Below are 46,771 nucleotides of genomic sequence, written 5' to 3' on the forward strand. Positions count from 1 at the left end.
GCGCTCGATGACCCGCCGCATGATCGCGGCCGTCCGCAATCCGCTGGCCGACGTGCTCGGCCACTGCACCGGAAGGCTGGTCACCGGGCGCGGGCGCCCGGAGTCGGAGTTCGACGTGGACGCGGTGTTCGCCGCGTGCGCCGAGTCCGGTACGGCCGTGGAGATCAACAGCCGGCCCGAGCGGCTGGACCCGCCGCGGCGGCTGCTGCGCCGGGCGGTCGAGGCGGGAGCGCTGTTCGCGATCGACACCGACGCCCACGCGCCCGGGCAACTGGACTGGCAGATCAACGGCTGCGCCCGGGCCGAGGAGTGCCGGGTGCCCACGGACCGTGTGGTCACCACCTGGAGCGCCGAGGAGTTGCTGGCCTGGACCCGGGAGCGGCGGGTTCCCGCGCGTGTGGCCGGCGCGGCGCGTGGTACCCGGCCCCCTACGTGAGGGAGGAGAGGACCGAACATGGGACGGGCGGCGGTGTTCGACGTGGACGGCACCCTCGTCGACACGAATCATCTGCATGTCACGACGTGGTGGGAGGCGTTCCGGCAGGCGGGTCACCAGGTGCCGATGCACGCCATCCACCGGGCGGTGGGGCTCGGCTCCGAGGACCTGATCGCCCATCTGCTGGGCGGGCGGGACCGGGACGAGATCGACATGCTGGTGGCCGCGCACACGACGCTGTACGGCACGTACTTCGACCGTCTGCCGCCGCTGAAGGACGCCGGGCGGCTGCTGCGCCGGCTCGACCACGACGGCTGGAACGTCGTGCTCGCCACCTCGGCGAGCGGGCGCGAGCTGTCGGCGCTGAGGCGGGCGATCGGGGCGGACGACGCGATCGCGGCGACGGCGAGCGCGGACGACGTGGCGGCGGGCAAACCGGCGCCTGAGCCCGTGGAGCATGCCCTGGAGCTGGCCGGGGTGCCGCCCGAGCAGGCGGTGTTCGTGGGCGACACGGTGTGGGACATGCGGGCCGGGACACGGGCCGGAGTGACGTGCGTCGGCCTGTTGTCCGGGGGCATACCGAGCGCGGACCTCCAGGAGGCCGGGGCGCGCGCCATCTACCGGGATCCGGCTCATCTGCTGGCGATGCTCGGGGGCAGTCCGCTGGCCCCGGATACGTAGTCGGCGGACCGCAGGCATCGCGCAGTGACGCACATCACCTCCGGCGGCTGGATTTTCCGGAACACCGACCGGTAGTTTCCTGTTGAACAAGCCGTGGGAGCGCACGGGACAGTGTCCCCGGGCCTCACCTTCCGCCCACAGGGACGATCGTTCGGCTGAAGCCCTGTGGAGCATCTCGCCGAGAGGCGACCGCCGTGCGCGCCCACCACAGGCTGCCCCGACCGGCATTCCCCCGTCCGGTCGGGGCTTTTCCCTGCCCGGCACGCCCGGTTCCCCGCACTCCCTGGGACGGCGACCGATGCCCCGTAGGCGATGCCCCGGTAGGCACGGCACCGGCTTGACCTCGAGCGCGCTCCAATTCGTAGCGTCCTCGCATGACCACTGCACAGCACAGGATCGGGTCGGGTTTCGACGCCAAGAGCACCGCCGACGACGTACTTCGGGGCATCGACCTCAACGGCAAGCTCGCGGTGGTGACGGGCGGCTACTCGGGGCTCGGTCTGGAGACGACTCGGGCGCTCGTCAAGGCGGGCGCCCAGGTGGTGGTCCCGGCGCGGCGCCGGAACGTGGCTCAGGAGGCTCTGGCGGGGCTCGACCGCGTGGAGGTGGACGAGCTCGACCTCGGTGACCTTCAGAGCGTGCGAGGGTTCGCCGAGCGGTTCCTCGCGTCGGACCGCACCATCGACATCATGATCAACAACGCCGGGATCATGGCCACCCCCGAGACACGGGTGGGACCCGGCTGGGAGGCGCAGTTCGCCACGAACCACCTCGGCCACTACGCGCTCGTGAACCGGTTGTGGCCGGCGATCGCACCGGGCGGGGCGCGAGTCGTGTCCGTGTCGTCGGCCGGACACCACAGGTCCGGGATCCGCTGGGACGACCTGCACTTCAAGCAGGGGTACGACAAGTGGGAGGCGTACGGCCACGCGAAGACCGCGAACGTCCTGTTCGCCGTGCATCTGGACCGACTGGGCCGCGAGGACGGCGTCCGCGCCTTCTCGCTGCACCCCGGCGGGATCCTCACTCCGCTGCAGCGTCACCTCGCCAAGGAGGAGATGGTCGAGCGCGGCTGGATCGACGAGACGGGCGCCCTGGTGGACCCGGACGCCTTCAAGACACCCGAACAGGGTGCGGCCACCCAGGTGTGGGCGGCGACCTCACCCCGACTGGCAGGCATGGGCGGGGTGTACTGCGAGGACTGCGACATCGCGGAGCCCGCACCGGCGGACGGCGGCCGCAGCGGGGTGAAGGACTGGGCGATCGATCCGGAGCAGGCGGCGCGCCTGTGGGAGGTGTCCGCGGACCTCACGGGCGTCGACGCGTTCGCGTCCGGCTCCTGAGAAGGAGGAGTCGGGCCGCTCGGCGCCCGTGGGCCCGACCGCGCCACCGGCCCGTGGAGCCCTTTTCGCTCCGGGGCCGGCGGCGCAGCCGGTACGTCGGGGACGAGGCGGTCAGTCCGGGGACTCGTCCGGTACGGGGCCCTCGGGGTGGACGGAACCCGCGTGCGGGGCGCCCTGCCTGCCGGTGCCCGCCTCGTCCGTGTCGGGGACGTCCGGGGCATCGGCGCCGCCCTTTGCGGGGCGGGCGTCCCACCGGTCCTCACCCCCATGGGCCTGCTGGTCCGGCATGTCCCGCGGGACCGGCTCCACGGTCTCGCCGGGACCCTCATACCCGTGCTCGGTCACGGCGATCACTCCATTTCTCTCATTGCCGGCATGACGGGCCCCGCGCGGAGCGAGGCCCTTCCGGCGAGGCGCCGAGTACCGCGGGAAGGGTCCGCGAAACCGGCGGTGCGCGGTTGACCAGGGGAATCCTCAGGTGGCGGAGGGTGACGGGTGGCCGTGACCGACGGGGCCCCTCCGCCGCGGGGCCACGGCAACCCCGCGGCGGCAACCCTTCGGCGCCGTCACCCGGCCGCGTACACGTCCTCGACATAACGCCCCGACGCGATCAGCTCGTCAAGCCACCGTCCGGAGTCACCGCGCGGCACCCGCTCGGCGTGCAGCGCCCGGAACGCCTCGCGCACGCCCGGAGCCATACGGGAGCCGTCCCCGCACACGTAGACGCGGGCCCCGGCATCGAGCAGCCGCCACACCTCGTCGGCCTCGGCGGCTATGCGGTGCTGCACGAAGGAGACCCCGTCGACGGGCGCCGCGCTGAACGCGGGACGCAGCGAGACCGCACCGACGGCCTCGGCGGCCCGCAACTCCTCGGCGTGCAGGAAGTCCGCGTCCGGCGCGTCACAGCCGAAGTAGCAGACGGCCGGGGCGAGCCGGGCGCCGTCGGCCAGTGCCCGCACCCGGTCCGCGATCGCACCGCGGAACGGGGCGAGTCCGGTACCGGCCGCGATCATGACGACCGGACCCGAGTGGTCGACGCGGAAGGCCTCACGGCAGGGCTGGAGGCGTGCCAGGACGGTGTCGCCGGGCTCGACCGCGGCCAGGTGCCCGGAGCCGACGCCACGGTAGGTGCCGTTCCCGGAACGGGCCGGGGCGTCGAGGAGCGAGACCATGAGGTCGATGTGACCGGGGTCGGCCGCGGGCGAGGAGGACACCGAGTAGTGCCGGGGGCGCAGCGGCGTGAGCAGGTCGAGCAGCGTCGGCCAGTCGAGGGCACCGCGCAGGGCCGGGTACGCCTCGAGGACCTCGACGAGTGTGCGCGGGTCGTCGGTGAGGGCCGCCAGTGCGGCACGTTCGGGAGGGCACGGGTTGGCGGCGGCGAGCACGGCCAGCTGGTCGGCGTTCGGGCGCTCCAGCAGTTCCACGTGGCGAGCGAGGAGCTGACGTATCGTCAGTGGCCGGTCCACGGCCAGGCCGTCACGCCGTGGGCGGGCCGCGCGGATGTCCAGGACGGTGTCCAGGTCCACGCCGAGCGCGGTGGCGGCCCGCTCGATGAGCGCCTTGTCGTTGACGGGCAGCACGGCCACGTGATCGCCGGTGCGGTAGGTCGTGCCGTCGGGCAGTGCGAGGCGCACGAACCGCTTGAGCCGGGGATGGCCGGGCGCGGTCAGGTCGTATGCCTCGGTGACGGTCATCGGAACCAGGTCGTGCCGCTCGGCGAGCGCGTGCAGGGGGCCGCCGGTGAGGGTCCGGACCTCGTAGGCCCGCGCCGGCTCCGCGGCGGCGGTGGCGTCCGGGTCGCCGTAGCGCTCCAGGAGGGCGGTGCGCAACCGCGCCGTGAAGGCGCGGACGGTGCCACCGAGGTCGCCCGAGGCGTCGGCCGCCGCGCGGTCCAGCAGGCGGGTACCGCCGAGTTCGGCCAGGCGTTCGTCGATGCGGGTCGGGACGTGCTGGTAGGTGGCGGCCCAGGTGCAATCGCCGACGCCGAGGACGGCATAGGTGACGTCCGTGGCGTCGGCCGCGTTGTCGGACAGCCAGGCGGCGAAGGCGACGGCGTCGTCCGTGGGCTGCCCGTTGTAGGAGGCGGCGCTGATCACGACGGGACGGTCGGTGGGCAGCCCACCGGCGTACGCGTCGAGGGGTGCCACCTCGGTCTCACAGCCGACGGCGGCGGCCTCGTCGGCGAGTCGGCCTGCGAAGTCACGGCACGTGCCGTAGTTGCTGCCGTGCAGGAAGAGTGCGCGGGTGCCGGGGCGTACGCGGGCGGGCAGGGTGGTGTCGTCGGGCGCCGACTCCGTACGGGGCCGGTGGGCGCCCGGCAGGGGCGGGTGCGTCCGGTCGGCGGCGGTGCGGGACGACAGGGTGAGGGTGAAGTCCTCGGGCTTGAGCGTGAGGGTCTCCTTGACCGTGAGCCGGTAGTCGGCGTGGTCGTGGAAGCGGTAGCGGTGCACCAGCATCGCCAGCAGCATGGTCGCCTCGTGCAGCGCGAACTGGCGGCCGATACAGGCGCGTTCACCGGTGCCGAACGGCTTGTAGGCGTGCGGTGAGCGGGCGGCCTCGGCCTCGGGTGTGAAGCGGGTGGGGTCGAACAGTTCGGGGTTGTCGCCCCACACCGGCTGCCGGTGCAGCATCGGGGTGAGGACGGTGACGGACTGGCCGGCGCGCAGCGGGATGCGGCCGCCGAGCAGGGTGTCCTCGCGGGCGTGCCGGCCGAAAGCGGCGGCGGTCGGCCACAGTCGTAGCGCCTCGTTGAGCACCTGGCGGGTGTAGGTGAGCCGTCCGATCTCGTCGTACGTCGGTTCCGGGTCGGCGGCGTCGCCCCACAGGGCGTCGACCTCCCGCTGGACGAGCTGGAGCACGGCCGGGTTCTTGGCGAGGTGGTACAGGGCGAACGACATCGCGCCGGAGGTGGTCTCGTGGCCGGCGATCAGGAAGGTGATCACCTGGTTGCGGATGTTCGCGGCGTCCAGGGTGGTGCCGTCGGCCGGGTGCCGCGCCGTGAGCATGAGGCCGAGCAGGTCCTCCGCCTCACCCTGCCCGCCGTCCGCCCTGCGCGCGGCGATGACGTCGTCGACGACCCGGGCGAGGTGGGCGGCGTCGTCGCGGAATGCCGCGTCCGCCGCCGTGTGGTCGTCGCCGGGCAGCCGGCCGAGCCGGGTCATGCTCCACTCCAGGCACCGGACCATCGACTCGACGAAGGGGTGCGGCTCGTCGCGTTCGAAGGAGCCGAAGTCGTAGCCGAAGCCGGCGAGCCCGATGGTGTCGAGGGTCATGCGCGTCATGTCGTCGGGGACGTTCACCGGCCGGCCCTCGCGGCCGGCCCGGTCCCAGGACGCGATCAGCCGGCGCGCCACGCGCAGCATCACCGGGTGATAGGTGCGCATCGAGCCGAGGGCGAAGGCGGGCATCAGGATGTCGTGGGCCCTGGCCCAGTTGGGCTCGTCGTTGTACGCGGTGAACAGGCCGTCCCCGGCGAACTCGCGGACGTTGCGCAGGGCGGGGCCGACGGCCTTGGCGAAGCGGGCCTCGTCGGCGAGGTCGGTGACCAGGTCGAGGTCGGCCACGAACAGCACGTCGCGCCCGTGCAGCCGGCGCACCAGCACGGGACCGTACCGGCGCATCAGCTCCATGGCCTGCTGGATCGGGGTGTGGCCGGGGCCGGTGTCGGAGATGTCGGCCACGGGGACGCCGTGCGGGGTGCCGATGGTGGTCTGCTGGTGCGCGGTGTGGGGCATGACGCGACAACTGCCTTTCGCGGTGCGGAACTCCTGCCACCAGCTTGGTCGCCGGCTGCCTGGGGCCCGTGCCGTGCGACTACACGAATCCGCAGTGGAAAGAGCCGGCCGGGCCTTGCCAAGCCGGCCGTGGTGCGCAAGAAGGCGTTGCCGGACACCACCTAGGGCCGACCGGTCGATCTCGGCCCTCTCATGCGGGTCGCGGGACCCGGCCCCTCGTGCGCGCGCCTAGGATCCGGGGCCGTGGCGAAGACGTTCGAAGAAATCGTGGAGATGCAGCGCGCGGCGAAAGAGGCCCAGGTGCGGACCGCCGGACTGCGCGAGAAGTACGGCCCGCCCACCGCCACGCCGTGGACCAAGCAGCAGACCGACACGTACGAGACCGCCTGGCGGGCCTGGCGCGACCTCGACCGGGACCTTCAGGCCGAGCTCACCGAGTACGCGAAGTCCCACGGCCGGACGCGCGCCGAGGTCGAGGCGGAGGTGCTGGCACAGGCGGAGGAGCCGCCTGAGAGCGCCTAGTGCCCCGGCAGGCAACGGCGGCCCGGCCTGCTGTCATCTGCGAGCGAGATCGGTCCGCCAGTCGTTGGATGTGGCCCACTGCCCCTTGGGGTACTCGAAGTCGACCGGTCCGAGCAGTTCGAAGCCGGCCTTGCGGCAGACCGCGTTGGAGGCCGGGTGGTCCACGCTCGGGAACGCGTGCAGATACCGGTGGGTCCCGGTGGCTCGTGCCGCCTCGACCACAGCGCGGGCCGCCCGGGCGGCGAGGCCCCGTCCCTGGAACTCGGGCAGCACGCCCCACCCGGTCTCCCACACCGTCGCATCACGCCACGACCGCTCCCAGAAGCCGATCGACCCCACCGTCCGGCCGCTGTCCGCCAGCGTGATCCGGTACATCCGGCCCGCTTCGAGAGCGAGATAGCGCCGGTGCCGCGCGGCGAGGCGCTCCTCGGTCTCGGGGCCGCCCAAGTGCTCCGTCATCTCAGGGCTGTTGGTCCTGCGCAGCAGCCAGAAGTCGTCCTCGGCCCAGGGCTCGAGCCGTACCTGTAGCGCGTCCGTGGTGTCCATGGCGCTCACCTTAGGGCCGGGGTCTGACAACGACTCCGCACCACCCGGCGTCATGCCTGTGACCTGGGTGTCTATCGTTGGTCGCGGAACGTGGTGAGGGAGCGTGATGGACTCGGAACCTCAGGCCTCGGTCGTGTGGCGGAACCGGGCGCTGACGCTCTTCGACCGGATCCCGATGCCGGTCGCGGTGTGCGACGTGCACGGGGCGATCGTGCTGGCCAATCCGGCGATGGCCACCGAGTGGGGTGCGACACCGGGAGGCCTGCGCGGGCGGAACGTGCTGGACCGGTTCCGTCCGCAGGAGCCGACCCAGATCGAGCGCATCGCGCAGGCCCTGCGATTACGGCACCGTTCGCGCTACCCGGTGTCGGTGTGCTGGGACGCCGCCGACGGGGTCCGGCGCCATGGTGAACTGACCGCCGACCCGGTCAGCGACTCGGTCGAGGCGATGCCCGCGCTGCTGGTCCTGGTACGCGTGCTGGGCGAGTGCCCGAAGCCGGACCGGGCGGCCGCCGCCCCGCCCGCCAGCCCCGCCGAGGCCCGCATCCTGGTGCTGCTGGCCGGCGGCGCCACCACGGCCCGGGCGGCGCGCGAGACCGGGCTCACGGTGGACGGCGTCACCTACCATCTGCGGCGTCTGTCGCAGCGGTGGGGCGCGGCGAACCGTACGGAGCTGGTGGCGCGCGCCTATGCGCTGGGCGTGCTCATGCCCGGGGTGTGGCCGCCGGAGGCGGCCGGCTGCTGAGCCGCGGGCCGCACCGCACCCCCGTCCGTACCGGCCGTCCGGGCCGTCCCCGCCCCCTCCGGCGCGCCGAAGCGCGCCAGGCAGTGCCACACCATCTTCAGGTCCTGCGGCACGTACCGGCACGTGCGCACCGCATCACCGATGATCCTCGGATCGAGGCGCCCGTCCTCGGCGATCCGCTCCCCCAACTCGACGTACTGAGGGCCGCGGTAGTCCGCGTGCCGGCGCAGCTGCGCCACGGAGAGCCGGTACCCGGGGTGCCACTCCACGGCGCACGGCAGCCGGCGGGCAGCGGCCTCGACGGGGGTGCCGCAGTGGCTCGCGTCCAGGACCAGCGCCTCCACGTCCCGTTCCAGCAGGACCGGGCCGTGCACATGGACCTCGATGTAGTCGTTCAGGGCGTCCTGGCGGTCGGCCCCGGCCAGCTCGACCAGGTGCATGCCCGCGGCCACCCCGAAGTGGCGCGGCTCGGCCGCGCTGTCCGGGTAGCAGAACGTGGCCCGCTCCAGCGTGGGGGCGGTCAGCCGGAAGTGCGAGGAGCCGAAACGGGGCGCCGCCCCGACCACCTGGTGGCGGAAGTTGAGCGCGCCGTACACCGGCCGCTGCTGCGCGGGCCCGGTGTCGTAGGCGCCGCCGAAGATCCGGCTCTCCCAGCGCCAGCGGTCACCGCCGGGGTGCGCGGTGAGCCCCCCGTTGCTGGTGCCGGTGACGAACTGCGAGCGGTACGCGCCGTCCACGACCAGCGCCCGCAGGATCGGCCGGCCGTCACGCCCGAGCCGGTCGGGGTGGAAGTTGAAGGTCAGCCGCAGGTCCCGGGGTACCGGGGGACCCGAGGAGAGAGCCGCCACGTGCCGCAGCGCCCGTTCGGCCGCCGTACCGGCGCCGGATCCGGCTCGCTCGTCTCCCCTGAAATCCATTGGCCACCCCCCATGGAGCCGAGTACTTTAGGCAAAAACCTAGGGCCCCTAGGCTCAGGCTTCCGTTCCGTACCGTGCAAGGACTCCTCATGAGATCGCTCACCGAGCAGGACATCCGCAACTCCTTCATCAACTGCTCGAAGGGAGAGGCGAAACGCCTCGCGATACCCCGCGACCTCGGCGAACGTCCCTGGGACGACCTGGACTTCCTGGGCTGGCGTGATCCGGGGGCACCGGATCGCAGCTATCTGGTCGTCGAACGCGCCGGCCGGCTCGTCGGCGTCGCGCTGCGCTTCCCGTCCTCGCAGCGCGGCTTCCTGCACCGCAGCATGTGCTCGCTGTGCCTGACCACCCATCCGGGCAGCGGCGTGTCCCTGATGACGGCCCGGAAGGCGGGCGCGGCCGGCCGGGAGGGCAACTCGGTCGGCGTGTACATGTGTACCGACCTCGCGTGTTCCCTGTACGTGCGCGGAAAGAAGGTGCCCGAGGCCGGGGGCCGCTTCCAGGAGAGCCTCACGGTGGAGGAGCAGATCGCCCGCATGACGGCCAACCTGTCCGCCTTCCTGGACAAACTGGGCACCTGACCGCGCACCGCGTCGCCCCCGGGCGACGCCCGCCGTGCCTGTTGTGTACGTTCGATGCCTGGGTGCCAAGGGAAAGGCGTTGGGGATGCGAGATGTCCATGATGCCTGGGCGCAGGTCGCCGCCCGGATGGCCAGGTGGCGGCAGGAGCCCGAGGTCGTCCAGGCGGTGCGTTCGACCGCGGCCGCGACCGTCGCGTATGTCGTCGCCCTGCGCCTGAGCCCGGAACCGGCGCCCCTGACCGCGCCCCTGACCGCGCTCCTCGTCGTGCAGGTGACGCTGTACGCGACGCTCACCACCGGTGTGCGCCGGGTGAACTCCGTGGTGGCCGGAGTCGTCATCGCGATCGCCTTCAGCATCCTGGTGGGCCTGACCTGGTGGAGCCTCGCCCTGATCATCCTGGCCTCGCTGGCCGTGGGGCATCTCGTACGGGTCAGAGAGTTCGTGCAGGAGGTCGCGATCAGCGGCATGCTGGTCCTCGGGGTGACCCAGGTCGGCAGCACCGCCTGGGCCCGGGTCGTGGAGACGCTCATCGGCGCGGCGGTCGGCCTCGCAACCAATCTGTTCATCGCTCCCCCGGTGTGGATCGGGGCCGCCGGTGAGTCCATCGACGGGCTCGCCCGCCGGATCCGCCAGCTGATGCTGCGCGTCGGTGAGGAGGCCGCGGGCCACACGCCGGCCGCGCAGGCGGCCGCACGGCTGCACGAGGCGCGCCGGCTGGACCATGACATCGTCCTGGTGGACGCCGCGCTGCGGCAGGCCGAAGACAGTCTGAAGCTCAACCCGCGGGTCCGCGAGGGCCTGCTGCACCGGATCGTGCTGCGCACCGGACTCGACACGCTGGAAATCGTCACGGTGGTGCTGCGGGTGATCTCCCGCACCCTGGCCGACCTGGCGAAGGAGCGGGAACCCGAGCCGCTGTTCGAGGCGGAGATCGGGGCGACGCTGGAGCGGCTGCTGTCGGAGATCGGTGACGCGGTGGTCAGCTTCGCGGTGCTCGTCACGACCGATGTCAGCCGCAGCGCCGAGTCCGCGGAGGCCCGGCTCGCCGAGGAGCTGGTCACGGCGGGCGCGACCCGGGACAAGCTGGCCCAGCTGCTGCTGGAGGAGGTGCAACGCGACAGCCGTCAGTGGCAGTTCCACGGCGCGGTGCTGACCGAGGTGAACCGCATCCTGGACGAGCTGGACATCGAGCACCGCACCCGGCGCCTGCTGGAGGAGCTGGACCGCGGCACCCGGGAGCAGCGCGAGCGCAACCCGCGGCTGGCCAGGCTGTGGGACCTGGTGCGCGAGCCCCGGTTCACCCGGATGCGTGATCGGCGTCGGCGCCGGAACCGCACGGGGCCGCCCCGGCGTTCCAGGTAGGACGGACCACCGGACGGGGAGAGGGGCGGGGCGCATGGGAGCGGTGCGGATCGAGGGGAACCGGTTGCTGCTGCCGGGGGGTGTGCGGGTTCGCTTCATGCGGACGCTGCGGCTGCCGGAGAAGGGCACGCATCCGCTGCCCCCGGGACTGGGCGAGTTCCCCGTACGCCGGGTGGAGGACTACGCGCAGACGGTGCCGGCCGACTGGCGGGCGCGCGGCGGCGTGATGCTGCCGGTGTATCTGCGCGAGGCCATGTGGCTGCAATTCACCGCGTCGGAGCCTGCCGCCCTCCAGGTGGGTGCGGGCAAGGTGTGCGCGGTCTCCGGCAGGCCCTGGAGTGCGCGTCTCGACAGGGATCCGCAGAACTACGTGGTGCTTCCGCGTCAGCCGTGGCTGGACGGGATCAATTCCGGCCGGGGGACGGTGCGCCAGTTCGTGGCGGTGCCGCTCGGGCTCGGCGCCACGATCGAGGGCCAGGTCACCGGGGAGGAGGTGTGGGGCGGGATACAGCTGCAGGTGTTCCCGCTCAAGGAGGGACCCCTGGCTGCGTGGCGGGAGGAGGAGCGGCGCAGGCGGGAGTCGGCCCGGCAGATCGAGCGGGCCAGGGCGGCCACAGGTCCTTACGGAGGCGCCTTTCCCGCCCCGGGGGCCCCGCCGGCCCCGGGTGCCGCGTTCCCGAGGGCCATGGCCGCCGCTCCGGGCGGGCCTGCGCGCAGCGCCCCGTCGATGGGCCTCGGCGCCGGCGGTTCGATGCGCCAGGAAATCTACCGGGACGACCGGCCGGCCGGGAGCTGGGCCGAAGAACCGGCCGGGCGGGTGTTCGTGCATCTGGTCACGCCCCCGCAGTGGCGTCGTATCACCGGCGAGGCGCCTCCGCCGTCCCCGGTGGACCGCGCGGCGTACACGGAGGCCGGGCTGCCGTGGTTCGACTACTACGACCAGGACGGCGAGGATCTCGCCCCCACGGACACCCTGGGACGCATCAAGCCGGTCGGCGACTGGCTCGGCGACGACCACGAGCCGTGGCAGCAGCCCTCGCCGCACCAGGTGAAGCCGCTCGGTGACGCGCCGGGAAAGCCGGTGGAGGACGGCGACTGGTGACTGCCCCCGGCCCGGGCGGCGGGTGGTGTGCGGGGCCGGATCACTGCGTCTGCCGGGCGGGCGCTCGCGAGCACACCCCCAAGGCCGGCGTCTTCCCCGTCGACGGCGTAAGAGGGAACTGCGGCTTGCCGGCGAGCCGTTCGACTCACCGGTCGCCGTCTGTGCGCTGCCGCAGCAGTGCGCGCGGGCAGGTCCGGGCGGCCTGCGCGAGCAGGGCATGCATGCGCTCGGCGAGCTGCGGGACCGTGTCCGCGGGCTCGGGGAACGGCAGGCGTACGTCGCCGTGGTCGCGGGCCCGCTCGATGCGCAGTGTCAGCCCGTGCCGGTCGACGGCGAGCGGCTGGACGCGTACGGCGCCGTGCAGGCTGCCCGGATCGACGAGCCGGGTCAGCCGCTGGACGGCGTCCGGGTGGGCGTCGGCGAGGTGGGTGAGCAGCCGGGCCTCGGCGGCGACGAGCGGGTCGGGCTCGGCGCTCGCGTACTCGTCGGGATCGACGACGACCACGCCGTTCGCCCGTCGCAGCGCGATCCTGGTCGGCCGCAGGGCGAGCTCGTCCCCCTCGGACTCGGCCTCGCCCGCGAGCCACAGCCGGGCGCGGATCCGGGACCGTACGGGGACGGGCGCGACATCGGCGAACTCCAGCACCACGGACGGCTCTCCCCGGGGCGCACACAGCGCGGCCGTGAGCAGTGTGCTGCCCTCGGGCGGGCGCAGCAGCACCCGGCCGTCGGCGGCGACGGAGTGTGCGCCGGTGAACTCCTCCCGTCCGTCCCGCGCGGTCACGGCGCAGGACCATGCGGCGGCGAGCACCGAGCGGGCACGCTCCGCCGCGACCGGCGCGGCCGTCCAGGCGTGACGGTGACCCATCCCCAACCTCCTTAGGTAAGCCTTGCCTAATTTATCGGAGATTGGGGTGTCCGCCAACCAGGCCCCGCCGCCATCACGGAACGGTCAGCGGTGCGCCATCCAGTGGGCAGGGCGCGTGACGGATGCCGGAAGCCTGGTGCGCACGCTCCCCCGCGCCGCGTTGATCTGCGGCTGCGTCAGAAAGAAGGCGCCGGTCAGATCGGCGTCGGTGAGGTCCGCGTCCCGCAGATCGGCGCCGATCAGATCCGCGTGGCGCAGGTCGGCGCCCGTGAGGTCGGCGGCTATGAGACAGGCGCCCCGCAGACTGGCCCCGCGCAGGTCGGCTCCCTTCAGACGGGCGCCGATGAGGTCCGCGCCCCGCCGGTCCTTCGCACGGCGGCCGGTCCCGGCTCGGACCAGCTCGCTGGTGCGCAGCAGCAGAACGTTGACCTCCTGCCGGTGCGCGCCCACATCCAACTCGCCGAGCTCCTCGGGGGTCCGGAGGGTCAGCCGCTCGGTCTCCTCCAGCATGCGGCGCAGATCGGCGTGGACGGGCCGGGCCGCGGGCAGGGTGAGCGCCTCGGTGAGATACCAGAGCAGTTCGTGGAGCTGGCGCACCACGGGGAAGACGTCGAACATGCGCCGGGCGTGTTGCCGGCCACCCGACCGCCAGTCCCGTCCGCCGAAGGTGATCTGCGAGACCTTCTGCCCGGCACCGAAGCAGTCGTAGACCGTGCAGCCGGCGAAACCGCGCGGCCGCAGTTCGCTGTGGACGCCGCAGCGGAAGTCGTCCTGAAGGTTGCGGCAGGGCGTGCCGGCGTGCTTGTCGATCGCGAAGTCCGCGGAGCGGGCGAAGGGCAGCGCCACGCAGCACAGGGCAAAGCAGTTGCCGCAGTCGGCGCGCAGGTCGGAGAGGTCGGCGGAGGGTACGTGCATGACGTCACCCTAGCCGGGGGCCCCTCTACCGGTGCTCGGGGTTCTCGTGGTCGCGGCGGCAGCCGGCGTCCGGTCGGTGCGCTGGTTGCCGTGGGCGGGGATGCCGCTCCAGGGGCCTGCCACCGCGCCCTTCGCAGCGGCGCATCGGCGTCCATCGTGCGATCGGGCCGCGCCGCCCGCCACAACAGCACCCCCGAACGGGCCCCCTCGCCCAAGGGGAGCCCCGACCGGCGGCCGGTGAGTGGCCGGCGGGCGGCGGCACCTCTACGGTCGCCTCATGAAGACGGGCCCCTTCCGGCCGCCGGAAGTCGGGAAACTCACCGTCGAGTTTCCTGGCCTGTGGGGGTCCCCTCACTCGTACGAAATCAAACTCAGCTACTACAGAGGCAGACCTCGTACGACCCCTGGAGAGACGTCATGTGCACGCACTGGCCTCCGTGCCCATCGGCCGACCGCCCCGACCACGACGCGGCGGTCATCGTCTCCGCCCACCCGGAACAGGGCTGGTATCTGCTCTGCAACGGCACCATCGTCTTCGAGGACACCGGCGAACTGCTGCCGGACGGGCGAGCGGTGGCACCGCTGCGGACGACTGCCTGAGTACCGGAACTAACGGCTGAACAGCTCGAACGCGACGGCCGGTATGCCGCCGAACCGCTCCCCGAGGGCCGCGGCGTGGGCGGTGAGGAACGACCGGGCGTAGGTCTCCGGATCCTTGTCGGTCAACGCCTCGATGTACGTACGGTGTTCGAGCAGCGAGCGCACCGCGCGCTCCAGTCCGGGTGTCGCGTCCACGGCGTGCGTGGGCTGCGCGGAACCGGCGACGGCGACCCACCGCACACCGTTCCAGGGCTCCAGGCCCCGCTCCGTGAGCTCCGGGAAGATCCACCGGTTGCCGGCGTCCGCGACCGCGTCGAGCGTCGCCCGTCCCACGGCGACGTGATCGGGGGTGTTCCAGGCGACGCCGCCCCAGGTGTCGCGGTGGTTGAGGGTGAGGACCAGCTCCGGCCGGTGACGGCGGATCGCCGCCGCGATGTCACGGCGCAGTGCGACGCCGTACTCGACGACGCCGTCCCGGTGGTCGAGGAACTCCACCGTGGACACGCCGACCACCGCGGCGCTCGCCCGCTGTTCCCGCTCGCGCAGCGCTCCGCACACGGCGGGCTCCAGCGAGTCGATCCCCGCCTCGCCGCGGGTGGCGAGGACGTAGGTGACCTCACGGCCGCCGTCGGTCCACCCGGCGATCGCCGCCGAGCACCCGTACTCGAGGTCGTCGGGATGGGCGACGACGGCGAGGGCGCGCTGCCAGCCGTCGGGCATGGGCTTGAGCTGCTCGTTGCGTGACTCGGTCATGGCCGCAGAGTAGCGCCGCGTTTCCGCCGGCCGGTCGGGCCGAGGTGAGGGCACGTGGGGGTGCCCGGTCCGGCGAGGGCACAGGCGACGGCGCAGGGCCGGCCCACCGCCGGGGTGAAACGGAACGCCCCGCTGTTCCACCTGGTCAACGGCGACCTGTGCTACGCCAACCTGTCGACCGACCGGGTGCGCACCTGGTCCGACTGGTTCGAGAACAACTCGCGCTCGGCCCGCCATCGTCCCTGGATGCCGGCGGCCGGCGACCACGACCGTCGACGGCCCCTACGGCGACCTGCTCCCCGTCGACCGGTTCACCCTGACCCGCCCGCGCGGCGACCGCTGAGCACACCGCGCAGGGAAGTCTCCGGCCGGGAGCCGTGCATGCGGCACGGCTCCCGGCCCCGGGTCAGACCTCGTCCCTCGCCAGGGCCAGCAGGCGGTCCAGGACGCGGGGGCCGCTCGCGCGGACGCCGTCGTGCTCGTACTCGTCCGTCACCCAGGTGCGCAGGCCGCGGATCGTGCGCGCCGTCTGAAGGGCGTGTGCGGTGTCGACGTACATGTCGTCGTGGTAGATCGCCGCGGCCACCGGTACCTCGTTGGCGGCCAGACGGGCGCGGTCGTACAGCGGTGTCCAGTCGGTGCGTTCGGCGAGCAGGTGCGCGGTCTCCCGCAGCGGGCGCAGCGCCGGGTCGGTGTCGAACATCCAGGGATGCATGGACTCGCCGGTGAACAGCACGGGCCCGTCACCTGTGAGGGCCTTCGCCACGTCGAACTGCGGGAACTCCGCGCGCACCCGCTCCGCCGACCACGCGGTGGGGCGCTCGTCCTGGCCGTAGATCGCCTCGTGGACCAGCGCGTACAGGGGGTGGCCCGCGAACGACAGCAGGTGGTGCACCTCCTCCTGGAAGGCGTCGGAGAGCGCGGGGCCCTGCGGGGTGCGGACGAAGGCGTCCTCGAGGAGGAAGTGCAGTCGGTGGCTGCCCTCGCTGCCGCCGAGGAGGATGCCGAGTGACTGGAAGGCCTCCACGGTGAGCCGGTAGCCGCTGTTCAGGACCGGCTCGTGCCGCAGCAGGTATTCGGCGATACGGCGCGCGCGCTCGACGTCCTGCGGGTAGCGGGCGTAGTGGGCGGCGACCTTGCGTTCGACGCGGGGGTAGGCGGCCCGGTAGACGTCGTCCGCGTGCGCGTCGAGGGAGGGCAGCCCACCGGTGATCAGCGCGGCGCGCAGGCCTTCGGGTGCCGTCGACAGGTAGGTGACGGTGCAGAAGCCGCCGAAGCTCTGCCCGAGGACCGTCCAGGGCGCGCCGCCGGTGACCTGCGGGCGGATGGTCTCGCAGTCGCGGACGATGGAGTCGGCGCGGAAGTGGGTGAGGTAGTCGGCCTGTTCGCGGGGGCCGCCGCGCAGCGGGAGGGTCTGCCGGCCCGCGGGCGTGGAGGCGCCGGTGCCGCGCTGGTCGAGCAGGAGAACGCGGAACTCCTGAAGGGCGCGGCCGAGCCAGGCCTGCTTGCCGATGAAGCGGTGCGCGCCGAAGCCGGGTCCGCCCTGGAGGTAGAGCAGCCACGGCAGGTCGTCGTCCGCCTTGTCGCTCGCCACCACCTCCCGCGCGTACAGCTCGATCGTCTCGCCGTCGGGGTCGTCGTGGTCCAGGGGCACGGTGAAGCGACGGTCGGTGAGAACGATGCCGGGCTGGCGGTAGCTGTGGGTCAAGGGGGCTCCACGGGACGGACGGATTCCAGGCCGCTTCCCAGTCCAGCACATGGTCGCCGGGCGCGGGCGCCCGGGATCAAGAAATCCGTACTGACCGGTCGCTCAGCCGCTTTCCGGGGCGCCGGGTCCCGCTCAGCGCGCGGACAGGCTGGAGTTGCGCACCACCAGTTCCGGCTGGAGCACGACCCGCCGGTGTTCGTGCGGGCGAGTCCCCGGCTCGGCCGCCTCGGCCTCGGTCTCCTCCAGGAGGAGTTCGGCGGCGAGGGCGCCCATGGTGACCGCGGGCTGCCGTACGGAGGTGAGCGGCACGGCGGCGGCCGCGGCGAACTCGATGTCGTCGTAGCCGACGATCGCGAGGTCGTCGGGGACGCTGACGCCGGCCGCGAACATGGCCTGCAGGACACCGAGGGCGAGCAGGTCGTTGGCGCAGAACACGGCGGTCGGGCGGTCGGCGAGCCCGAGGAGCCGGGCACCGGCGTCCCGGCCCGCGGCGACGTCGAGCCGCTCGGTCGGCAGTTCGCGCAGCGCCTCGGGGCCGAGCCCGGCCTCGGCCAGCGCGTTCAGGGCGCCGGTGCGGCGGTCCCTGACCTGGTTGAGGCCGGGTGGCCCGCTGACGTAGGCGATGAAGCGGTGCCCGGCGTCCACGAGGTGCCGCACGGCCAGGGCGCCGCCCGTCACGTCGTCGACCGACACCGAGCACTCGGTGGTGCCCTCGGCCACCCGGTCCACGAGCACGAACGGGATGCCGTGGCGCCGGAACGTCTCGATGTTCCGTCCGGTCGCGTCGGCGGGGGTGAGCAGCACGCCGCGCACCCGTTGCTCGGCGAAGAGCGACAGGTACTCGGCCTCCTCCGCCGCGCTCTGCGCGCTGTTGCAGACCATCACGCCGAGCCCGGCGTCCCGGGCGGCCCGCTCGGCGCCGCGGGCGACGTCCACGAAGAACGGGTTGCCCATGTCGAGGACGAGCAGGCCCATGATCCGGCTGCGCCCGGCCCGCAGCTGCCGCGCCGACTCGCTGCGGACGTAGCCGAGGCGGTCTATCACGGACAGCACGCGGGCGCGCGTCTCGGAGGCGACGGTCTCGGGACGGTTGATGACGTTCGAGACCGTGCCCACAGACACTCCGGCGGCGCGGGCGACGTCCTTGATACCCACCGACTGGGCCATCAGGCGGGAACCTCCAGGGAGACGAGGGGCGGCGGGGCGGGCTTCACACTATCGTCACCGCCCCGCGCGGCGAATCAGGTCACGAGGGCAGGGAGAAGTCGACGACGTGGAGCGATGAGGGCGTCCTACCGCTGGACTTCTCCTGGTACATGAAGGACAGGGTGTTGTCCGCCTTCACCCGCGTCTCGTCGATCACGACCTCGCCGAAGGCGTTCAGGCCGCTGCCGTCGTACAGCAGCGTCCAGTCCGAGTAGCCGGAGGACTTCGACGCCCCGGCGATGCGCCCGTAGGGGAAGACCGCGTAGGCGTTGTCGTACCTGTCGAGGACCAGCTTGGTGCGCTGGCTGGAGTTCAGGGGAACCGGGATCTCGGTCTTCTGCCAGGATCCCGAGGAGTTCTTGCGGACGTGGAAGGCGCGGCCGTCGGCGGTGCGGTCGGCGACGTAGTCCGTGGTGCACTGGCCGAAGCGGCCCGGAACGTAGCTGATGATCGCGTGCGGCAGACCGGCCGAGTCGGTGAACTGGCTCTCCTGGTTCATCAGGGAGTGGTCGGGGTTGAGGGGGTCCACCACGAGCCCCGCGTCCGTGACGGCGACCGTGTCGGAGGTTCCGGTGGCGGCGACGAGGGCACCGGCGTCGTTGCGCCAGGTGCGGCCACGGTCGGTCGAGTAGACGTAGCCGGTGTCGTGGTTGGTGATGCCGCCGCTGGAACACATCACCGCGGTGTTCTGCTCGCGCCAGGTGAAGAAGGCGTGCAGGCGGCCGCCCCCGTCGTAGTCGATGCCGTGCAGGTACATGTTGCGGGCGGTGCTGGAGCCGTGGGAACTGGTGTAGGTGCCGGCCGAACTCGACCACTCCCCGAGCGCCTTCCAGGACGAACCGTCGTACTCCGCCAGGGCGTTGCGGCCGTTGCCGGAGATCCCGACCCGGTAGCTCAGTTGCAGCTTGCCCTCGGGGGTGGAGATGAACTGCGGGTAGGTGAACTGCGAGGTGAGCGGGAGTCCGTCGAGGGACGTCTGGACCGCTCCGAAGACGGACGAGGTCCAGGCGGTGGTGGCGGGGTTGTCCATCAGCCCGGCGACGGACTTCACGTAGAAGTAGCCGTCGCTGTGCGAGTCCATGTTGAGGTGCAGTCGACCGTCGATCCTGGAGACGCCCAGGGAGATGACGTTGTGCGAGTCGTCGCTCTTGAGCCGGTGGGAGAGGGTGACCGTGGACCAGGTGCTCGTCCCCAGCCTGCGTCGGGCGACCACGGCGTTGCGGGTGGCGGTGTACCAGGCGGCGTACTGGTGGCCCTGGTAGGTGAGCAGGCCGTTCTTCTGGAAGGAGTTGTTGTTGACCAGGCCGTCGTACGACACGAAGTAGATCGCCCGGCTGTCGAGCGTGGTGGTGCCGGTCCTGGTGACCGAGGGACCGGGGGTCGCCGCCTGCGCCCTCCCCGGAGCCACCACGGCGCTCAGCAGCGCGGTCGCCAGCACGGTGCGTCGTCTCATGGGTACGTCTCCCGGGTTCAGGCGAGGTGGAACACTTCGGTGAGGGGCTTCATGGCCTCGTCGGGCCGGGCGCCGTCCAGCGACTCGAAGAACGGCGCCATCTCGGCCTGCCAGCGGGCGTTGACCTCGGTCGCCTCCATGCCGGCCAGGGCGGCTTCGAGGTCCTCGGTCTCCAGGTAGCCGACGAGCAGACCGTCGTCCCGCAGGAAGAGGGAGTAGTTGTGCCAGCCGGTGGCCGAGAGCGCCTGAAGCATCTCCGGCCACACGGCGGCGTGGCGTTCGCGGTACTCGGCGATCAGGTCCTCACGGACCTTGAGCAGGAAACAGACGCGCTGCATGAAGTACCGCTCCCGATGTCAGAAGTTGAACTGGTCGATGTTCTTGCTGTCGAACACGGCCGGCTTGCCGAGGTTGATCACGCCGTCCTTGCCGATGGTGTACGTGGTGTCGCCGGCCTTGAAGGTCTCGCCCTCCTTGCCGGTGATCTGCCCGGACGCCAGGGCGATCGCGGTGCGGGCGGCCAGGTCGCCGAGCTTGGCCGGGTCCCACAGCTCGAACGCCTCGACGGTGCCGTTCTTGACGTACTGGCGCATGTCGTTCGGGGTGCCGAGGCCGGTCAGCTTGACCTTGCCCTTGTACTTGGAGCCGGACAGGTACTGGGCGGCAGCCTTGATGCCGACGGTGGTCGGGGAGATGATCCCCTTCAGGTTCGGGTACTGCTGGAGCAGGCCCTGGGTCTGCTGGAAGGACTGCTGGGCGTCGTCGTTGCCGTAGGCGATCTTGACGAGCTTGACGTCCTTGTACTTGGGGTCCTTCAGCTCGTCCTTCATGTAGTCGATCCAGGTGTTCTGGTTCGTCGCGGTCTGCGCGGCGGACAGGATCGCGATCTCGCCCTTGTAGCCGATCTGCTGGGCGAGCAGTTGCACCTCGGTGCGGCCCAGGTCCTCGGCTGAGGCCTGCGAGACAAAGGCGTTGCGGCAGTCGGGCTTGGTGTCGGAGTCGTAGGTGACGACCTTGATGCCGTTGCTCATGGCCTGCTTGAGCGCGGTGCACAGGGCGCCCGGGTCCTGAGCGGACACGGCCATCGCGTTGACCTGCTGCTGGGTGAGCGTGTTGACGTAGGAGACCTGGCCGCTGGTGTCGGTGGCGCTGGACGGGCCGACCTCCTTGTACTTCGAGCCCAGTTCCTCCAGGGCCTTCTTGCCTCCGTTGTCGGCGGAGGTGAAGTACGGGTTGTTGACCTGCTTGGGCAGGAAGCCGACGGTCAGGCCCTTCTTGGTGGCGGCGTTCGGGTTCGCCTTGGCGCCCGAGTCGGCGGGGGCGGCGCTCTCGCTCGCGACGTCCTTCTTGGTGGTGCCGCCGCAGGCGGTCGCGGCGAGCGCGAGGGAGGTGACGGCGGCGAGGGCCGCGCAGGTGCGGCGGATCGAAGACTTGCGCATGACGGAGGGTCCTTTACGAGGGTGGGTGGAGGTTACGAGGCCGGAGTCGAGGCGGCTCGGCGGCCCGCCCTCGCCACGGATATCTGGCGCGCGACCCGGGGGCCGAGCACGGAGACGACGAGCAGCACGCCGGTGACGACGATCTGCGACTGTGCGGAGACGTTGACGAGGCTCATCACGTTCTGCAGGGCGCCCAGCAGGAACACTCCCGCGATGGCGCCGCCGAGCGTGCCCTTGCCGCCGTCGAAGTCGATGCCGCCGAGCAGGACGGCCGCGACGACGGAGAGTTCGAGTCCGGTGGCGTTGTCGTAGCGGGCGCTGGCGTAGTGCAGCGCCCAGAAGACGCCGGTGAGGGAGGCCATGAAGCCGGTCGCGGTGAACAGGATCAGCTTGGCGCGCTTGACCCGGATGCCGGCGAACCGTGCCGCCTCCTCGCTGGCGCCGACGGCGAACAGCGAGCGGCCGAACGGGGTGGCGTGCAGGACGACCACGGCGATCGCGAGCAGCACCACGAAGGGCAGGAACGCCTGCGGGAGGAAGCTGTTGCCGATGCGCCCGGCCGCGAAGTTCAGGTACTGGGTGGGGAAGTCGGTCACCGCGTCGGAGCCGAGCACGATCTGTGCGATGCCCCGGTAGGCGGCGAGGGTGCCGATGGTGACGGCCAGGGAGGGCAGCCCGAGGCGGGTCACCAGCAGGCCGTTGACCAGCCCGCACACCACGCCGAGGAGGAGACAGAGCGGGATGATCGTCTCGATCGCCATCCCCTCGTTCCACAGCTTGCCCATCACCGCGCCCGACAGCCCGGCCGTGGAGGCGACGGACAGGTCGATCTCGCCCGCGACCACGAGCAGGGTCATGGGCAGCGCGATGAGCGCGATCGGCAGGGTGTTGCCGATCAGGAACGACAGGTTGAGGGCGTTGCCGAAGCCGTCGACGAGGCCGAACGACAGCAGCAGGAGCACGACGAGGAGAGCGCCGACGACCGTGTCCCAGCGGATCGCGCGCGTCAAGGAGTCAGGCATGGCGGGCGTTCCCCTTCTTCAGGGCCGTCTTCTTCGCGGTCGTCTTCTTCAGGGCGGAGGCCACCCGCAGCGCGACGATCCGGTCGACCGCGATGGCGAGCAGGAGCAGGACGCCGTTGATGGCGAGCACCCAGACGGAGCTGACTCCGAGGGCGGGCAGCACGCTGTTGATGGAGGTCAGCAGCAGGCCGCCGAGAGCCGCGCCGTAGACGCTGCCGGAGCCGCCGGTGAAGACAACACCGCCGACCACGACCGCGCTGACGACGGTGAGTTCGTAGCCGTTGCCGGTGCCGGAGTCGACGTTGCCGAAACGGGCCAGGTACAGCGCGCCCGCGAGCCCGGCCAGGCCCCCGCAGAAGGTGTACGCGGCCAGGATCCGCTTGCGCACCGGGATACCGGCGAGGCGGGCGGCCTCCGGGTTGGAGCCGAGCGCGTACAGCTCGCGTCCGCTGCCGTAGTGCTTGAGGTAGTACGCGGTCGCCACCAGGACGACCAGGGCTATGAGGGCCAGCCAGGGGACGGCGGAGATGCCGCCGGACCCGAAGTCGACGAACCCGCCGGGCAGGTCGGCCGCCGTGATCTGCCGCGAGCCGACCCAGATGGAGTCGATGCCGCGGATGATGTAGAGGGTGCCGAGGGTGACGACGAGGGCGGGCACCTGGCCGAGGCTGACGAGCAGCCCGTTGAGGAGACCGAAGCCGACGCCGAGCAGGATGGCCAGCACCACGCCCACGACGGGGTTGCCGCCGCCGTGCAGATACGTGCCCGCTGCGAAGGCGCTGATGCCGAGGGTGGAGCCGACCGACAGGTCGACGTTGCGGGTGATGACGACCAGGGACTGGCCGGTCGCGACCAGCACCAGGATGGTCGCGTTCAGCAGCAGGTCCTTGACGCCCTGCTCGGAGAGGAAGTCGCTGTTGCCGAGCTGGGTGACGGTGATCATCACCAGGAAGACGACCAGGATGGCGAGTTCACGCATCTTGAACACGCGGTCGACCAGCCGGGTGCCGCTGGATTTCGGCATATCGGTCACGGGGGCCTGATCGGGGGCAGTCACCGTCATGCGGCGGCCCTCCCGGTGGCTGCGGCCATCACGGTTTCCTCGGTGGCTTCGGAGCGCGGGATCTCGGCGGTGAGCCGGCCCTCGTGCATCACGAGCACGCGGTCGGCCATGCCGAGGATCTCGGGCAGGTCGGAGGAGATCATCAGGACGGCCACGCCGTCCGCGGCCAGCTCGCTGAGCAGCCGGTGCACCTCGGCCTTCGTGCCGACGTCGATGCCGCGGGTCGGCTCGTCGACGATCAGCACCTTCGGGCCGGTGGCGAGCCACTTGGCGAGGACCACCTTCTGCTGGTTGCCGCCGGACAGCGTGGAGACGGAGTCCGCGATCCGGGCGTACTTCACCTGGAGCTTGACGGCCCAGTCGAGAGAGCGGCTGCGTTCGGCGCCGCGGTCCACGAGCCCGGCCTTCACGGTCGTGCGCAGACCGGTCAGGCCGATGTTGCGTTCGATGGACATGTCCATCACCAGGCCCTGGGCGCGCCGGTCCTCGGGGACCAGGGCGAGCCCGGCGGCCATCGCGGTGGAGGGCGCGCCGTTGGTGAGTGTCCTGCCGTCGACCTCGACCTCGCCCGCGTCCCAGCGGTCGATGCCGAAGACGGCGCGCGCGACCTCGGTCCGGCCGGCGCCGACGAGCCCGGCGAGACCGACGATCTCACCGCGCCGCACGTCGAACGACACGTCCGTGAAGACGCCCTCCCGGGTCAGCCGCCGTACGCTCAGTGCGACCTCCCCCGGCTCCACGTCCTGCTTGGGGTACAGCTCGTCGAGGTCGCGGCCGACCATGCGGCGGACGAGGTCGTCCTCGGTCATCCCCTCCAGCGGTTCACTGGCGATCCAGGCGCCGTCGCGCAGTGTGGTCACCCGCTGGCAGATCTCGAAGATCTCCTCCAGCCGGTGGGAGATGAACAGCACCGCTGTGCCCTGCTCGCGCAGGGTGCGGACGACGCCGAAGAGCCGGGCCACCTCGCTGCCGGTGAGGGCCGCGGTCGGCTCGTCCATGATCAGGACGCGGGCGTCGAAGGAGAGCGCCTTGGCGATCTCCACGATCTGCTGGTCCGCGATGGACAGGCCGCGTGCCGGGCGCTCGGGGTCGAGGTCGACACCCAGGCGTCGCATCAGGGCCGCGGTGGCCGCGTTCGTGGCCTTGTGGTCGATCCGGCCGAGGGCCCTGCGGGGCCGGCGGCCCATGAAGATGTTCTCGGCGATCGACAGGTCGGGGAAGAGGGTCGGCTCCTGGTAGATCACGGCGATACCGGCGTCCCGGGCGTCGGCCGGGCCGTGGAAGACGGTCGGCTCACCGTCGAGCAGCACCTGACCGGCATCCGGTCGGTGCACACCGGCGAGCGTCTTGATGAGGGTCGACTTGCCCGCGCCGTTCTCGCCGGCGAGGGCGTGCACCTCGCCGGGGAACAGTTCCAGGGACACGTCTCTCAGGGCGCGCACCGCGCCGAAGGACTTGGAGATGTCCCTGAGCGCCAGCACCGGGGCCGGACCCGTGTCGGACGGGTGGGTCATGGGGGCTCCTCGACGACGCCGGCAGGGTGTCCTCACGGCGTCGTGAAAGGTTTCAACTTGGTTGCCGGGACGTTAGGCGGGCCAGCCATGTCACGTCAATGGGGTCGCCTCGAAAAAATTTCGATAGACAAGGGTCACGACGTGGTCACGGCAAGACTGACTCGCCGAAAGCCTTGACACCCCAGGTGGAGGCTCTTAGCTTCCCTTCCTGAATCGTTTCACGCACGGTGTCCCCCACCGATGCCCACCGATGCCACAGGAGCCCCCAAGTGACCGAGCTCGCCGCGGTGAAGGCCGCTCTGAAGACCCAGGCCGTCGAGACGCCGTCATGGGCGTACGGGAACTCGGGCACGCGCTTCAAGGTGTTCGCGCAAGCCGGCGTCCCCCGCGATCCGCGCGAGAAGCTGGACGACGCAGCGAAGGTGCACGAGTTCACGGGCATCGCACCGACCGTGGCGCTGCACATCCCGTGGGACAAGGTGGACGACTACGCGGCGCTCGCCAAGTACGCGCAGGAGCGCGGCGTGAAGCTCGGTGCGATCAACTCCAACACCTTCCAGGACGACGACTACAAGCTCGGCAGCATCTGCCATCCGGACGCGGCGGTGCGGCGCAAGGCCGTCGACCATCTGCTGGAGTGCGTCGACATCATGGACGCCACCGGTTCGAGGGACCTGAAGCTGTGGTTCGCGGACGGGACGAACTACCCCGGTCAGGACGACATCCGTGAGCGGCAGGACCGGCTCGCGGAGGGCCTCGCCGAGGTGTACGCGCGGCTGGGCGACGGGCAGCGGATGCTGCTGGAGTACAAGTTCTTCGAGCCGGCCTTCTACACGACGGACGTGCCGGACTGGGGGACGGCGTACGCGCACTGCCTGAAGCTCGGACCGAAGGCGCAGGTGGTGGTGGACACGGGGCACCACGCACCGGGCACCAACATCGAGTTCATCGTGGCGACGCTGCTGCGGGAGGGCAGGCTCGGGGGGTTCGACTTCAACTCGCGGTTCTACGCCGACGACGACCTGATGGTCGGGGCTGCGGACCCGTTCCAGCTGTTCCGGATCATGTACGAGGTGGTGCGCGGGGGCGGGTTCACCTCCGACGTCGCCTTCATGCTCGACCAGTGCCACAACATCGAGGCCAAGATCCCGGCGATCATCCGCTCGGTGATGAACGTCCAGGAGGCCACGGCCAAGGCGCTGCTGGTGGACCGGGACGCGCTGACTGCGGCGCAGCGGGCGGGGGACGTGCTGGGCGCCAACGCGGTGCTCATGGACGCGTACAACACGGATGTGCGTCCGTTGCTGCGTGAGGTGCGGGAGGAGATGGGGCTGGACCCCGATCCCATGGGTGCGTACGCCCGGTCCGGGTGGGCTCAGAAGATCGTTGAAGAGCGCGTGGGCGGTCAGCAGGCCGGTTGGGGAGCGTAGGCACTGCCCCGCGTCCGCCGGGTAAGGCCGTTCGCTGACTGCGGGCCGGATGTGGCTGGTCGCTCCCCCAAGTTCTCGGCTTCGCTCGAACAGGGGGACCCCCATCGCGGCGGAGCCGCGAATCGATACAGACCCGCGCCCCTTCGGGGCGCGCTCCACTCACCCCTCGTCCATGAAGGACCGGATATGTCTCTCCACCCCGAAGCCGCCGCTCTGCTCGCCCGTTCCCACCGGCTCGGCTCCGATGCCCGTAACACCAACTACGCCGGCGGCAACGCCTCCGCCAAAGGCACCGACACCGATCCCGTGACCGGGGGTGATGTCGAGCTGATGTGGGTGAAGGGGTCCGGTGGTGATCTCGGGACCCTGACCGAGGCCGGGCTGGCCGTGTTGCGGCTCGACCGGCTGCGGGCCCTCGTCGACGTCTATCCCGGTGTCGAGCGGGAGGACGAGATGGTCGCCGCGTTCGACTACTGTCTGCACGGCAAGGGCGGGGCCGCCCCCTCCATCGACACCGCCATGCACGGTCTCGTGGACGCGCCCCACGTCGACCACCTCCACCCCGACTCCGGGATCGCGCTCGCCTGCGCGGCCGACGGGGAGAAACTGACCGCCGAGTGCTTCGGCGACACCGTGGTGTGGGTGCCGTGGCGGAGGCCCGGGTTCCAGCTGGGTCTGGACATCGCCGCCATCAAGGAGGCCAACCCGCAGGCCATCGGCTGCGTACTGGGCGGGCACGGGATCACTGCCTGGGGAGCCACCTCGCAGGAGTGCGAGCGCAACTCGCTGCACATCATCCGCACCGCCGAGGCCTTCCTCGCCGAGCGGGGCAAGCCCGAGCCGTTCGGGCCGGTGATCGGGGGATTCGAGGCCCTGCCCGAGACCGAGCGCCGGGAACGGGCCGCGGCCCTCGCGCCGTACGTGCGCGGCCTCGCCTCCCAGGACAAGCCGCAGGTCGGGCACTTCACCGATTCCGAGGTCGTCCTCGACTTCGTGGCGCGAGCCGAACACCCTCGGCTCGCCGCGCTCGGCACCTCCTGCCCGGACCACTTCCTGCGCACCAAGGTCCGTCCGCTGGTCCTCGACCTGCCGCCGACAGCGCCGCTGGAGGAGGCCGTCGCCCGGCTGAAGGAACTGCACGCCGCCTACCGGGAGGAGTACGCCGCCTACTACCAGCGGCACGCCCTGCCCGACTCCCCCGCCATGCGGGGGGCCGACCCGGCGATCGTGCTCGTGCCCGGCGTCGGCATGTTCTCCTTCGGCAAGGACAAGCAGACCGCCCGCGTGGCCGGCGAGTTCTACGTCAACGCGATCAACGTGATGCGCGGCGCCGAGGCCGTGTCGACGTACGCGCCGATCGAGGAGTCCGAGAAGTTCCGCATCGAGTACTGGGCACTGGAGGAGGCCAAGCTCCAGCGGATGCCGAAGCCCAAGCCGCTCGCCACGCGGGTGGCGCTGGTGACGGGGGCCGGCAGCGGGATCGGCAAGGCGATCGCACACCGGCTGGTCGCCGAGGGGGCGTGTGTCGTCGTCGCGGACCTCGACGGCGAGAACGCCGCCGCCGTGGCCGAGGGGCTGGGCGGGCCGGACAAGGCCGTCGCCGTCACCGTCGACGTCACCTCCGAGGAGCAGATCGCGGACGCCTTCAAGGCCGCCGTGCTGGCCTTCGGCGGCGTCGACCTCGTGGTCAACAACGCCGGCATCTCCATCTCCAAGCCGCTGCTCGAGACCTCGGTGAAGGACTGGGACCTCCAGCACGACATCATGGCCCGCGGCTCCTTCCTCGTCTCGCGCGAGGCCGCCCGCGTGATGATCGCGCAGGGGCTGGACGGCGACATCGTCTACATCGCCTCCAAGAACGCCGTCTTCGCCGGGCCCAACAACATCGCCTACTCCGCGACCAAGGCCGACCAGGCGCACCAGGTGCGGCTGCTGGCCGCCGAGCTGGGCGAGCACGGCATCCGCGTCAACGGGGTCAACCCGGACGGGGTGGTGCGCGGCTCGGGCATCTTCGCGGGCGGCTGGGGCGCGCAGCGGGCGGCCGTGTACGGGGTGCCGGAGGAGAAGCTCGGCGAGTTCTACGCCCAACGGACCATCCTCAAGCGGGAGGTGCTGCCGGAGCACGTCGCGAACGCCGTGTTCGCGCTGACCGGCGGGGACCTCACCCACACCACGGGACTGCACGTCCCGGTCGACGCGGGCGTCGCTGCCGCCTTCCTGCGGTGAGCGCCGTGCAGTCGTACGCCGCGGTCGACCTCGGCGCGTCCAGCGGGCGCGTCATGGTCGGCCGCGTGGGCCCCGGCACCCTGGAGCTGACCGAGGCGCACCGCTTCCCGAACCGGCCCGTGCGGGTCCCCGAGGGGCTGCGCTGGGACATCCTGTCGCTGTACGCCGGCGTCATCGAAGGGCTGTGCGCGGCCGGCCCGGTCGACTCGGTCGGTATCGACAGCTGGGCCGTGGACTACGGCCTGCTGGACGTGGACGGAGCCCTGCTCGGCAACCCGGTCCACTACCGGGACGCCCGCACGGAGGGGATCGCGGAGAAGGTCTGGGCCACCGTCCCCGCGGACGAGTTGTACGCCGCGACCGGTTTGCAGTACGCGCCCTTCAACACGCTGTACCAGCTGACCGCGGCCCGCTCCGCCAGCCAACTCGCCCAGGCGAAGCGGCTGTTGCTCATCCCGGACCTGCTGACGTACTGGCTGACGGGCGAGCAGGGCACCGAGCTGACCAACGCCTCCACCACCCAGCTCATCGACCCCCGCACGCGCGACTGGGCGTACGGCGTCGCGGCCCGGCTGGACATCGACCTGAGCCTGTTCGCGCCGATGCGCCGGCCCGGCGACCCGGCCGGGGTGCTGCGGCCCGAGGTGCTGGACGAGGCGGGGCTGCGGGGTCCCGTGCCGGTGACCACCGTGGGCTCGCACGACACGGCGTCCGCGGTGGCCGCCGTACCGGCCGTCGGTGAGCGGTTCGCCTACATCTGCACCGGCACCTGGTCGCTGGCCGGCCTGGAACTCCAGGCACCCGTGCTCACCGAGGACAGCCGGGCCGCCAACTTCACCAACGAGCTCGGCCTGGACGGCACGGTCCGCTATCTGCGGAACATCATGGGGCTGTGGCTGCTCCAGGAGTGCGTACGGGAATGGGGCGACCCGGACCTGCCCGGGCTGCTGTCGGCCGCCGCCGGGGTCCCGGCGCTGCGCTCCGTGGTGGACGCCGGTGACGCGGCGTTCCTGGCGCCCGGACGGATGCCGGAGCGCATCGCCGAGGCGTGCCGGGCCTCGGGGCAGCCGGTGCCGGACTCCGCCGCCGAGGTCACGCGGTGCATCCTCGACTCCCTCGCACTCGCCCACCGCCGGGCCGTGTCCGAGGCCCAGCGGCTAGCCGACCACCCGGTGGACGTGGTCCACATCGTCGGGGGCGGCACCCGCAACGCCCTGCTGTGCCAGCTGACCGCCGACGCCTGCGGGCTGCCGGTGGTGGCCGGTCCGACGGAGGCGGCCGCCCTCGGGAACGTCCTCGTCCAGGCCCGCGCCCACGGGATCGTCGGCGACCGGGCCGAGATGCGCCGACTGCTCGCCGCCACCCAGCCGCTCACGCGGTACGAACCACGCGGCGACACCGCCGTGTGGCGCGCGGCGGAGTCCCGGCTCGCTACGCCGTGAGCCGGGGTCTCCCCCAGACCGCGCCCGCCGACTACCCTGCACTCATCCGATGATCGACCCCAAGGAGCCGCGATGCGTGTCGCCCTTTTCCTGACCTGCGTCAACGACACGCTCTATCCGGACACCGGCCGCGCGGTGGTGAAACTGCTGACCAGACTTGGCGTCGAGGTCGACTTCCCGATGGCGCAGACGTGCTGCGGACAGGCCCACTACAACACCGGATACCGGCATGAGGCCGAGCCGCTCGCCGTGAAGTTCTCCGATGTCTTCCGGGACTACGAGGCGATCGTGACACCGTCGGGGTCGTGCGGGGCGATGGTGCGGGAGCTGTATCCGCGGATGGGTGAGCGGGCACGGGCCGAGGGCCGCGGGGACGCACTCGCGGCCACCCTGGCACCCGTGGTCCCGAAGACGTACGAGCTGACCGAGTTCCTCGTGGACGTGCTCGGAGTGAGCGATGTCGGCGCGTACTACCCGCACAAGGTGACCTACCACCCGACCTGCCACGGTCTGCGGGGCCTGGGCCTCGGCGACCGGCCCAGGCGGCTGCTCCAGGCCGTGAAGGGGCTGGAGTTGGCCGAGCTGCCGGGGGCCGAGGAGTGCTGCGGTTTCGGCGGCACGTTCGCCCTGAAGAACTCCGATGTCTCGGCGGCGATGGGCGTCGACAAGGTGCGCAACGCCGAGTCGACGGGCGCGCAGGTGCTGTGCGCGGCCGACAACTCCTGTCTGATGCACATCGGCGGAACGATGGCGCGCCTGAGGGTCGGCATGCGGCCGGTGCACATCGCGGAGATCCTGGCGAGCACGGAAGAGGAGCCGCTGGTATGAGCGGAACGTATCTCGGTATGCCCGCCTTCCCGGCGGCGGCGCACGAGGCGGTGCGCGACCGGACCCTGCGCGGCAATCTGCGCCACGCCACCCACACCATCCGCGCCAAGCGGGCGAAGGCGGTCGCGGAGGTGTCCGACTGGGCGGCCCTGCGGGAGGCGGGCCGGCAGATCAAGGACCACACGCTGCGCCATCTCGACCGGTATCTGGTCCAGTTGGAGGAGTCGGTCACGGCGGCGGGCGGCGTGGTGCACTGGGCCGCCGACGCCGAGGAGGCCAACCGGATCGTGGCCGAACTGGTCAGGGCCACCGGTGAGTCGGAGGTCGTCAAGGTCAAGTCGATGGCCACCCAGGAGATCGGCCTCAACGAGGCCCTGGAGGCGCAGGGCATCCGCGCCTACGAGACCGATCTCGCCGAGCTGATCGTCCAGTTGGGCAAGGACCGGCCCTCCCACATCCTCGTCCCGGCGATCCACCGCAACCGCGGCGAGATACGGGACATCTTCCGCTCGGAGATGGCCGAGTGGGGCCGCCCGGCCCCCGAGGGGCTGACCGACACGCCCGCCGAACTCGCCGAGGCCGCTCGGCTGCACCTGCGGGAGAAGTTCCTGCGCGCCAAGGTCGGGATCTCCGGCGCGAACTTCATGGTCGCTCAGACCGGCACGCTGGTCGTGGTGGAGTCCGAGGGCAACGGGCGGATGTGCGTCACCCTCCCCGAGACGCTGATCTCGGTCGTCGGCATCGAGAAGATCGTGCCGACCTGGCGGGACCTGGAGGTGTTCCTGCAGACCCTGCCGCGCTCCTCCACGGCCGAGCGCATGAACCCGTACACCAGCACGTGGACCGGCACCACCGACGAGGACGGGCCGAGGGCCTTCCACCTGGTCCTGCTCGACAACGGGCGAACCGACACGCTCGCCGACCAGGTGGGCCGCCAGGCTCTGCGCTGCATCCGCTGCTCGGCGTGTCTCAATGTGTGCCCGGTGTACGAGCGGGCGGGCGGCCACGCCTACGGCTCGGTGTACCCGGGCCCGATCGGCGCGATCCTCAGCCCGCAGCTGCGGGGCACCCAGAGCGAGATCGACGCCTCCCTGCCGTACGCGTCCTCGCTGTGCGGCGCCTGTTACGAGGTGTGCCCGGTCGCCATCGACATTCCCGAGGTGCTGGTGCATCTGCGGGAACGGGTCGTGCAGGGCGGGCCGGTGACACGGGGCGGCAACAAGGTCGTGCTGAGGCCCGCGAAGGGGCACGCCGCCGAGCGGGCGGCGATGCGGGCGGCGCGCTGGGCGTTCGGTCACCCCGCGGCGCTGCGGACGGGTCAGCGGCTGGCGTCGCGGTCGCGCCGCTTCCTTCCGCGGACGCTGCCGGGCCCGGGCCGGGCGTGGAGCGCGAGCCGGGACCTGCCGCAGGTGCCGGCGGAGCCGTTCCGTGACTGGTGGCAGCGCACGCGTGGTGGGAAGGACGCGAAGTGAACAGCAGAGAGCAGATCCTGGGCCGGGTGCGGCGCGCGCTGGCGGACGTACCGAAGGACGACACGGCGTACGAGCAGGCCGTTTCCCGGGACTATCTCAGGGAGCACGGCGAGCGCGGCGTCGGGGAGACGGTCGAGCTGCTGGCGGAGAACCTGGCGGACTACCGGGCGATCGTGCACCGGACCGATACCGCCGCGCTGCCGTCGGTCCTGGCCGGTCTGCTCGCCGCGCGCGGCGCACGCACCGTCCTGGTGCCGCCCGGGCTGCCGTCGCACTGGCTCGCGGACGTGGAGCAGGTCCCCGACCGGGTGGAGAGCACCCCGCACGAGCTGGACGCCGTCGACAGCGTGGTCACCGCCTGCGCCGTCGCCATCGCCGAGACCGGCACCATCGTGCTGGACGGCGCCCCTGACCAGGGCCGCCGCCGTATCACCCTGGTCCCCGACCATCACATCTGCGTGGTGCGCGTCCCCGACCAGGTGGTCTCCTCCGTCCCCCAGGCCCTCGAACGGCTCGACCCGGCACGCCCGCTGACGTGGATCTCCGGGCCGTCCGCGACGAGCGACATCGAGCTGGACCGGGTCGAGGGGGTGCACGGTCCGCGCACCCTTGAGGTGGTGCTGGTGAGCGGTGAGTGACCGGCGCGGTTAGCGTGAGGGAATGATCCGGTTCGAGCAGGTCACCAAGCGGTATCCGGACGGCACGACCGCCGTGCGCGACCTGTCGTTCGAGGTCGACGAGGGCGAACTGGTCACGCTCGTCGGGCCGTCGGGCTGCGGCAAGACGACCACGATGATGCTGGTCAACCGGCTCGTGGAACCGACCTCGGGGCGGGTCCTGGTGGGCGGTGAGGACGTCGCGGCCGTCGATCCGGTGCGGCTGCGGCGCCGCATCGGCTACGTCATCCAGCAGGTGGGTCTGTTCCCGCACCGCACCGTGCTCGACAACACGGCCACCGTCCCGCTGCTGCTCGGCTGGACGAAGGCGAGGGCACGGGCGCGCGCCGCCGAGCTGCTGGAGCTGGTCGGCCTGGACCCGAGGACCTACGGGCCGCGCTACCCCGACCAGTTGTCGGGCGGCCAGCGGCAGCGGGTCGGGGTGGCGCGGGCACTCGCCGCCGACCCGCCCGTGCTGCTGATGGACGAGCCGTTCGGGGCGGTCGACCCGGTGGTGCGGAAGCAGTTGCAGGACGAGTTCCTGCGGATGCGGGCGGCCGTGCGCAAGACGGTGCTGCTGGTCACGCACGACATCGAGGAAGCGGTGCGGTTGGGCGACCGGATCGCTGTCTACGGGCGTGGCTGCGTGGAGCAGTTCGACACGCCGGACGCCGTACTGGGCAGACCCGCCACACCGAGCGTCGCCGCGTTCGTGGGCGCGGATCGCGGCCTGAAGCGGCTGTCGGTGACGAAGATCCGGCCGGGCGACCTCGAACAGCCGCCGGTCACCCGCCTCGACGAGCCCGCCCGGCGGGCCGAGGCCCGGTTGCGCGCCGAGGGCGCGCTCCGGGCGGTCGTCCTCGACGCGGAGGGCGAACTGCACGGCTGCGTAGCCATCGAGGAGCTGGCCGGAGGCGGCCTGGTCCGCGACCACGTCCACCGGATGGACTGCCGGGTTCCCGTGGGCGCTTCGCTCAAGCAGGCGTTCGAGGTGATGCTCCGGCACGACGCCGGGTGGGCGGCGGTCCTGGACGGGGCGCGTTTCCTCGGCGTCCTCACCCCGGCCGGGCTGCACGAGGCGCTGCGCCGCTCGGCGGACGCGTTCACTCCGTGACGAAGTCTGCCATCATCGCCATGTCCTCGTGCTCCAGGTTGTGGCAGTGCAGCATGTAGCGGCCCGGGTAGTCGGTGAACCGGGTGACGATCTCCACGGATTCGGCCGGGCGCAGGTCGACCGTGTCCTTCCAGCCCGCGTCGTACGGCCCGGGCGAGCGGCCGTTGCGGGCGGTCACCCGGAAGTGGTTGAGGTGGAGGTGGACGGGGTGGTGGAAGTCGGTGACGAACCGCCACACCTCGGTGGTGCCCAGTCGGACGGTGGCCAGCGGCCTGCCGGGCTCGTAGGGGCGGCCGTTGATGGTCCAGCCGGTGGATCCGGCGCGCCGCTGGAAGTGGAACGTACGGGTCGCCGTGGCCCGGTCCGGGCGCGGCGTGGGTATCGCGGACAACCGTGCCGGTATGCGTGAGTCGTCGTCCGGTGGCCGGGCGGTGGAGACGTCGAACCGCATCACGGCCGCCGTGCTGCCGCTGCCCAGCTGGTTGACCAGCCGTACGCGGGTGCCGGGCCGGTAGCGGGAGAAGTCGACGATCACGTCGAAGCGTTCGGCCGGAGCGATGTCGAGCGAGTCGTGCGCGAGCGGCGTCTGGAGCAGGCCGCCGTCGCCGCCGATCTGCACCAGACCGGCGCCGCCCGGGGGCGGAGGGTCCAGCGCCAGACGGTAGCGGCGGGCGTTCGAGGCGTTGAGCAGACGCAGCCGGTAGCGCAGCCGCCGGGCTGGAACCACCGGCCAGGGTGCCCCGTTGACCAGGATGACATCGCCCAGGACGCCGTCCTTGTAGCGCGTGCCGACGCCCGGCGTGCGCTGTGCCGGGTCCAGGGCCGGGTAGCGGAAGGAGCCGTCGGCCGCGAAGGACCGGTCGGTGATCATCAGGGGGATGTCGCGGTCGCCGCGGGGCAGCGGCAGCGCCTCTTCCTCGTCGTCGTGGACGAGGTGGAACCCGGCGAGGCCGTACCAGACGTTGGGGCCGGTGAAGCCCATGCGGTGGTCGTGGTACCAGAGGGTGGCGGCCCGTTGCTCCATCGGGTACGTGTACGTCCGCACGACCGCGGCACTGTCGTGGGAGTCGGCCGTCCCGGCCATGCTGGTCATCCCCGGCATCGCCGCCATGCCGCCCGCCCCGGGCACCGTGCCGCCGCGCGGCAGGATCAGCGCGGTCGGATAGCCGTCGCTGCCGTACGGGGTGTGGCCGCCGTGCAGGTGGACGACGGTCGGATGCGGCAGTTCGTTGCGGTGCCGCACCACCGTGCGGCGCCCCGAGCGCGAGACGAGCGTAGGCCCGGGGAAGGTGCCGCCGTAGGTCCAGGCGGTGGTCTCCGGCCCGGGCAGGATACTAAGGCGCGCCGTCCGCTGGGTGATCTCGTACACGTCCGTCGTGCCGTCGGAGCGGACCGGCGCGAGCACGGACGGCACGGGCAGCGGCACCGCGTACGGCGGCGGAAGGGGAGCCTGGCTGCGCAGCAGCAGCCCCGGCTGACCGGGCGTCAGCGCGCCCGAGGCCATGGCCCATCCGCCGACGGTGACCGCGCCGCCGCCGAGGGCCGCCGCGGCGAGCAGGCGGCGTCGGCCGATGCCCCCGCTCATGCGCGCCCCTCCGCACGGCGGGAACGGTCCGCGCGCCACGCCCGGACCAGCATCAGCAAGGTGCAGGCGATGATCGCCACGCCCAGCGGGACATGAACGGCGAGCACGCGCGCGTACCCCATGGCGATCTGTCCCGCCTCCGCCCCGAAGAGCGCGACGGCGGCCAGGGCCGGCCAGCCGGGCCCGCCACCGGGGCGCCACAGCAGCACCGAAGCCACGATCTGGGCCAGGGCGGTGAGCCCGGTGGCAGTCGCGTTGAGGGCGTGCAGGTCCAGGGCTCCGTAGTGACCGGACAGGAAGCCCCCGGCCAGTACCGCCTGCCCGACGGCCAGGACGGCCTCGCATGTCACCACGGTCCGGAAGAACAGGAGGGCCCAGGGCCGCACCAGGGGGCGGCCACCGTCGGCGGGTGCGGGCGGATCCGCCACGGGGCGCGGGGAAGGAACGATCCGATTAGGCATGAACGAGATAGTGCCAGATGAGACTATCCCTTGGGAACCAATCTCGACCTGCCCTAAGCTGAACGGTCATGAACGCCCCCCGCTCCGCCTCCCCCGCGCCCGGTGCAGGCCCCGCGCGCATCGGCCCCCTGCTCCTTCTCGCCCATCGCCGCGCCGCCCGGACGTTCTCCGAGGCGCTGCGTCCGCTCGGCATCGAGGGGCGGCACTACGGGGTGCTGCTCAACCTCACCAGGCACGGGGCGCTCAGCCAGCGCCGGCTCATCGACCTCACCGGCAGCGACAAGTCCTCGATGGTGCGCACGGTCGACGACCTGGAGGCCCGCGCTCTGGCCGTGCGGCGGCCCTCGCCCGCCGACCGGCGCGCCCACGCGGTGGAGCTGACCGAAGAGGGCAGAGCCCTGTTCGCCGAGGCCTCGCGGATCGCCGACGAGGTGGGTGCCCGGCTCCTGGGCTGCCTGGAAGAGGACGACCAGGAACTGTTGTGCTCACTGCTGGAACGCTTCGTCAGAGCACCCGAGACGTAGGGCGTGCGCGTCAGAACCGGACAGTTGGGGCCATGACCGGACAGCCACGGGCCGCCCGGTCGGGCATCCTGTCGTCCTGCCGGGCGCCGCGGGCGTGTGTGCGGTGCCCCTCATCGGCTTCCGGAGCCGGCAGAAGGCCGCCCCCGGTGTCACTTCAAAAGCCCCTTGTCCTCGAGGTACGCGCGGGCCACGTCCTGCGGCAGCCGCCGCCAGCTGTCCACCCGCTGGTTCAGGGACGTCAGGTCTTCCGTCGTCAGGACCGAGTTGAGAGCGCTCAGGGCCTTGGTGACACGGACGCCGCCCGCCCGGGCGCGGTTGACGACCGGGACGACGTAGTCCGCGTTCTGCAGGTGTCTGTCGTCGGCGAGCAGGACGAGCCCGAACGTGTCGAGGGTGGCGTCCGTCGTGGTGGTCAGCACCATCTGGTCCCGCCCGTCCTGGACGGCCCGCTTGGCCTGTGTGGTGCCGACGCCCTTGGGGTCGACACCCGTGATGTCGATGCCGTACGTCTTCCTCAACCCCGGTGCGCAGTACGGCCGGAGCACGCATTCGTCCCCGGCCGCGAGCCGCACCTTCAGGCCCGAGCGGCCGAGGTCGCTGAGGGTCCTCAGGTGGTGGTCGCGGGCGTACGCACGGGTCACCGCGAAGGCGTTCCGGTCGACCGCGCGGCCCGGCTCGAGCACCGTCAGTCCGCGGGGCGCGGTCAGTCTCCGCAGCGCGCTCATGGTGGCGGCGAGGTCCGGTGAGCCGACGGGCGCGGCTCCGGCCCCGTGGGTCCTTGCCTGGAGCCAGTCCGCGAAGGTGGCCGCGTACTCCGGGATCACGTCGATCTGCCCGGACTCCAGGGCGGGTTCGTACAGTTCGCGGTTGGCGACGGTGATGAGGGAGGTCGTGTAGCCGGCCCGGTCCAGCAGTAGCGCGTACATGTGGGCGAGCAGGTCGCTCTCGGTGAAGCCGGCCGAGCCGACGGTCAGGTGCCTGCTGTCGCCGGGCGGCGCGGTGACCCGGCCCCGGGTCTCCAGGGAGGGGCCCGTCATACAGCCGGCGACCAGCAGGACGGACGCGAGCGCCGCGTACCGTCTCATCGCCCGTCCCCCGCCCGGCGTGGCGCCAGCCGCTCGACGGCCTCGAAGCTCCCCTCGACCACCAGGGCGAACGCGGCCACCAGCACCGCCCCGGCGACGACCTGAGGCGTACTGGCCAGGTTGAAGCCCGCGGTGATGATGCGGCCGAGTCCGCCGCCGCCTGCCAGCGCGGCGATCGTGGCGGTCGCGACGAGCTGGACGGCGGCGATGCGCACCCCGCCCAGCACCATGGGGAGCGACAGGGGCAGTTCCACGCGAAGCAGCAGCTGCCGGCCGGTCATGCCCATCCCCCGCGCCGCTCGCACCACGTCGGCGTCGACCTGCCGTATGCCGACGTACGCGTTGGTCAGCAGCGGTGGCACCGCGAACAGCACGAGAGCGACGGCGGTCGGACCGTCGCCCCAAGCCCCGATCGGGGTGAGCAGCAGGAGCACCAGCACGGCGAAGGTGGGGACGGCGCGGCCGACGTTGGAGAGGTTGACGGCGAGTGCGCCGCCCTTGCCGAGGTGGCCGAGGACGAGGGCGACGGGCAGTGCGATCAGGCAGCTGATGAGGAGACAGACGGCGGTCAGGACGAGGTGCTGCTGCAACCGGTGCCCGATGCCGTCGTCACCCGCCCAGTGCGCCGGGTCGGTGAGCCAGTGCCAGGTGTCGCCGAGGGTCCTCATCGGCTTCTCGCCCTCGCCCAGGGGGTGGCGAGCCGTTGCACACCGAGCAGCAGCACGTCGGCGGCCACGGCGATCAGCACGCAGAGCACGGACGCGGTGAGCACCTGCGCCTTGAAGTAGGTGTTCATGCCCGCGTAGATGAGGTTGCCGAGACCCCCGAAGCCGACGATCGCCCCGACCGTGACCAGGGACACCGCCGAGACGGTGGCGATGCGCAGGCCCGCCATGGCGGCGGGCAGGGCGAGCGGCAGTTCCACGGTGAGCAGCAGCCGGATCGGCCCGTAGCCCATGCCGAGGGCGGCCTGCCGGGTCTCCTCGGGAACGGCGCGCAACCCGGCGAGGATGTTCCGGACGAGCAGGGTGAGCGAGTACAGGGCGAGCCCGGTGACGACCAGGGTCGCCGACAGCCCGTACAGGGGCAGGAGCAGCGAGAACATGGCCAGCGAGGGAATCGTGTAGAGGACCGTGGTGACGCCGAGGACGGGTGCGGCGGCCCGGCGCAGGCGGCGCGCCAGGACCGCGAGCGGGACCGCGATGAGCAGGGCGATGGCGACGGAGGCCGTGACCAGCTGCAGATGCTGGAGCACCGCGTCGAGGAGGATGTGGCGGCGGGTGCGCAGGTAGGCGCCGCAGATCCACTCGTTGCGGGCGAGGCAGTCGTCCGGGGGTGTGGTCACACGTCCATGGGACCGGGCGGGCGAGGGGCCGCGCTCGTTGTGGTGGCCCGTCGGGGTGTCGCCGACCGCGGCGTGGTGGCGGCGGAGGCGCCGTCCGTGCGGGGCGGGGCACCCGTGGCCCGCGCGAGGTGCGTACGGGCCGAGGGGCGGCCCCGCAGCGGGGCCGCCCCTCGTGCGGGTGCGGAGAGGGTCAGCGGCACACGCTGATGTTGTTCAGTTCGGGGTCGTCGGCGTCGGGCAGGTTCATGCCCGACTCCAGGCCCGTACGCAGATAGCGCAGCACCGGCTCGGTGAGGCGTTCGCCCGGCAGGACGGCCGGGATGCCCGGCGGATAGGGCGTGATCATCTCGGCGGAGATCCGGCCTGCCGCCTGCTCCAGGGGCACGGACTCCTTGGGCCCGAAGTACGCGTCGCGCGGCAGGCGCACCTGTTCGAGGCGCATCTCCTCTCCCGTCGGCACCTCGGGGTGCGGCAGACCGGCCGCGAGCTCGTCGGCGTGCCCGGCGAGGTCGCGCAGGGCCCGAAGCAGGGGCCGGGTGGTGTCGGGCGAGTCGGCGAAAGTGAGCTGTGCGCTGATCCGGCGGTGGTCGGAGAGGTGCATGTCGATGTGGTGTTCGGCGCGCAGCCAGTCGGCGGCGCGGTAGCCGCTCGTACCCAGGCCGCTGACGTCGATGGTGACGGGCAGCGGGTCGTAGTCCGCGGACAGGCCCGGGCCCACCAGGTCGTCGCGCCCGAGGACCTCCAGGCCCGGGATCTCCTCGACGGCGGCCCGGACCTGCTCGGCCAGGTGCAGCGCGTCGTCCAGCAGGTCCTTGCCGCGCAGGGCCATCTGGCGGCGCCAGGCGTCGAGTCCCGCGAAGATGAGGACCGAGGGGCTGGTGGTGCCCAACAGGTCCGCACGCGACTTCAGGGCCGTGGGATCGATCAAAGACCCCTGCAGATGGAAGACGGAGCCCTGTTCGAAGCCGCTGCCCATCTTGTGGATGCTGGTCACGCAGACGTCCGCGCCGGCGTCCATCGCCCAGGACGGCAGATCCGGATGGAAGGGAAGGTGCGCGCCCCACGCCTCGTCGACGATGAGCGGCAGTCCGTGCGCGTGGCAGACCTCGGCGATCGCGGCCAGGTCCGCGCAGCCGCCGTACGGGGTCGGGCTGGTGACCAGGGCGCCGCGCGCCTCGGGATGGCGGTCGAGGGCCTCGGCGAAGGCCTCCGCTGAGGGTGCGTGCGCGAAGCGCTGCCGCTCGTCCCACTGGGGGTCGACCCAGACGGGCTCGATGCCCGCCAGGATCAGTCCGGAGACCACCGACTTGTGGGCGTCACGGCCCACGACCAGCTGCTCGTGCGGACCCGCCACGGCGAGCATCGCGGCCTTCACGGACAACGAGCTGCCGCAGGTGGTGAAGAAAGTGTGCTCGGCATGGACGGCGTCCGCCATCAGCTCCTCTGCCCGCACCAGGACGTCACCGGTCATGCGGCGGTCGTCGAGACCGCCCGAGGCGAGCACATCGGAGTGGAAGACGTCGCTCAGCAGCTCTCTGGCTTCCGGGTCGGCGCCGCGGGCCTGTTTGTGCCCGGGCGGGGTGAAGGCGAGCTCCCCGCGCTCGTGGTAGCGGCGCAGGGCTTCGAGAATCGGCACTCGGGTGTGGTCCACGGGTGTTCCCTCCTTCGTCGAGCGGTCGGTCACGGCTCTCGGTCGGAGGGGCGTCCCTCGGCGGTCTTCCGGTTGGCCTGGAGACTCGGGGTGATCGGGTCACCCGCGCCGCCCCCGGTGCCCCCGCCGGTGTCGGTGTCGTCCTCGTGGCCCTGCTCCTTCACCTCCTGAAGAACCTCCTCGGTGGCGGTACGGGTCGGCTTCTTGCGCCACGGCAGGCGCGACAGAATCGTGCTCATGGCGGGCCGGGTACCCGCGGACCGCCGGATCAGGCGGGCTCGGGGTGCCGTTCACCCCTGGCCGTTCAGCGCCCGCGCCGCCACCTTCAGGTCGGACACGAGCCCGGCGTACGCCGCCTCCCGGTCGTCGGCACGGAGGATCGCCGAGGGATGCACCGTCGCGACGACGTACCGCTCGTCCCCGGAGCCGGGCAGCGGGAGCAGGCTCCCGCGGTCCTTGGTCACCCGGAAGGAGCCGCCCAGCAGTGACTTGGCGGCGGTCGCGCCCAGGGCCACCACGACGTCGGGCCGGATCAGGTCGAGCTCGGCGCGCAACCAGGGCTTGCAGGCGCTCATCTCGCGGAGGCTGGGCGCCTTGTGGATGCGCCTCTTGCCGCGCTCGGGGACGACGGTGAACTTGAAGTGCTTGACCGCGTTGGTGACATATGCGGTGCCGCGGTCGATACCGGCCTCGGTCAGCGCCTTGTCCAGCAGGCGTCCGGCCGGGCCCACGAAGGGTTCGCCCTGCCGGTCCTCCTGGTCGCCCGGCTGCTCGCCGACCAGCACGACCCGCGCCGAGGTCTCCCCCCGGCCGAACACGGTCTGGGTGGCGTTCTCGTAGAGGGGGCAGCCGTGGCAGTCGGCGGCGGCACGCCGGTATGCGGCGAGGTCACCGCCGTCCGGCAGGAACGGGGTCGCGTCGTACGCGCTCGCCCGGGTGTCCTCGGAAGGGCTCATGGCTGCTTCACCTCCCTGGGCCACGGTCCTGACCCGGTCCCCGCAGTACCCCTTCTCCCGGCTCGCACACCCCTGGTCCGGTGGGGACGATGGAGGAGGCCCGACATCGGCGAAGACCACAGCACCCCGGAGGGGACGATGACCTCTAAAGCCCGCCCGGGAGAGGACGAGCCGGACGCCACCTCTCAAGCGGAACGGATCTTCCAGTTGGAGGAGGAGATCTGCCAGCTGAAGGAGGCCGTCACCTCCCACGCGACGGTGGACCAGGCCATCGGCATGCTCGTCGCCCTCGGCCATGTGACGCCCAGCCAGGGATGGGAGGTGCTCCGGGAGGTCTCGCAGCACGCGAACATCAAGCTGCGCAATGTGGCGGAGATGATATTGGTCTGGGGCCGCGACGGGGATCTGCCGGACGACCTGCGCGTCCTCCTGGAGGACACGCTCGACCGCTACGGCCCCACGCAGCTGCCGGAGGGTCCGCCTCCGCACTGACGGCGCGTGTTCCGGCCTCGTGTTTCAAACACCCTGTCGCGGATAGTCCGGAAGGTGTCGGCGCACTGGCCAACCGTTCCCGGGAGGGTTCGGCAGTGAGCCCACCGCAAACGGCCGTCCGGTCGACAAGCGGCTCGGGCGGCCGGATGCGATGCCGACCGGTGCCGCGGCTGACCGGACCCGGAAGGGCGGACCGGCCGGGGCCGGGCATCAGGCGCTGTCGGAAAGAGCCTCCTCACGCACACGCGCACAGCATCCGCTGAGCAGGCGCGAGACGTGCATCTGGGAGATGCCGAGCTGGCTGGCGATGCGGCTCTGGGTCATCCCCCGGAAGTAGCGCAGATAGAGGATGGTGCGCTCACGTTCCGGCAGCGAGCGCAGACACGGTTTGACGGCCTCCCGGTCGACGATCAGGTCGTAGCCGGCGTCGGAGTCGCCGAGGGCGTCGCCGAGCGCGTAGCCGTCATCGCTGCCGGCGACCTCCGCGTCCAGCGAGAGCGCGGTGAAGCTGTCCATGGCTTCCAGTCCCACCCGCACATCGTCCTCGCTGAGATGCGCGTGCTCGGCGATCTCGGCGACGGTCGGGCCGTGCCCCGGGGTCTCCTGTCCGATCTCCTTGACGGCCGCCCGCACCCGGTTGCGCAGGTCCTGGACACGCCGCGGTACGTGCAGAACCCACATGTGGTCCCGGAAGTGCCGCTTGATCTCACCGGTGATGGTGGGGATGGCATAGCTCTCGAACGCGTAGCCGCGTGCCGGCTCATAGCGGTCGACCGCCTTGACCAGCCCGAGAGCGGCCACCTGGCACAGATCCTCGACGGACTCGCCCCTGCCTCTGTAACGCCGGGCGATGCGCTCGGCCATCGGCAGCCACGACCGGACGATCTCGTCTCGCAGCGCCTGCCGCTCGGGGCCGTCGGGCAGCCCGCGCAGCTGAGCAAAGGCGTCCGTGGTGTCAGGGGCGTCGTCGTGCGGGTGTTGCTTGGCCTTGACCGTGATGCGCATGTGCTTTTCAACTCCCTCGAGGGGCTGATTGGACAGTCACCATGGGAGGGCGCACTCACGGAACAGTGCGAGGAACACACCCGGGGCTGGTGAGCCAGCTCCCACGGACGTGCCTCCTGTCCGAAGCACTAATCAGCCCATTCCCGACTTTCTGGACGGCAAACAATTTCTCGGACGGGGTGACGGTCGGCGCTCACCCGACTGCGGGAAGCAGCCATACGGTGGCCAGCGGCGGAAGGGTCAGACGGACGCCGTGTCCGGGACCCGGTTCGGGGGCGAGGGGTTCCGGGTTGCGGACGCCGCTGCCTCCGTACGCCGGCCCGTCCGTGTTCAGCACCTCCTGCCAGGCCGGGACGTCGTCCGGGACGCCCAGGCGGTAGTCGTGGCGGACGACCGGCGAGAAGTTCGACACGGCCAGCAGAGGTCTGCCGTCCGCGTCGTGGCGCAGGAACGCGAACACGTTGTCGTCGGCGGCGTCCGAGACGACCCAGCTGAAGCCGGACGGTTCGGTGTCGCGCTGCCACAGGGCCGGGGTGCGGCGGTAGATCGTGTTGAGGTCGCGGACCAGGTCCCGCACGCCCCGGTGATCGGGTTCCGCCCCGTACTCGGGATCCAGCAGCCACCAGTCGAGGCCCTGGGCCTGCGACCACTCGCCGCCCTGGGCGAACTCCTGTCCCATGAAGAGGAGTTGCTTGCCGGGGTGGGCCCACATGAAGCCCAGGTACGCACGGAGGTTCGCCCGCTGCTGCCACCAGTCCCCCGGCATCTTGGACACGAGGGCCTGCTTTCCGTGCACCACCTCGTCGTGGGAGATCGGCAGGACGTAGTTCTCGCTGTAGGCGTAGACCATGGAGAACGTCATCTCGTTGTGGTGGTACCTGCGGTGGATCGGGTCCTTGGACACATAGACGAGGGAGTCGTGCATCCAGCCCATGTTCCACTTCAGGCCGAAGCCGAGGCCGCCCTGATCGGTGGGTCTGGTCACGCCGTCCCAGGCGGTGGACTCCTCGGCTATCGTGACCACGCCGGGGCAGCGGCGGTAGACGGTCGCGTTCATCTCCTGCAGGAACGCGACCGCGTCGAGGTTCTCCCGGCCGCCGTGCTCGTTCGGGGTCCACTGGCCGGGCTCGCGGGAGTAGTCGAGGTAGAGCATGGAGGCGACCGCGTCCACGCGCAGGCCGTCGATGTGGAACTCCTCGCACCAGTACACGGCGTTGGCGACCAGGAAGTTGCGCACCTCGCGGCGCCCGTAGTCGAACTCCAGGGTCCCCCAGTCGGGGTGGGCCGCGCGCAGCGGGTCCTGGTGCTCGTACAGCGGGCGTCCGTCGAACTCGGCCAGCGCCCAGTCGTCGCGGGGGAAGTGGGCCGGTACCCAGTCCATCAGGACGCCGATGCCGGCCTGGTGCAGGGCGTCGACGAGGTACTTGAAGTCGTCGGGGGTGCCCAGGCGGGCGGTGGGCGCGTAGAAGCCGGTGACCTGGTAGCCCCAGGACCCGCCGAAGGGGTGCTCGGCGATCGGCATCAGCTCGACGTGGGTGAAGCCCAGCTCCTTGACGTACCCCGGCAAGTGCTCGGCCAGTTGCCGGTACGTAAGCCCCGGCCGCCAGGACGGCAGGTGCACCTCGTACACCGAGAACGGCGCCCGATGCACAGGCACGTCCGCGCGGTGTGCCATCCATGCGTCGTCGTGCCACTCGTACGCCGACTCGGTCACGATCGAGGCGGTCGCCGGCGGCACCTCCGTGCGGCGGGCCATGGGGTCGGCGCGTACGGTGTGGCTGCCGTCGGGCCGCGCGATGTCGAACTTGTAGCGCGCCCCGGGGCCGATTCCGGGCACGAACAGCTCCCACACTCCGGAGGAGCCGAGGGAGCGCATGGGGTACGCGCGGCCGTCCCAGTGGCAGAAGTCCCCGCACAGCCGGACGCCTCGGGCGTTCGGCGCCCACACCGTGAAGCGGGTGCCGGTCACGCCCTGGTGGGTCATGGGGTGGGCCCCGAGGACCTTCCACAGCTCCTCGTGGCGCCCCTCGCCGATCAGGTGCAGGTCGAACTCGCCGAGCGCGGGCAGGAAACGGTAGGGGTCGTCGGTCTCCTGGACGGTGTCCGCGTACGCCACGAGCAGCCGGTGGTCCGGTATCTCCCGCACCGGCAGCAGGGCCGAGAAGAAGCCGTCGCCGTCGTCGTGCAGTTCGGCCCAGGCGTCGCCGATGACGACGGTGACCGACAGCGCGCACGGTCGCAGCGCGCGGAGGACCGTTCCGTCCGGCACCGGGTGCGCGCCGAGTACGGCGTGCGGGTCGTGGTGGGTGCCGGCCAGCAGCCGCTCCCGGTCACCGGCGGGCACGGGCGCGGGTGCCGGGGTGCCCAGGTGCGGCGAGGCGAGCGGGGGCGGGGGCGGGGGCACGGTGTGCGTGGTCACGGCATGGGCCTCCTGTCGCCGGGGCGTCGGGCGAGGCGGGCGATCGCCGCCATGGGTACCGGAAGCCAGTCGGGCCGGTGGCGGGCCTCGTACAGGACCTCGTACACGGCCCGGTCCGTCTCGTAGGCGCGCAGCAGCGCCGGTTGCGCGCGCGGGTCCCAGCCCGCTTCGGCGGCGTAGCCCGCGCAGTACGCCTCGCGGCAGCGCAGCGCCCATTCGGGCTGCCACGGCCGGCGGGCGTGGGCGGCGTAGTCGAAGGAGCGGAGCATCCCCGCGACATCACGGACGGGGGACTGCGGGCGGCGCCGTTCGGGGAGCGGGCGTGCCGGTTCGCCCTCGAAGTCGATCACGTGCCACCGGCGTTCGGCCCGGAGCACCTGGCCGAGGTGCAGATCGCCGTGGATGCGCTGGGCGGGCCGGGGCGCGTCGAGCGCCGCCAGTTCGGTGAAGGCGGTACGCAGCCCGTGGGCGTACGGCAGCAGTTCCGGTACGGCGTGGGTGGCGTCCCGCAGCCGCTCGACCATGCCGGCGGTGAGGGGCCCGGTGTCGGGCGGCCCTTGGGGCTCGGCGGGGAACGCGGCGGCGAGGGCCAGATGCACCTCGGCCGTGGCCCGTCCCAGTTCGTACGCCTCCTCGGTGAACTCCCGCCCGGCCGCGAGGGCGGCGAGCGCCTGTGTCCATCCGTCGGCGGCGCCGTGCAGGAAGGGCTGGAGCACGCCGAGTGTCGCGGCCCAGGGGCTGGAGGTGCGGAACCAGGCCACCGGCGCGGGGACGCAGGTGCAGCCCTGCCGGACCAGGGCCCAGGGCACCTCCAGGTCGGGGTTGATCCCGGGCCGCACCCGGCGGAAGACCTTCAGGATGTAGGCGTCGCCGTACACCAGGGAGGAGTTGGACTGCTCGGCTTCGAGGAGGCGGGGCGCGAGCCCGGTGGGTATGGTCACTCGTCTGTCGCGTTCGAAGCGGAGGGCGCCCGCGGTGCCCGGCGTGCGCAGCCGTTCCAGGAGCAGGGACGCCGAGCGCGGGTCCTGGAGGGCGTCGTACACCAGCAGCCCCTGGAGAGGTCCCTCGCTCACCCGTCCGAGGACCGCCGGGGAGACCCGTGGGGACAGGGACTCCCCGGTGCCGAGGAGCAGTTGGTAGCAGTCGTGCCCCGGCGCGGCGGTCGGCGAGCGCCCGATGGAGTCGGCGCGGACCAGGACGTGGAGGCAGCCGGGGTGCAGTTCGGTCACCGCCAGCAGAGTCAGGTCCGTGACGGGCCGTCCCTTGCCTGCGAACCAGCGCTGGCGCGGCAACCACTCCCGCAGCAGACCGGAGAGCGAGGGCAGCAGCGAGGTGGGGCCGATGCCGTCCTGGCTGAGCGTTGCGGTCTGGGTCTTCGGCATGGCCTCGCGTCCTTTCCGTGCCGGCCGACGTCAGCGGCCCTGATTCAACTGGTCATGAACACGTTGACCTTGGTGGCGTGGGGGACGTTCTTGCGGAGGCGGAACCAGTAGAAGCCGTGGCCTGCGAGGGTGAGCAGGTAGGGCAGTTCTCCGATGGCGGGGAAGCGGACCCCGCCGATCAGTT

Annotated in this window: 44 protein-coding genes (1 of these 44 only partly in view); 18 read left to right on the top strand and 26 right to left on the bottom strand. The window is 71.9% G+C overall.

Annotation, left to right across the window (positions count from 1 at the left end; translation table 11 throughout):
- The 3 genes from ACFYZE_RS23095 to ACFYZE_RS23105 all read left to right on the top strand — a co-directional run.
- On the top strand, window positions 1–436 hold the 3' end of the coding sequence (locus tag ACFYZE_RS23095; protein ID WP_388997113.1) for a PHP domain-containing protein. 626 nt of this gene lie to the left of the window's left edge; only the last 436 of its 1,062 coding nucleotides appear in the window; its start codon lies off the left edge, out of view; its stop codon occupies window positions 434–436.
- 18 nt (window positions 437–454) lie between these two features.
- A complete protein-coding gene (locus tag ACFYZE_RS23100; protein WP_388997116.1) occupies window positions 455–1,117 on the top strand; it encodes an HAD family hydrolase in 663 nt (220 codons plus the stop codon).
- Between the two features lie 374 nt (window positions 1,118–1,491).
- Window positions 1,492–2,460, top strand: coding sequence for an SDR family NAD(P)-dependent oxidoreductase (locus ACFYZE_RS23105; protein ID WP_388997119.1), 969 nt, complete (start codon window positions 1,492–1,494; stop codon window positions 2,458–2,460).
- Between the two features lie 111 nt (window positions 2,461–2,571).
- Here the strand turns inward: ACFYZE_RS23105 and ACFYZE_RS23110 are convergent, their stop codons facing one another.
- The gene (locus ACFYZE_RS23110; RefSeq protein ID WP_388997122.1) at window positions 2,572–2,805 is read right to left on the bottom strand and encodes a hypothetical protein; all 234 of its coding nucleotides are present in this window, start codon (window positions 2,803–2,805) and stop codon (window positions 2,572–2,574) included.
- A 221-nt stretch (window positions 2,806–3,026) separates the two neighbouring features.
- Window positions 3,027–6,194, bottom strand: coding sequence for a cytochrome P450 (locus tag ACFYZE_RS23115; RefSeq protein WP_388997125.1), 3,168 nt, complete (start codon window positions 6,192–6,194; stop codon window positions 3,027–3,029).
- 243 nt (window positions 6,195–6,437) lie between these two features.
- Between ACFYZE_RS23115 and ACFYZE_RS23120 the strand changes: the two genes are divergently transcribed.
- The gene (locus tag ACFYZE_RS23120; RefSeq protein ID WP_388997128.1) at window positions 6,438–6,716 is read left to right on the top strand and encodes a hypothetical protein; all 279 of its coding nucleotides are present in this window, start codon (window positions 6,438–6,440) and stop codon (window positions 6,714–6,716) included.
- Window positions 6,717–6,749: 33 nt separating this feature from the next.
- On the opposite strand, the gene ACFYZE_RS23125 is transcribed toward ACFYZE_RS23120, so the two are convergent.
- Complete coding sequence (locus tag ACFYZE_RS23125) at window positions 6,750–7,262, bottom strand: GNAT family N-acetyltransferase (protein WP_388997131.1); 513 nt, start codon at window positions 7,260–7,262, stop codon at window positions 6,750–6,752.
- Window positions 7,263–7,368: 106 nt separating this feature from the next.
- On the opposite strand from ACFYZE_RS23125, the gene ACFYZE_RS23130 reads away from it, so the two are divergent.
- Window positions 7,369–8,007, top strand: coding sequence for a PAS domain S-box protein (locus tag ACFYZE_RS23130; protein WP_388997134.1), 639 nt, complete (start codon window positions 7,369–7,371; stop codon window positions 8,005–8,007).
- Here the strand turns inward: ACFYZE_RS23130 and ACFYZE_RS23135 are convergent.
- Window positions 7,950–8,924, bottom strand: coding sequence for a DUF3626 domain-containing protein (locus ACFYZE_RS23135; protein WP_388997137.1), 975 nt, complete (start codon window positions 8,922–8,924; stop codon window positions 7,950–7,952). The two genes, ACFYZE_RS23130 and ACFYZE_RS23135, sit on opposite strands and share 58 nt — an antisense overlap.
- An 89-nt stretch (window positions 8,925–9,013) precedes the next feature.
- On the opposite strand from ACFYZE_RS23135, the gene ACFYZE_RS23140 reads away from it, so the two are divergent.
- The 3 genes from ACFYZE_RS23140 (at window position 9,014) to ACFYZE_RS23150 (ending at window position 11,973) form a co-directional block, all read left to right on the top strand.
- Window positions 9,014–9,508, top strand: coding sequence for an FBP domain-containing protein (locus ACFYZE_RS23140; protein ID WP_388997140.1), 495 nt, complete (start codon window positions 9,014–9,016; stop codon window positions 9,506–9,508).
- 85 nt (window positions 9,509–9,593) lie between these two features.
- Entirely contained in the window at window positions 9,594–10,871 is a 1,278-nt protein-coding gene (locus tag ACFYZE_RS23145) for an aromatic acid exporter family protein (RefSeq protein ID WP_388997143.1), read from the top strand.
- Between the two features lie 34 nt (window positions 10,872–10,905).
- The gene (locus ACFYZE_RS23150; protein ID WP_388997146.1) at window positions 10,906–11,973 is read left to right on the top strand and encodes a hypothetical protein; all 1,068 of its coding nucleotides are present in this window, start codon (window positions 10,906–10,908) and stop codon (window positions 11,971–11,973) included.
- Between the two features lie 145 nt (window positions 11,974–12,118).
- On the opposite strand, the gene ACFYZE_RS23155 is transcribed toward ACFYZE_RS23150, so the two are convergent.
- A complete protein-coding gene (locus tag ACFYZE_RS23155; protein ID WP_388997149.1) occupies window positions 12,119–12,841 on the bottom strand; it encodes a DUF2470 domain-containing protein in 723 nt (240 codons plus the stop codon).
- An 84-nt stretch (window positions 12,842–12,925) separates the two neighbouring features.
- Window positions 12,926–13,756: a pentapeptide repeat-containing protein gene (locus ACFYZE_RS23160; protein ID WP_388997152.1), complete on the bottom strand. Its 831-nt coding sequence runs from the start codon at window positions 13,754–13,756 to the stop codon at window positions 12,926–12,928.
- A 417-nt stretch (window positions 13,757–14,173) separates the two neighbouring features.
- Between ACFYZE_RS23160 and ACFYZE_RS23165 the strand changes: the two genes are divergently transcribed.
- A complete protein-coding gene (locus tag ACFYZE_RS23165) occupies window positions 14,174–14,356 on the top strand; it encodes a DUF5999 family protein (RefSeq protein ID WP_388997155.1) in 183 nt (60 codons plus the stop codon).
- A 9-nt stretch (window positions 14,357–14,365) separates the two neighbouring features.
- On the opposite strand, the gene ACFYZE_RS23170 is transcribed toward ACFYZE_RS23165, so the two are convergent.
- From ACFYZE_RS23170 to ACFYZE_RS23210, 9 genes are all read right to left on the bottom strand, one after another.
- Window positions 14,366–15,109, bottom strand: a complete 744-nt coding sequence (locus ACFYZE_RS23170) for a PIG-L deacetylase family protein (RefSeq protein ID WP_388997158.1) — start codon at window positions 15,107–15,109, stop codon at window positions 14,366–14,368.
- 406 nt (window positions 15,110–15,515) lie between these two features.
- Window positions 15,516–16,817: an alpha/beta fold hydrolase gene (locus ACFYZE_RS23175; protein ID WP_388997161.1), complete on the bottom strand. Its 1,302-nt coding sequence runs from the start codon at window positions 16,815–16,817 to the stop codon at window positions 15,516–15,518.
- A 132-nt stretch (window positions 16,818–16,949) separates the two neighbouring features.
- Complete coding sequence (locus ACFYZE_RS23180; protein WP_388997164.1) at window positions 16,950–17,984, bottom strand: LacI family DNA-binding transcriptional regulator; 1,035 nt, start codon at window positions 17,982–17,984, stop codon at window positions 16,950–16,952.
- 79 nt (window positions 17,985–18,063) lie between these two features.
- Entirely contained in the window at window positions 18,064–19,476 is a 1,413-nt protein-coding gene (locus ACFYZE_RS23185; protein WP_388997167.1) for a BNR repeat-containing protein, read from the bottom strand.
- A 17-nt stretch (window positions 19,477–19,493) separates the two neighbouring features.
- The gene (locus ACFYZE_RS23190) at window positions 19,494–19,814 is read right to left on the bottom strand and encodes an L-rhamnose mutarotase (protein ID WP_388997170.1); all 321 of its coding nucleotides are present in this window, start codon (window positions 19,812–19,814) and stop codon (window positions 19,494–19,496) included.
- A gap of 18 nt (window positions 19,815–19,832) precedes the next feature.
- Window positions 19,833–20,915, bottom strand: coding sequence for a rhamnose ABC transporter substrate-binding protein (gene rhaS / locus ACFYZE_RS23195; protein WP_388997173.1), 1,083 nt, complete (start codon window positions 20,913–20,915; stop codon window positions 19,833–19,835).
- A 32-nt stretch (window positions 20,916–20,947) separates the two neighbouring features.
- The gene (locus ACFYZE_RS23200) at window positions 20,948–21,937 is read right to left on the bottom strand and encodes an ABC transporter permease (RefSeq protein ID WP_388997176.1); all 990 of its coding nucleotides are present in this window, start codon (window positions 21,935–21,937) and stop codon (window positions 20,948–20,950) included.
- On the bottom strand, window positions 21,930–23,000 hold the full coding sequence (locus tag ACFYZE_RS23205; RefSeq protein ID WP_388997178.1) for an ABC transporter permease: 1,071 nt from the start codon (window positions 22,998–23,000) through the stop codon (window positions 21,930–21,932). Before ACFYZE_RS23205 ends, ACFYZE_RS23200 begins: the two co-directional genes overlap by 8 nt.
- Window positions 22,997–24,514, bottom strand: a complete 1,518-nt coding sequence (locus ACFYZE_RS23210) for a sugar ABC transporter ATP-binding protein (protein WP_388997180.1) — start codon at window positions 24,512–24,514, stop codon at window positions 22,997–22,999. The genes ACFYZE_RS23205 and ACFYZE_RS23210 overlap by 4 nt, the downstream gene beginning before the upstream one ends.
- 269 nt (window positions 24,515–24,783) lie before the next feature.
- Between ACFYZE_RS23210 and rhaI the strand changes: the two genes are divergently transcribed.
- From rhaI to ACFYZE_RS23245, 7 genes are all read left to right on the top strand, one after another.
- Window positions 24,784–25,944, top strand: a complete 1,161-nt coding sequence (gene rhaI / locus ACFYZE_RS23215; protein ID WP_388997183.1) for an L-rhamnose isomerase — start codon at window positions 24,784–24,786, stop codon at window positions 25,942–25,944.
- A 186-nt stretch (window positions 25,945–26,130) separates the two neighbouring features.
- On the top strand, window positions 26,131–28,170 hold the full coding sequence (locus tag ACFYZE_RS23220) for a bifunctional aldolase/short-chain dehydrogenase (protein WP_388997186.1): 2,040 nt from the start codon (window positions 26,131–26,133) through the stop codon (window positions 28,168–28,170).
- A 5-nt stretch (window positions 28,171–28,175) separates the two neighbouring features.
- Window positions 28,176–29,612: a rhamnulokinase family protein gene (locus ACFYZE_RS23225; RefSeq protein WP_388997281.1), complete on the top strand. Its 1,437-nt coding sequence runs from the start codon at window positions 28,176–28,178 to the stop codon at window positions 29,610–29,612.
- Window positions 29,613–29,684: 72 nt separating this feature from the next.
- Complete coding sequence (locus tag ACFYZE_RS23230; protein ID WP_388997189.1) at window positions 29,685–30,440, top strand: (Fe-S)-binding protein; 756 nt, start codon at window positions 29,685–29,687, stop codon at window positions 30,438–30,440.
- A complete protein-coding gene (locus ACFYZE_RS23235) occupies window positions 30,437–31,912 on the top strand; it encodes a LutB/LldF family L-lactate oxidation iron-sulfur protein (RefSeq protein WP_388997192.1) in 1,476 nt (491 codons plus the stop codon). Before ACFYZE_RS23230 ends, ACFYZE_RS23235 begins: the two co-directional genes overlap by 4 nt.
- A complete protein-coding gene (locus ACFYZE_RS23240) occupies window positions 31,909–32,550 on the top strand; it encodes a lactate utilization protein C (protein ID WP_388997195.1) in 642 nt (213 codons plus the stop codon). The genes ACFYZE_RS23235 and ACFYZE_RS23240 overlap by 4 nt, the downstream gene beginning before the upstream one ends.
- 22 nt (window positions 32,551–32,572) lie before the next feature.
- Entirely contained in the window at window positions 32,573–33,682 is a 1,110-nt protein-coding gene (locus ACFYZE_RS23245) for an ABC transporter ATP-binding protein (RefSeq protein ID WP_388997198.1), read from the top strand.
- Here ACFYZE_RS23245 and ACFYZE_RS23250 read toward each other — a convergent pair.
- On the bottom strand, window positions 33,672–35,267 hold the full coding sequence (locus ACFYZE_RS23250; protein WP_388997201.1) for a multicopper oxidase family protein: 1,596 nt from the start codon (window positions 35,265–35,267) through the stop codon (window positions 33,672–33,674). The two genes, ACFYZE_RS23245 and ACFYZE_RS23250, sit on opposite strands and share 11 nt — an antisense overlap.
- Complete coding sequence (locus ACFYZE_RS23255; RefSeq protein ID WP_388997204.1) at window positions 35,264–35,728, bottom strand: hypothetical protein; 465 nt, start codon at window positions 35,726–35,728, stop codon at window positions 35,264–35,266. Before ACFYZE_RS23255 ends, ACFYZE_RS23250 begins: the two co-directional genes overlap by 4 nt.
- 68 nt (window positions 35,729–35,796) lie before the next feature.
- Between ACFYZE_RS23255 and ACFYZE_RS23260 the strand changes: the two genes are divergently transcribed.
- The gene (locus tag ACFYZE_RS23260; protein ID WP_388997207.1) at window positions 35,797–36,252 is read left to right on the top strand and encodes a MarR family winged helix-turn-helix transcriptional regulator; all 456 of its coding nucleotides are present in this window, start codon (window positions 35,797–35,799) and stop codon (window positions 36,250–36,252) included.
- Between the two features lie 149 nt (window positions 36,253–36,401).
- Here the strand turns inward: ACFYZE_RS23260 and ACFYZE_RS23265 are convergent, their stop codons facing one another.
- From ACFYZE_RS23265 to ACFYZE_RS23290, 6 genes are all read right to left on the bottom strand, one after another.
- Entirely contained in the window at window positions 36,402–37,337 is a 936-nt protein-coding gene (locus ACFYZE_RS23265) for an ABC transporter substrate-binding protein (protein ID WP_388997210.1), read from the bottom strand.
- Window positions 37,334–38,005 (bottom strand): ABC transporter permease, encoded by a 672-nt coding sequence (locus tag ACFYZE_RS23270; RefSeq protein ID WP_388997213.1) that lies wholly within the window; start codon window positions 38,003–38,005, stop codon window positions 37,334–37,336. The genes ACFYZE_RS23265 and ACFYZE_RS23270 overlap by 4 nt, the downstream gene beginning before the upstream one ends.
- On the bottom strand, window positions 38,002–38,682 hold the full coding sequence (locus ACFYZE_RS23275) for an ABC transporter permease (protein ID WP_388997216.1): 681 nt from the start codon (window positions 38,680–38,682) through the stop codon (window positions 38,002–38,004). The genes ACFYZE_RS23270 and ACFYZE_RS23275 overlap by 4 nt, the downstream gene beginning before the upstream one ends.
- A 190-nt stretch (window positions 38,683–38,872) precedes the next feature.
- Window positions 38,873–40,333, bottom strand: a complete 1,461-nt coding sequence (locus tag ACFYZE_RS23280; protein ID WP_388997219.1) for an aminotransferase class I/II-fold pyridoxal phosphate-dependent enzyme — start codon at window positions 40,331–40,333, stop codon at window positions 38,873–38,875.
- A gap of 29 nt (window positions 40,334–40,362) precedes the next feature.
- Complete coding sequence (locus tag ACFYZE_RS23285) at window positions 40,363–40,572, bottom strand: hypothetical protein (protein ID WP_388997222.1); 210 nt, start codon at window positions 40,570–40,572, stop codon at window positions 40,363–40,365.
- Window positions 40,573–40,623: 51 nt separating this feature from the next.
- Entirely contained in the window at window positions 40,624–41,289 is a 666-nt protein-coding gene (locus ACFYZE_RS23290) for a UdgX family uracil-DNA binding protein (RefSeq protein WP_388997225.1), read from the bottom strand.
- Between the two features lie 138 nt (window positions 41,290–41,427).
- Here ACFYZE_RS23290 and ACFYZE_RS23295 point away from each other — a divergent pair, with 138 nt between their 5' ends.
- Window positions 41,428–41,781 carry an ANTAR domain-containing protein gene (locus tag ACFYZE_RS23295; protein WP_388997228.1) on the top strand — a complete coding sequence of 118 codons (354 nt, stop codon included), beginning with the start codon at window positions 41,428–41,430 and terminating at the stop codon, window positions 41,779–41,781.
- Window positions 41,782–41,991: 210 nt separating this feature from the next.
- Here the strand turns inward: ACFYZE_RS23295 and ACFYZE_RS23300 are convergent, their stop codons facing one another.
- The 3 genes from ACFYZE_RS23300 to ACFYZE_RS23310 form a co-directional block, all read right to left on the bottom strand.
- The gene (locus ACFYZE_RS23300; RefSeq protein WP_263228348.1) at window positions 41,992–42,786 is read right to left on the bottom strand and encodes a SigB/SigF/SigG family RNA polymerase sigma factor; all 795 of its coding nucleotides are present in this window, start codon (window positions 42,784–42,786) and stop codon (window positions 41,992–41,994) included.
- 193 nt (window positions 42,787–42,979) lie between these two features.
- Window positions 42,980–45,205 carry a 1,4-alpha-glucan branching enzyme gene (gene glgB, locus ACFYZE_RS23305; RefSeq protein ID WP_388997231.1) on the bottom strand — a complete coding sequence of 742 codons (2,226 nt, stop codon included), beginning with the start codon at window positions 45,203–45,205 and terminating at the stop codon, window positions 42,980–42,982.
- Window positions 45,202–46,587, bottom strand: a complete 1,386-nt coding sequence (locus ACFYZE_RS23310) for a maltokinase (RefSeq protein ID WP_388997235.1) — start codon at window positions 46,585–46,587, stop codon at window positions 45,202–45,204. Before ACFYZE_RS23310 ends, glgB begins: the two co-directional genes overlap by 4 nt.
- Window positions 46,588–46,771 lie beyond the last annotated feature (184 nt).

It is taken from the genome of Streptomyces sp. NPDC001796 (assembly GCF_042892355.1).
GTDB lineage: Bacteria > Actinomycetota > Actinomycetes > Streptomycetales > Streptomycetaceae > Streptomyces.

What these genes read in the sequence shown, in the direction of transcription:
- ACFYZE_RS23100 (WP_388997116.1), top strand. Translation starts at nt 455, where the DNA reads ATGGGACGGGCGGCGGTGTTCGACGTGGACGGCACCCTCGTCGACACG.
- ACFYZE_RS23105 (WP_388997119.1), top strand. Translation starts at nt 1,492, where the DNA reads ATGACCACTGCACAGCACAGGATCGGGTCGGGTTTCGACGCCAAGAGC.
- ACFYZE_RS23115 (WP_388997125.1), bottom strand. Translation starts at nt 6,194, where the DNA reads ATGCCCCACACCGCGCACCAGCAGACCACCATCGGCACCCCGCACGGC.
- ACFYZE_RS23125 (WP_388997131.1), bottom strand. Translation starts at nt 7,262, where the DNA reads ATGGACACCACGGACGCGCTACAGGTACGGCTCGAGCCCTGGGCCGAG.
- ACFYZE_RS23130 (WP_388997134.1), top strand. Translation starts at nt 7,369, where the DNA reads ATGGACTCGGAACCTCAGGCCTCGGTCGTGTGGCGGAACCGGGCGCTG.
- ACFYZE_RS23135 (WP_388997137.1), bottom strand. Translation starts at nt 8,924, where the DNA reads ATGGATTTCAGGGGAGACGAGCGAGCCGGATCCGGCGCCGGTACGGCG.
- ACFYZE_RS23140 (WP_388997140.1), top strand. Translation starts at nt 9,014, where the DNA reads ATGAGATCGCTCACCGAGCAGGACATCCGCAACTCCTTCATCAACTGC.
- ACFYZE_RS23145 (WP_388997143.1), top strand. Translation starts at nt 9,594, where the DNA reads ATGCGAGATGTCCATGATGCCTGGGCGCAGGTCGCCGCCCGGATGGCC.
- ACFYZE_RS23150 (WP_388997146.1), top strand. Translation starts at nt 10,906, where the DNA reads ATGGGAGCGGTGCGGATCGAGGGGAACCGGTTGCTGCTGCCGGGGGGT.
- ACFYZE_RS23155 (WP_388997149.1), bottom strand. Translation starts at nt 12,841, where the DNA reads ATGGGTCACCGTCACGCCTGGACGGCCGCGCCGGTCGCGGCGGAGCGT.
- ACFYZE_RS23160 (WP_388997152.1), bottom strand. Translation starts at nt 13,756, where the DNA reads ATGCACGTACCCTCCGCCGACCTCTCCGACCTGCGCGCCGACTGCGGC.
- ACFYZE_RS23165 (WP_388997155.1), top strand. Translation starts at nt 14,174, where the DNA reads ATGTGCACGCACTGGCCTCCGTGCCCATCGGCCGACCGCCCCGACCAC.
- ACFYZE_RS23170 (WP_388997158.1), bottom strand. Translation starts at nt 15,109, where the DNA reads ATGACCGAGTCACGCAACGAGCAGCTCAAGCCCATGCCCGACGGCTGG.
- ACFYZE_RS23180 (WP_388997164.1), bottom strand. Translation starts at nt 17,984, where the DNA reads ATGGCCCAGTCGGTGGGTATCAAGGACGTCGCCCGCGCCGCCGGAGTG.
- ACFYZE_RS23185 (WP_388997167.1), bottom strand. Translation starts at nt 19,476, where the DNA reads ATGAGACGACGCACCGTGCTGGCGACCGCGCTGCTGAGCGCCGTGGTG.
- ACFYZE_RS23190 (WP_388997170.1), bottom strand. Translation starts at nt 19,814, where the DNA reads ATGCAGCGCGTCTGTTTCCTGCTCAAGGTCCGTGAGGACCTGATCGCC.
- rhaS (WP_388997173.1), bottom strand. Translation starts at nt 20,915, where the DNA reads ATGCGCAAGTCTTCGATCCGCCGCACCTGCGCGGCCCTCGCCGCCGTC.
- ACFYZE_RS23200 (WP_388997176.1), bottom strand. Translation starts at nt 21,937, where the DNA reads ATGCCTGACTCCTTGACGCGCGCGATCCGCTGGGACACGGTCGTCGGC.
- ACFYZE_RS23205 (WP_388997178.1), bottom strand. Translation starts at nt 23,000, where the DNA reads ATGACGGTGACTGCCCCCGATCAGGCCCCCGTGACCGATATGCCGAAA.
- ACFYZE_RS23210 (WP_388997180.1), bottom strand. Translation starts at nt 24,514, where the DNA reads ATGACCCACCCGTCCGACACGGGTCCGGCCCCGGTGCTGGCGCTCAGG.
- ACFYZE_RS23220 (WP_388997186.1), top strand. Translation starts at nt 26,131, where the DNA reads ATGTCTCTCCACCCCGAAGCCGCCGCTCTGCTCGCCCGTTCCCACCGG.
- ACFYZE_RS23230 (WP_388997189.1), top strand. Translation starts at nt 29,685, where the DNA reads ATGCGTGTCGCCCTTTTCCTGACCTGCGTCAACGACACGCTCTATCCG.
- ACFYZE_RS23235 (WP_388997192.1), top strand. Translation starts at nt 30,437, where the DNA reads ATGAGCGGAACGTATCTCGGTATGCCCGCCTTCCCGGCGGCGGCGCAC.
- ACFYZE_RS23245 (WP_388997198.1), top strand. Translation starts at nt 32,573, where the DNA reads ATGATCCGGTTCGAGCAGGTCACCAAGCGGTATCCGGACGGCACGACC.
- ACFYZE_RS23250 (WP_388997201.1), bottom strand. Translation starts at nt 35,267, where the DNA reads ATGAGCGGGGGCATCGGCCGACGCCGCCTGCTCGCCGCGGCGGCCCTC.
- ACFYZE_RS23255 (WP_388997204.1), bottom strand. Translation starts at nt 35,728, where the DNA reads ATGCCTAATCGGATCGTTCCTTCCCCGCGCCCCGTGGCGGATCCGCCC.
- ACFYZE_RS23260 (WP_388997207.1), top strand. Translation starts at nt 35,797, where the DNA reads ATGAACGCCCCCCGCTCCGCCTCCCCCGCGCCCGGTGCAGGCCCCGCG.
- ACFYZE_RS23265 (WP_388997210.1), bottom strand. Translation starts at nt 37,337, where the DNA reads ATGAGACGGTACGCGGCGCTCGCGTCCGTCCTGCTGGTCGCCGGCTGT.
- ACFYZE_RS23270 (WP_388997213.1), bottom strand. Translation starts at nt 38,005, where the DNA reads ATGAGGACCCTCGGCGACACCTGGCACTGGCTCACCGACCCGGCGCAC.
- ACFYZE_RS23285 (WP_388997222.1), bottom strand. Translation starts at nt 40,572, where the DNA reads ATGAGCACGATTCTGTCGCGCCTGCCGTGGCGCAAGAAGCCGACCCGT.
- ACFYZE_RS23290 (WP_388997225.1), bottom strand. Translation starts at nt 41,289, where the DNA reads ATGAGCCCTTCCGAGGACACCCGGGCGAGCGCGTACGACGCGACCCCG.
- ACFYZE_RS23295 (WP_388997228.1), top strand. Translation starts at nt 41,428, where the DNA reads ATGACCTCTAAAGCCCGCCCGGGAGAGGACGAGCCGGACGCCACCTCT.
- ACFYZE_RS23300 (WP_263228348.1), bottom strand. Translation starts at nt 42,786, where the DNA reads ATGCGCATCACGGTCAAGGCCAAGCAACACCCGCACGACGACGCCCCT.
- ACFYZE_RS23310 (WP_388997235.1), bottom strand. Translation starts at nt 46,587, where the DNA reads ATGCCGAAGACCCAGACCGCAACGCTCAGCCAGGACGGCATCGGCCCC.